Raw genomic sequence first — 55,825 nt, forward strand, 5'->3', positions numbered from 1 at the left:
GCCCATGATGTCGGATTCCTTCATGATCAGAAGGTCTTCGCCATTGAGCTTGACTTCGGTGCCCGACCACTTGCCGAACAGGATGCGGTCGCCAGCCTTGACGTCCAGGGGGACCAGCTTGCCGCTTTCGTCTCGCGCGCCGGAGCCGACGGCGATGATCTCGCCCTCCTGCGGCTTTTCCTTTGCCGTATCCGGGATGATGATCCCGCCGGCGGTCTTGGATTCGGATTCGACCCGGCGAACGACCACGCGGTCATGAAGCGGGCGGAACTTCGACTTTGCCATTTTTTCTTCCTCGAATGAGAACGGTGAGAAACAGTTCCTCCGTCCGGCGAAACCGGACACATAGTTAGCACTCACCAAGGGCGAGTGCTAACGTGGCGCTGAAATAGGCCGCCGACCTGTGAGAGTCAAGGCGCGCGGCAGCCTCGAAAGATGGTAATTTTTTCCACGGATTGGGGCCTACAGAAACAGCCGCAACTGGGTGTGGATGATCGAGCGGTAATCCTCGATCGTCCGGCGGCTTTCCGCTTCGCCCTCGGCGAGCGCCAGGCGCACCACGCCACCGGCGAGCTGGAAGATCAACAGAACCATGCGTTCGAACTGCTCATGCTTGCCCGGCTCGATCAAGGCGGTGACATGGTCGCAGAACATCCTGGCCTGATGCCGGGTTTCGGCGATGTCGAGATTCTTCAGCGCCTTGTCGGCCTGGATAGCGTTCTGCAGGTCCTGGATGGCCGGATCGCCGGCGACGCGGCCGAGGTAGTCGTCAAGCAACCGGTCGGCAGCGGCAATGACGTCCTTGGCTTCGCGGACATCGGCGAGGATATCAGTCAATCGCGCGCGGCTCAGTTCCGAGAACCGCTCATAGAGCATCGCCAGGATCGCCGACTTGTTGGGGAAGTAGTGATAGACGGTGGCGATCGGCCCGCCCGCCAACGCGCCGACTTCCTTCATGGTGACGGCGTCAATGCCCTTCTCGCCGATCAGCCGCATGGTCGTCGACAGGATGGCGTCGATGCGCTCGCGGCTGCGCTCCTGCTTGGGCTTGCGCCTCGGTTCGGTCGCTGTTCGCCTTCCTTCCACCATGCACCGGTCTTTCGCACGAATTGCCAAATTCTGGTTGACAAAAAATATGATCAAGTATCAGTTTCTGAAATGCTGACAGATTGTCAGCTTTTTTGCCGTGCGGCAAGGACGTTGGGAGGCGCCTTTGACTTCGACAAGTGCCGGCCATGCTGCCGGCGGCGACTGGCTGGTCGGCAACCCGACTGGCGGGCAGCTTGCCTCGGCGCTGTGGATCGGATCGGTCGGCCTGCTCATACTCGGCCTGCAGCCAGTGCTGCTCGGCGCGCTCTATACAGAGGGCCATGTCAGCGGCGACGAACTGGCGTTGGTCGCCACCGCCGAGATGATCGCCATTGCCGTCGGTTCGGCAATCGTGGCGATGCTGCTTTCGGCCCGCAACATGCGCTGGAAGAGTGCGGTGCTGCTGCTGCTGCTGGCGCTGGCGAATGTCTGGACGGCCTATGCCGCCGGCGCCAATACGCTGATGGCGGCACGCGCCTTGGCCGGCCTTGCCGAAGGCGGGCTGGTCGCGGTCGCCACCGAATTGATCGCTCGTTCGCGGCGCGCCGAGCGCATCGGCGGCTTTTTCGTCACCATGCAGACGCTGGCGCAGTGTGCGCTTGCCCTGCTGCTGGCGCTCTATGTCATCCCGGCGGCCGGATCGGCTGGCGGCTTCCTCGTTCTCGCGGTCGTCTGCGTCCTGTCGCTCGTCGTCGCCTTCATCGTCCCTGGTGACTATGCCGACCTGCCGAAGGAAGAAAATCTGGCCAATGTGCTGACGGTTCCCTCGATCACCGCGCTGCTGTCGGTCTTCTGCTACTTCATGTTCTTCGGTGCGGTCTGGGCCTTTCTGGAGCCGCTTGGCGCACAATTCGGCATCGACGGCCGCACCGTCGGCCTGATCGTCTCGGCCAGCCTCGCGGTGCAGGTCTCGGGGGCGATGATGGCGACCGCGTTCGAAGCGCGCATCGATTACCGCATTGCCATCACGGTCATTGGCACCGTCGCGCTTGTCGCCTCGCTCGTGCTGGCCAGCGGACCTGCCCTCACCACCTTCTGGGTCGCCGCGCTGGTCATGGGTTTCATCCTCCTGTTCATCGTGCCCTACCAGATCCGGTTGGCGATCACGGCCGATGACACCCGCACCGCCGTGCTCTTGGTGCCGGCCGCGCAGCTCTTCGGCCTGGCGATCGGGCCGGTTGCGGCGTCGCTGCTCATCGACGGCAAGGATTTCCGCCCGGTTCCGGAATTCGCCGCCGGCAGTGCCTTGGCCAGTGTGCTGTTGCTCGGCCTGTTCGTCCTCGTGGCGCGGCGTCGCCAGGTTGTTGCGTGAGTGCCATGTCGAACATCTGGAGCAACTGGTCCGGTTTTGTCACCGCCGCGCCGCGGCTGATAGCGAGCCCCGCCGATGCTGGCGAAATTGGTGATCTCGTTCGCACCGCACCCGGCCCGGTCCGTGTCGCCGGTGCCGGTCACTCCTTCACCCCGCTGGTGAAATCCGAGGGCACGATCCTGTCTCTGGAAAAGCTGGAAGGGCTGGTCTCGCATGACCCGCAAAAGCATCAGGCACGCGTGAAGGCAGGGACCCGGCTTGGTCCGCTCATGCACATCCTGGAGGGCATCGGCCAGGGCCTGCCCAATATGGGCGACATCGACCGCCAGGCGATCGGCGGCGCGATGGGAACCGCCACCCATGGCTCGGGGCCGACGCTCGGCGCCTATCATACGCAATTGGAGACGGTGCAGATCGTCGACGGGCTTGGCAAGGTTCGCGACTTCACCAGGGCAGGGGATCAGGACATGATCCACGCCATCGGCGTCGCGCTCGGTGCGTTCGGTGTCTTGAGCGAAGTGACGCTGAACAACATCGCGACCTACCGGCTGCGCCGCCGCAAATGGGTGCTGCCGATCGGCGACATGCTTCGCGACTTCGAAAAGATGATGACCGCGCACCGCTCGGCCGAATTCTACTACATTCCGTTTTCCGGCCATGCGCAGTTCATCGCCAGCGACTTCAGCACCGAGGCGACCACCACGCGCCCGACCGACGATGATGAAGGCTCCTTGCGCACGCTGCGCCGGTTGCGCACCGGGCTCGCCTGGCTGCCGTCACTGCGTCGCCGGCTGATCCTCGGTGCCGTCGCGAAAGTGCCCGCTGAGGACTATGTGCAGGACTGGCTCAACGTCTATGCCAGCGACCGGCAGACCAAGTTCAACGAGATGGAATATCACCTTCCGTTCGAGGAGGGGCCGAAGGCGTTGGCCGAGATCATCGAGCTGACCGAAAAGCGCTTTCCCGAAGTCTATTTCCCAATGGAGGTGCGCAGCGTCGCGCCCGACCAGTTCTGGCTCTCGCCCTTCTACAACAGGCCGACATGTTCGATCGCCATCCACCATGATGCGGCGAGCGATCCGCTGCCGTTCATGCAAGCGGCAGAACCGATCTTCCGCAGATATGGCGGCAGGCCGCATTGGGGCAAGATGCACAGCCTGAAGGCGGCGGATTTCAAGAAGCTGTATCCCCGTTGGGACGACGCCATGGCGGTGCGCCGCGACATCGATCCGCAGAACCGCTTCGTCTCGCCCTACATGGCCGGCCTGTTCGGCATTGAACCCAGTCCTTTTGGCATCGAACGATGAGCGCCTATTTCGCCGCGCTCTCCGCAGCACTGAAAACCGCCGGCATCTTCCGGCCCTGTCTGTTACTCGACCTCGACCGGCTGGATGGCAACATTGCCTTGGTCAAAGCCAGGCTTGATCCCAGCCTTGCGGTGCGGCTGGTCGACAAGTCGCTCGCTTGCCTGCCGCTGCTTTCGCACATCGGCAAGGCGCTTGGAACCGACCGCTTCATGACTTTCCATCCGCCGATCAGCGCGGCGGTGCTGGCGGCGTTTCCCGATGCGGGTCTCCTGTACGGCAAGCCGATGCCGGTCGGCGCGGCAAGGGCGGCGCTGGTGAAGGGTGGCGCCGACTGGTCGCGTGTCTGCTGGCTGATCGACAGTGGCGAAAGGCTGGCTGAATATGGCGCTCTCGCGACCGAACTCGATCTCGAACTGCGCATCGCCTTCGAGATCGATGTCGGGCTGCATCGCGGCGGCTTCGCCAGCCTGGAGGACCTGTCGAAAGCATTAAGCGCGCTGGCAGCCCACAAACGGCTGCGTTGCGAAGGCGTCATGGCCTATGAGGCGCATGCACCGCACATTCCCGGCCTGTTCGGCGGGCCGGCCAAGGCGTTGGCGCAGGCCGCGGAGCGGGCCGCCGCTTTCGTGGCGCGCCTCGGTCCGGACCAGCGCCGCATCCTGAACATTGGCGGCAGCAAGACCGCGCTGCTGCATCATGGCGGCATGGCCAATGAAGTGTCGATGGGGTCGGCCTTCGTGCTGCCCAGCGATTTCGACACAGCCGGCCTCGACGGCTTCCAGCCGGCCGTCTTCATCGCGACGCCGATCCTGAAAGTGGTCGAGCCGATGCTGCCGGGTCCGCCGGCCGTTTCCCGCCTGCTGCAGGCACTCGGCCGGTTTCCGCGCAAGGGCTGCTACCTCTATGGCGGCAAGTGGATGGCCGAGCCGGTCTTTCCCGAAGGCATGAAGACGAATGGCCTGCTCGGCCCGTCCTCCAACCAGCAATTCATGGGCCTGCCCGCGGACAGCGTCGCCAGGTCGGGCGATTACGCGTTCCTGCGGCCGACGCAGAGCGAGGCCGTGCTGCAGCAATTCGGGCCGATCGCCGTGCTTTCCCAGGGCAGAATCGTCGATCGCTGGCCGGTGTTGCCGATGATGTGATCACGTCATATAATTGACTCCGTCAAGTAAATGGTTGATCCTGTAAAGACAGGAGATACCCATGACGATTCACCATCAGCCCAGCAACGAAGCGCCCAACAAGGCGCTGATCGATGCGGTGCGGGCTTTCAACCGCTTCTACACCCGCCAGATCGGCCTGCTCGACGAGGGGCTGTTGAAAAGCGCCTTCTCGCTGACCGAGGCGCGTGTGCTCTACGAACTGGCGCACCGCGACGGCCTGACCGCGACCGACCTCGGGCGCGATCTCGGTCTCGACGCCGGCTATGTCAGCCGTCTGCTGAAGAAGTTCGAACGCCTTGACCTCATCTCCAGGTCGACGCTGGTTTCGGATGCCAGGCAATCCTCGATTGCGCTGACGCCGGCGGGCAGGAATGCCTTCGCGCCGCTGAACAAGGATTCGCACGATCAGGTCGCGGCGCTGCTCGATCGGCTGGCTGCTTCGGAGCAGGACCGGCTGGTGAAGTCCATGCGGACGATCCAGGCCCTGCTGGACGAAAGCGCCGAGCCGAAAATCCCCTATCTGCTGCGGCCGCTGCAGATCGGTGACATCGGCTGGATCACCCGCCGGCAAGGGATGCTCTACGCGCAGGATTATGGCTGGGATGAAACCTACGAGGCGCTGGTCGCCGAAATCCTTGCCGCGTTCGTCAAATCCTTCGACCCGAAATGGGAGCGCAGCTGGATCGCCGAGCGCGATGGCGAGGTCGTCGGTTCGGTCTTCGTCGTGCGCAAGTCGCCCGAGGTGGCGAAGCTCAGGTTGCTTTATGTCGAGCCTTCGGCACGCGGCCTTGGCATCGGCGCGCGCCTGGTCGACGAGTGCATCGCCTTCGCGCGAGCCAAGGGCTACAAGACGCTGACGCTTTGGACCAACGATATACTGGGCTCGGCCCGCCGCATCTATCAGGCGGCGGGCTTCAAGCTGATCGATGAAGAGCGCCACCATTCCTTCGGCAAGGATCTGGTCGGGCAGACCTGGGATCTCGACCTCTAGCGAACGCCGTCCGGCATCCCACGATGCACGGGTTGTTGGCGCCTTGGGTCGATGATATGAAACGCGGGTCGAAAAGGACCCTGGAGCGGCATATGGTAAGCCCGCTCCCTTCCACAAGCTGGAAGCTCCGTTCCCATCCAATATGGGAACCCACGGCAAGCCCACGGCGTGCTTTTACGCCCGGCTTGGCGTTCGGGGTCTTCGCTGATCGGCGTTCCTTCGTTTGCCAGGCGCCAACGAAGGAGAAGCAAAATGCCCATCATTCGCGCCGACACCGGCGTCATCATCCAGATCAATGTCTTCACCGTGCCCGAAGGCGGACAGCAGGCGCTGATCGACTTGCTGCAGGAGGCGGCAATAAGTTGCCGCGGCATTGCCGGCTGGATGTCCGCCAGCCTGCACCGAAGTCTCGACGGCACGCGGATCGTCAACTACGCCCAGGCCCGGGATCAGGCGGCCATGCAGCGGGTCTTCGAGCATCTGCGCAGCAACGGTTTTCTCGACCGCAACCGGGCCTTGGGTCAGGCTCATCCCGGCCTCTATGAGGTCGCTCTCACCGTGGAGTAGGCGAAGCGGCGGACCGCACCTTGGCCCATGCCAAGGTGCGGTCTGCTCGATACCTAGGACTTGACCGGTATCCAGATCTCCAGCCCGCCATTGCCGCTGCGCGGATCGAACTCCGGGCCATAGCGCTCGAATTCCGGCGCGTCCGCTATCTCGTGCCCGGAGGCCGGCAGCCACTTGTTCCAGATCGTGTTGACTGTACGGCGGATGGTTGAAATGTGCTCGCGGTGCGAAAACACCGCGTATTTCTGCGCCGGTATGCGCACGCGGCTGAATTCCCCGGGAAGGTCGGAAAAGTCCGTGACCTCGACACCGGCGATGTAGTCGAAATTGCCGGCATCGTCGCCGTTGACGCAGACGCCATAGGCGACGTCGCCGGTCTCGCCCGGAATGTTGCCGATAAAGGGGCCGAAGCGCTGCCATTGCATCGGAATGCCGGCGCTGGTCTCGCAGTTGTAGCGTTCGCCCAGCCCCGCGATCAGGAACGGCCGGCTGGTCTCGAAGCGCGGTGGCTCGAGGTTGGCAAGAAAGGACTGGTCCATCAGGATCGGCTTCACGAGGTCGAGGGTCTTGGTCGAGCCTTGCGCGCGCACCAGTTCCGGCGTCGTGCCGAACTGGTCGCGGAAGGCCCGGGTGAAGGCCTCATGCGAGTTGTAGCCGGCATCGAGCGCCACCGAGAGGATGTCGGGCGCCCCGTCGGCCAGCCTGCGCGCCGCCTCGGTCAGCCGGCGGGCGCGCATATAGCCCATGACGGAGCGGCCGGTGGCGGCGCCGAAGGCGCGCGTCACATGAAAGCGCGACACGCCGCTGCTTGCCGCGACATCGTCGAGTGTAACAGCCTCCGGCAGATGGCTTTCGACAAACCACAGTGCTTTCTCGGTCGGGTTCATGACTTCTCGCATTTGGCCGGACCATCTTGCCGCTTTCTTGCGTGGCAATTTGATCGAAATTGCGCCGCGCACGAATTTGGTCGGACAAAGTCATCGAATCGATTGCGCAAACGTTTCGATGGCACTATCATCACTCGAAATCCGCCAAAGCCAATGAGAGCGGACTGGAACGCATCATCAGGGAGGAGCGCTTGCCAGCACTCCATTTGAGTCGCCATGCCGACAATGGCTGAGGTCGCGCGCCGCGTCGGCGTATCGGTCTCGACCGTCTCGCATGTGATCAACCGCACCCGCTTTGTCTCGCCGGAGAAGGCGCGGCTCATCAATGACGCGATCGCCGCGATGGGCTACCAGCCCAACGAGCTGGCGCGGTCGCTGAAAGTGGCCTCGACCAACAGCGTCGGCCTCGCGATCTCGGCGATTTCCAACCCCTATTTCACCGACATCATCTGCGCGGTGGAGGCCGAATGCGCGCGCCTCGGCCTCATGGTCTTCCTCTCCGACACGCAGGAAGACCCCGACCGCGAGCTTTCGGTGGTGCGCGCCTTCCACCAGCGTCGCGTCGACGGTGTCATCCTGGCGCCGTCGGGCGCGCCGCAGCGCGCCATCGACTACCTGGCCGAGAAGAAGCTGCCCTGCGTGCTCATCGACCGTTTCGCCGACGACCGTTTCGACCAGATCGGCGTCGAGAACCAGTCGTCGATGCGTTCGCTGATCGATCATGTCGCCGCCTTCGGCCACAAGCGCATCGGCTACATCGCCGGCCAGCCGGGCCTGGCGACGACCCGCGAACGCGTCGAGGCCTTTCGCGCCTCGCTGACCGCCAATGGACTCGAATGCCTGCCGCACTATGTCTCGCCGGAGAATGTCGACACGGCGAGTGCGACGGTATCGACCCATGCGATCCTGTCCCTGCCGTCGCCGCCCAGCGCATTGGTCACGGGCAACAACATGACGACGATCGGGGCAGTCCGCGCCATTCGCGAAAGGGGTCTCTCCATCCCTGGCGACCTTTCGCTTGCCGGCTTCGACGACTTCGAATGGGCCGATTGCTTCGAGCCGCGGCTGACGCTGGTCGCGCAACCCTGCACCGAGATCGGACGGCAGGCGGCCGCCTTGCTGTGCACCCGCATTGCATCGACCGGCCTGGAACCGCAGGCGGTGCGGCTACAGGCGGCGCTGCAGGTGCGGGAGTCCTGCGCGAGGCCGGCCGCCACGAGGTCAACATGAGCGCGCCGCTGCTGTCCGTCACCGGCGCCGTCAAGCGCTTCGGCGGCGTCCAGGCGCTGCGCGGCGTCGACTTCGACCTCAAGGCGGGCGAGATCCATGCCCTGCTTGGCGAAAACGGCGCCGGTAAATCGACGCTGATGAACCTGTTGTCGGGCGTCTACGCGCCGGACGAGGGCACCATCCACATCGACGGCAAGCAGGTCACCTTCAACAACCCGCGCGAGGCGCAGGCGGCCGGCATCGCCACCATCTTCCAGGAGCTCGACCTGGTGCCGACGCTCGATGTGTCGGCCAACCTTTTCCTTGGCCGCGAACTGATGCGGCCGGGCGGCCTCCTCGACGTGCCGGCGATGCGCAGCGAGGCCCGCAAGCGGCTCGAAGCCATCGAATTGGCTATCGACCCGGCCAGCATGGTGGCGAACCTGTCGATCGGCCAGCGCCAGGTCGTGGCGATCGTCAAGGCGCTGTCCTACGCCTCGCGCGTGCTGATCATGGACGAGCCGACGGCGGCACTTACGGTAGGTGAGGTCGACAGGCTGTTCGACATCATGCGCAAACTCGCCGCCAGCGGCGTCGGCATCGTCTACATCTCGCATCGCCTGGAAGAGGTGCCGCAGATCGCCGACCGGGTGACGGTGATGCGCGACGGCCGCGTCGCCGGCGTTACCGAGCCACACGCGCCGCAGGCCGAACTGGTCCGGCTTCTGGTCGGCCGGCCGCTGGACGAGCTTTATCCCGAACGGTCGACGAAGGCCGGCAAGACATTGCTCAGCTTGCGCAATGCCAGCTTCAGGCTCGCCCATGAAAGCGCCGGCTGGCAGCCGCCGAGCGGTGTCTCGCTCGACGTCAAGGCGGGCGAGATCGTCGGGCTGGCCGGCATCATGGGGGCAGGGCGCACCGAACTGCTCAGCGCGCTCTATGGCACCGGCCTGTCCGGCCGTTGGGAAGGCGAGGTTGCCATAGACGGCCGGCCTGTAAGGCTGGATTCGATCAGGGCGGCCCGCGCGGCCGGCATCGCCTTCGTCACGGACGACCGGCGCGGCAGCGGGCTGATGCTCAGAATGGCGGTGGGGCTCAACCTGGTCATGTCGGTGATCCGCCGCATCTCGCCCTTCGGCCTGATGTCGCAGCGCCGCCAGGCGGATGCGGTGAAGCAGTCCTTCGGCCAGTTCGATATCAGGCCGAAGAATCCCGACATCGCCGTCGGCGCGCTGTCCGGCGGCAACCAGCAGAAGGTGGTGCTGGCCAAGGAAATCCTCGGCAATCCCCGGCTGCTGCTGCTCGACGAGCCGACGCGCGGCGTCGATGTCGGTGCCAAGGGCGAGATTTACGCGCGGCTGAGGCAGTTGGCGGCGCAGGGGCTCGGCATACTGGTCGCGTCCAGTGAGATGCCGGAGCTCATCGGCCTGTGCGACCGGATCGTGGTGCTGCGCGAAGGGCGCAACGTGGCGGAATTCATCGGCGGCGTCGACGAGCACACGGTGCTTGACGCGGCAAATGGCAGGGAGGCCTGATGTCTGAACAGAAGATTTCGGTGACGGCGAGCCCGGCGGTGCCGGCGGCATCGCCAAGGCATCGCGATCCGCTCGCTTTGGTGGTGCGCTTCCAGAGCCTGATCGGCCTGGTCGTGGTGGCGATCGGCGGCATCATCTTCTCGCCGCGCCGGCATGGCCAGATCCTGTTCCTCGATCCCGACAACATCGCCAACATCGTGCGCGCCGTGTCGGAGACCGGCATCATCGCCATCGGCATGACCTTCGTCATCATCACCGCCGGCATCGACCTGTCGGTGGGCGCGGTGCTCGGCCTGTCCAGCGTCGTCACCGCATCGATGATGATCTCGGGCGGCTTCGGTCTCATTCCCACCATCCTCGCCGTGCTGGTCATGGGCATCGTCTTCGGCGCCATCCAGGGCACCATCTCCACTCGCTTTCGGCTGGAACCGTTCATCGTCACGCTCGCCGGCTTGCAGGCGGCGCGCGGCCTGGCGCTGGTCGTCTCGGGCAACCAGTACATCAACATTTCCTACGGCGACGGGCCGGGCCTGGCTCCGCCAGTGTTCGCGATCCTCGGCGAGCGGCTGTTCAACAACACCGTGCCGGTCGCCACCATCGTCTTCATTGTCTTTGCCGCGATCGCCACCATCGTGCTCAACACCACGCGTTTCGGCCGATATGTCTTTGCCGTCGGCGGCAATGAGCGCGCGGCGCGCATTTCCGGCGTGCCCGTCTCGATGGTGAAGATCTCGGTCTATGCCATCACCGGCTTTGCCTCGGCTCTGGCCGGCATCGTGCATGCCGGCCAGTTCAATTTCGGCAGCGCCAATGACGGCATGGGCTACGAGCTCACCGCGATCGCCGCCGTTGTCATCGGCGGCACCAGCCTGTTCGGTGGCGCCGGCTCGATGGTCGGCACCGTTGCCGGCACCATCATGCTGGGCGCGCTCGCCAACATCCTGCAGCTCAACAACATCACGCCCGCCATGCAGTTGCTCGCGACCGCCGCGATCATCGTGCTGGCGGCAGTGCTTCAATCCCTCGTCCGCCGCCGCGAGGGTTTGGGTCGTTAGGAGGAAGACGGCAGCAAAGTCGACGTCAAACCAAGGTCTGGCCCCCCGGCCCGACGAGGAGGAGAGTGAGTATGAAAACCATGAGACAAGGAACGAGGCGCGCATTTCATGTCGTGCTTCTGGCGGGCGCCGGCCTGTGCATCGCGGGAGCCGCCCAGGCCGCCGACCCGATGGTCAAGGCCTGCGCCAAGGACGGCCAGTTCATCATCGGCTTTTCGCAGGCCAACAATGCCGAGCCTTACCGCCAGCATGTCAATGACGAGCTGACAGCGGCGGCCAAGGAAGTGCCGGGCTTCACGCTGCAGATCGCCGACGGCGCCGGCAACGTCAACACGCAGACCTCGCAGGTCGACAATTTCATCACCCAGAAGGTCGATCTGCTGCTGATCTCGCCCTTCGAGGCAGCGCCGCTGACGCCTGCGGTGAAACGCGCCATGGATGCCGGCATCCCGGTCATCGAGCTCGACCGCAAGACGGTCGGCGATCCCGGCAAGGACTACACCGCCTTCATCGGGGGCGACAATTACAAGATCGCACTCGAGGCCGGCAAATACACCGCCAAGACCTTGCTGCCGGACGGCGGCGAGACGGCGGTGCTGGAAGGCCTGCCGAGCTCGACGCCGGCGGTCGAGCGGCTGAACGGCTTCAAGGACGGCGTCAAGGAGAACGCCAAGATCCAGGTCGTCGCCGAGCAGGCCGCCGACTGGGTGCCGGACAAAGCCCAGACCGCCTTCGCCGCCATGCTGCAGGCGCATCCCGACATCAAGGTGCTCTATGCCTCCAACGACATGATGGCGGCTGGTGCGCTGCTCGCCGCCAAGGGTGCTGGCAAGCAGGTCAAGATCATCGGCACAGATGGCCTGCCCGGGCCGGCCGGCGGCATAGAGGCCGTTGCCAAGGGCGACTGGGCAGCGACCTTCACCTATCCTACGGGTGCCAAGGAGGCGATCGACATGTCGAAGAAGATCCTGCTCGACTGCGCGACCTCGGTGGAACCGACGGTGACGGTGGAAACGACCGCGATCACAGCGGAGAATGCCAAGCAGTTGATGGGGAAGTGAGGGGCGGAGAACCTACCGCCATGCTTGATGTGCAAGGCCCCGGGAGGGGCCTTGTTCGTTTGGGGGGCTGCCGAGGATTTCTACGTCACGCGCGGTTGAACTGACCTGGGTTTGACCACGGTAGCGAGTGTGATGCCGGCGACAATGAACGCCGCACCGATCAGATCGTAATCGTGGAGATCCTCGCCGAGCAGCAGATAGGCAAGCATGGCGACGAACACCGTCTGCAGGTAGAGCAGCATGCTCGCCCGACTCGCGCCGAGTGTTTCCACACTTTTGTTGTAGAGATAGTACATCAAGGCGCCGCCGGGTCCTGCCAGATAGGCGAGCGCGAGAACGCTGTGGACGTCCATGGCGGAGCGTGCGTCGTTGAACAATTCCCACAGATGGAAAGGCAACGCGACCAGCGCACCGGCGCCGAGCAGCAGCACGACCATCGGCAGGAGTTCGATGCCGAATTTGGCACGGCGCAAAAGCACGGTGTACAGGGCCCAGCAGAACGCGCTGCCGACGATCCAGAGCTCGCCAGTGTTGAACTTGAGTTGCAGCAGCGCCGTCAGATTCCCGTGGGCAACGATGAAAATCATTCCGGCGAGCGCAACCAGCGCGCCAAGCGACTTCCACAGTCCGAGCGGTTCGCCAAGCACGAAACGCGCGAGCACCATCGTCATGACAGGCGAAAGCGCCATGATGATGCCGGCCGTGGTGGCGTTGGTGTCGTTGAGGCCATGGTAGATCATACCCTGGCATAGCGTGAGGCCGATCGCCCCCACGGCGACGACCTCCAAGGCGCGGGTTCGCAAAAGCCCGATCATCGCGTCGTGATGACGGTGCACAATCGGCAGCAGGATGGCGCAAGCAAGCGTCAGCCGCCAAAAGCAGAGGCCCCAGGGCGGCATTTCAGGCGCCACCCATTTGGCCGCGATATAGACACCAGCCGAAAGCAGCCAGCACAGGATGGCGGCCGGATAACCGGTCAAGGAGGACATGGGGCCGACTGCGGGTTGCGCGGCTTGATGCGCTATCGGCATTGCCTGCATGTCCTGTCCTCCCTTCGACGTCTGCCGACGGGGGCAGCATAGCCTGCGTCGGTGGGTCTTGACATTGCGGAAAATATCTTTTCAAAGGTAATGTTATTACATATCGAGCAAGACTGCGATGGCATCAAGAAAAGAATCGTTGCGATGTGCCGGGGGCAAATCTACGATGACCCGGTGATGGTCCCCGCGCTGAAAGGCAAGGGGTGAAAAGGGAACACGGTGAGGCCCGCAAAAGGTCGAGACCGTGGCTGCCCCCGCAACTGTAAGCGGTGAGCAAGATCCGACACGCCACTGGCCGGCAAGGCTGGGAAGGCAGGATTGAGCTGAGACCCGCCAGCCAGGAGACCTGCCATCAGCTGAGTTGACCGGACGGGGTGTGCCGGGAGGAGACGTGGACGTCGGTCTTGTCGGCCGGCTCGCCAACATCCTTCCGTCGCCAGTTTTGGAAAGTGACGGAAAGTTGGACGGCGCCATCGATCATCGCATCATCGTGTGCACGCTTTGCCGTGACATCCCGACCGGGGTCAGGTCGGGCGAAAGCCTGTGCGCGGATTTGCGGTCCCGGCTCGCGGCCTATCATGAACCCGCCGTGGCGCACGGCTTCACGGTCGAAGGCGTCGAATGCATGGCGGGCTGCGCGCGGCCGCTGACGGTGGCCTTCCAGGCACCGGGCAAGGCTTCCTATCTCTTCGGCTCCATCGACGCCGAGGCCGACGCCGGGGATCTCGTGCGATTTGCCAGGCTTTACGCCTCGCTCGCCGACGGCTGGTGCAATTCCGGACAGCGTCCGCCGCGGCTGGCCGGCAAGACGCTGGCCCGCATTCCCGGACCGGCCAAGTTTGCGGGCAACAGCCGATGACAACGCCACTCCTCGAAGCCCGCGACCTCTGCGCGATGGCGAATGGCCGCGATCTGGTCCACGCGGTCAGCCTGTCGGTGGCCTCGGGCGATCGCCTTGCCATTATCGGTCCCAATGGCGCCGGCAAGACCACGCTGCTGCGCATGCTGTCGGGCATGCTCAGGCCAAGTGCGGGCGAGGTTAAGCTTGGCGGGCGCCGCCTGGACCGGATCTCGACCGCCGAGCGGGCCCTGCACATCGCCGTCGTCGGCCAGACCGACCAGCCGGATCCGCGGCTGGCGGTGATCGACTATGTCGAGCTTGGCCGCGTCCCGCATGCCGGCCTGAGACACAGGAGCGAGGAGCGCGACATCGTCGTCGACGCGTTGCGCCGGACCGGCCTGTTGCCGCTGCTTGGCCGCACCATCGGCTCGCTGTCGGGCGGCGAACGCCAGCGCGCCCAGCTGGCGCGCGCCATCGCGCAGCAACCGAAAGTGTTGTTCCTCGACGAGCCGACCAACCATCTCGATCCGCGCGCCCGAGGCGAGCTGCTCGAACTGGTGGCCGGCTTCGGCATGACGGTGATCGCGGTGCTGCACGATCTGGCTTTGGTGGCACCCTTCGCCACCAGGGTCGCGGTGATGAGCCAAGCGCGGCTGCATGCGCTGGCCGCGCCGCGCGAGGCGCTGACCCAACAGCTGATCCGCGAGATTTTCGGGGTCGACGTGTTTCGCCTGCGCCATCCGACCGAGGACCGCGAACTGACGGTGTTCGATGTTCCAAACCGCGCCGCACCGCCGTCCTGATCGAACCCATCCCCCGTCCGATACCTTTCAACCAAGGAGCAAAATCCGTGAAACGTCTCGCACTGTCGCTGGTCTTCTCGCTGCTGGCCTCGACAGCCTTCGCTTTCCCGGTCACCGTCGACAGCTGCGGCAAGCCGCTGACCTTCGACGCGCCGCCCAAGCGCGCCGTCATCCATGACCTCAACATGGCCGAGATGGCCTTCGCGCTGAAGCTGCAGCCGTCGATCGTCGGCCTGACCGGCATCACCGGATGGTACAAGGTCGGCCCCGAATTCAAGGCCGAGCAGGGTTCCATCCCGGAACTGGCGCCCAAATACCCGACGCTGGAAAACCTCGTCGCCGTCGAGCCCGATTTCTTCTTCGCCGGCTGGTACTATGGCATGAAGCCGGGCGGCGACGTGACGCCCGACACGCTCGCCCCGCACGGCATCAAGACGCTGGTGCTGAGCGAAAGCTGCGTCCACCTCGACAAGACCAGGCCTGCAGCCTCGATGGACCTGCTCTATGGCGACGTCGAAAAGCTGGGCAAAATCTTTGGCAAGGACGCCGAAGCCGAAAAGCTTGTCTCCGGCTGGAAGGCGCAATTGGCAGACATCACGGCGAAAGTCGGCGACCGAAAGGGGACGCGGGTTTTCCTCTATGACTCAGGCGATGACAAGCCGTTCACCGCCGGAAAATTCGCCATTCCGAGCGCCGTGATATCAGCTGCCGGCGGCGACAACATCATGACGGACATGGACACCAGCTGGGGCAATACGGACTGGGAAACCGTGGCGTCGCGCAATCCGCAATTCCTCATCCTGCTCGATTACCAGGATGGCGGCGGCTACAAGAAACTGCTCGATTTCTTGAAGGCGCATCCGGCGATGAAAGAGACGGACGCGGTCAAGAACGAGCGCTTCGTGGCGCTCCGCTATGCCGAACTGACGCCCGGGCCGGCAAACATCGAGGCGATCGGCAAGATCGCCAAGGCGATGCATCCGGAAGCGTTCTGATGCTTCTTGCCCCCGGGCATAAATCCGGTGCGCTTTCAGGGCACAAGGCATTCGCGCTGGCAATAGTGGCGGGCACGGTGGCGGTCGTCGCCCTCGTGCTGCTGTCGATCGCATATGGTTCGACGCTGATCCCGCTGACCGACGTCATCGCCTCGCTTGGCCATGCCGTCGGGTTGAACGAGCACCAGCCATCTGGCCCGGTCGGCAAGATCGTCGTCGATCTCAGGCTGCCACGCACGATCCTGGCGGTCTGTGTCGGCGGCGGCCTCGGCATAACAGGCGCCTTGCTGCAGACGGTGACCCGCAACGATCTCGCCGATCCCTTCCTGTTCGGCCTGTCGTCGGGGGCGGCCGCCGGCGCTGTTTCCGTCATCACCGTCTTCGGCGACAGTTTCGGCATCTGGACCTTGCCGGTCGCCGCCTTCACCGGCGGCATACTGGCCGCCTGCATCGTCCTGCTTCTAGTCGCGCGGGTGAGGGGGCAGGGACCGGAACGGCTGATCCTCGCCGGCCTTGCCGTCTCCTTCCTGTTCACCGCCCTGACCAACTACCTGGTCTTTGCCGGCGACCAGCGCGCCGCCCATTCGGTGCTGTTCTGGACGATGGGCGGGCTCGGTCTTGCGCGCTGGGACAATGTCTGGCTGGGCGCCTTGGGCGCCGGCACGATCGCGGCCTACGGTCTGTGGAACCATCGCAGGCTCGACGCCTTCCTGGCCGGTGAAAGTGCCGCCGAGAGCCTCGGCGTGCCGGTGGCGCGGATGCGCAGGACGACGTTTCTCGTCGCCGCCTTCTCGACGGCAGTTCTCGTCTCGGTCGCCGGCGTCATCGGCTTTGTCGGGCTTATGATCCCGCATCTGTCACGCCCGCTGGCCGGTCCCTTGCATCTGCGCTTGATCGCCAGCTGTGCGCTGTTCGGTGCGGTGCTCTTGCTGGCAAGTGATCTTCTGGCGCGTACCCTGCTGCTGCCGCAGGAACTGCCGATCGGCATCATCACCAGTTCGCTTGGCGCCTTCTTCGTCGTCACGCTGGTCGTGAGAGACCGGCTGTAAAAACGGCGGGTTCCACCTGTCCGGCCGTCTTCCAGGGACGAGGGCGTTCACCAATCACTAACCAAGATCGCGTTGCACGACCTCTATGCACATTTGCCGGCTTTTGTCGCGACGGGGCATCTTGAATAGTAAGCACGCTTATTATATATGTCGCTCATGGTTTCTGATGGCATAGACAGGCTGGGATTTCTGATCCATGACGTGCAGCGTCTGATGCGCAAGCGTTTTGAGACGCGCGCCAGCGGGCTCGGCCTGTCGTCGGCGCAATGGCGCCTGATGGTGCGTGTCGCCAAGGAAGAGGGCGTTACCCAGGCCCGGCTCGCGGAATTGCTCGAAATCGAGCCGATAAGTGTCTCGCGCCTCGTCGACCGGATGGAAGAAGGTGGCTGGATCGAACGCCGCGCCGACGCCGCCGACCGCCGCGTGCGCATGATCTTCCCGACCGCCAAGGCGAGTGCGGCCTACGCCGAGGTCAAGAGTCTGGCCGGCGAAGTCTATGAGGAATCGCTTGTCGGCGTTTCGCCGGAGGACCGTCGTATCCTGATCGGGGCGCTCGATGCGATGGCGCAGAATCTCGCCGACGGCGATACGTCGGAAAAAGTCGAGCCTACGAAAGGCGCAGTAGCATGAACGCGGTAGCCAAAGTCAACGAAAACGCAGCCAAGGTGGAGATGGAAGCGCCGGCCCAGCCGGCTGCGGCTCCTGTCGCGGTTGCTCCCCCCGTGGAGCCGGTCCCGGCGCCGAAGAAGAAGCGCCGCACGGGCCGCTTCTTCCTGATGCTTGTCTTGCCGGCGGCGCTGGTCATCGGTGGCGGCTATGTCTGGGTGACCGGCGGACGCTACCAGGAGACGGAGAACGCCAATCTGCAGCAGGCCAAGGTGTCGATCGCCTCGGACACGGCCGGCCGCATCGTCCAGGTTGCCATAACAGACCATCAGATGGTCAAGCAGGGCGACCTTCTGTTCACCATCGATCCGGAGCCTTACCGCATCGCGCTCGCCCAGGCCGACGCCGCGGTTGCCGCCGCGCGCCTCAATGTCGAGCAGCTGCGCGCCGCCTACAGCCAGTCGATGGCGCAGGAGAAGTCCGCCAGCAGCGAGGTCGACTATGCGCAGTCGCAGTACGACCGCGCCGCCGATCTCGCGCAGAAGGGCATCAACGCGAAATCGTCGCTGGATCAGGCCCGCAACGACCTCGACAAGGCAAAGCAGCAGGTCGCAATGGCCCAGCAGGGTATCATCAGCGCCAAGGCCGCGCTCGGCGGCAACCCCGACATCGAAACCGACAAGCATCCGACCGTGATGGCCGCGCTCGCCGCGCGCGACAAGGCCGCCTACGACCTGGCGCGGACCACGGTGAAGGCGCCCGCCGATGGCGTCGTCTCCCAGGCCTCGTCCTTCAAGGTCGGCCAGTTCGTCGGCTCCGGCACGCCGCTGTTTTCGCTGGTCGAGACCGACGACACCTGGATCGATGCCAATTTCAAGGAAACCCAGCTCACCAACATGAAGCCGGGCCAGAAGGCCGAGATCGTCGTCGACACCTATCCGGGCAAGACGTTCGAGGCGACGGTCAAGGCGATCGGCGCGGGAACGGGTGCTGAATTCTCGCTGCTGCCCGCCCAGAACGCCACCGGCAACTGGGTCAAGGTCACGCAACGCATCCCGGTGCGCCTGGAACTGGCCGATGCCGACGCCAGGATGGCGCTGCGGACCGGCATGAGCGCCTCGGTCACGGTCGATACCGGCGTTGCCCGCGGCCTTCCCGCCATATTTGGCCACGCCACGGCTGGCGAGGTCGCGCAGTAAAGTCGGCGGAAGTCCGCGGCGGCCAGGCGGGTGGACGCGGACAGCCAAGGATTGGTCTGAGGGAGGCGTGAGAAGGATCAGCGTTTGGCTCAAGCCGTGTCGCGGCCAGGCCGAAATCTGAAATCTTCGACACGGACCCTTCGGTCCTCATGTTTCCGGGCGGCAGGCATCCGCTCATCAGAGACTTTCGGTCGATGTAACCCCCACATCGATAATCGCGTCCCACCGCGATGAAGGTCTCTCATCGGAAGGCTTTGCCGCCCGGAAACCCCTGTGTACACGTTTTTGTTACCTGCTGGAAGTTCCGCATCATGAGCACGCCAGAGCCATTTCGAGAAGTGCCGCATCGCGGCCTGATCACGGTCGCCCTCATGCTGGCGACGGTGATGCAGGCGCTCGACACCACCATCGCCAATGTCGCGCTGCCGACCATGGCAGGCGATCTCGGCGCCTCTCCGGACAACATCAACTGGGTGCTCACCTCCTACATCGTCGCCGCCGCCATCATGACGCCGGTCACCGGGTGGCTCGCCGACCGCTTTGGCCGCAAGGAATTGTTCCTGACCGCGGTGGTCGGCTTCACCATCTTCTCCATGCTGTGCGGCCTGGCATGGAGCCTTGAAACCATTGTGCTGTTCCGGCTGATGCAAGGCGTGTTCGGCGCCGCCATCGTGCCGCTGTCGCAGACCTTCCTGCTCGACATCAATCCCAAGGAGCGCCACGGCCAGGCAATGGCCATCTGGGGCGCCGGCATCATGCTGGGACCGATTCTGGGCCCGACGCTGGGCGGCTGGCTGACCGACAATTTCAACTGGCGCTGGGTGTTCTTCATCAACCTGCCGGTCGGCATCGTCGCTTTCCTTGGCATGGCCGCCTATCTGCCGGCCGTCGCCCGGCGCGTGCGCAGCTTCGATTTCTTCGGCTTTGCCATGATATCGCTCGGCGTCGGCGCGCTGCAGCTGATGCTGGATCGCGGCGGCGAGGTCGACTGGTTTTCCTCGGTCGAGATATGGATCGAACTCGGCCTGGCGATCACCGGCTTCTGGGTGTTCATCATTCACACAGTGACGGCGGAACATCCCTTCATCGATCCGAAGATCTTCCTCGACCAGAATTTCGTGACCGGGCTGGCGTTCATCTTCGTCATGGGTGTGCTCATTCTTGCCTCGATGTCGCTGCTGCCACCAATGCTGTCGACCATCTTCGGCTACCCGACGATCACCATCGGCATCGTCATCGGCCCGCGCGGTGTCGGCACGATGATTTCGATGCTCGTCGTCGGGCGGCTCATGGGCAAGATCGACGCCAGGATCCTCGTCGTCATCGGCTTCCTCCTGACCGCCCAGTCGCTCTACACCATGGCGAGCTTCACCCCGCAGATGGACAACTGGCTGATCATCAGCTCCGGCGTGATCCAGGGCCTGGGCATGGGAATGGTGTTCGTGCCGCTGTCGACGGTCGCCTTCGCCACGCTCGACGCACGCTACCGCACCGATGCAACCTCGTTGTTCAGCCTAGTGCGCAATCTTGGCTCGTCGATCGGCGTCTCGGTCGTGACGGTGCTCCTGGTGCGCAACACCCAGATCAACCACGCCGAGCTTTCGGCCTTCATCAACCCGTTCAATCCCAATCTCTGGGCGGTCTCGCCGGCGGCGGCGGGCGGCGATCCGATGGCGCTGTCGATGGTCGATCGCATGGTCAATCTCCAGGCCATGATGATCTCCTACGTCAACGACTTCAAAATACTGATGGTAATGACGTTGGCCGCCATCCCGTTCGTCTTCCTGCTGCGCAAGCCGAAGGCTGCGCCGGCCGGCGGCGGCGCGCCTGCGGCGCATATGGACTGAGCCGGCGGGAGGTGCGCCGGCCGTATGGACTGGGATTGGCGCGCCGGTTGGTGCTGGCGCGTAGCCGAAACGGCTTTGGGGAGACGCTACCTGCCGAGCACCAGCGACCAGTAGCGCAGGTCGGGGTCGCGTCCGTCGCGGACATAGGCCAGCCCGAAGCGGCTGAAATCCGGGTCGAGCATGTTGCGCCGGTGGCCTTGCGAATGCATCCAGATGTCGAACAGTTTTTGCTGGTCGAAGCGGCCTTCGGCGATGTTCTCGGCCGCGGCGCCCCGCACGCCATTGTCCTTCATGCGCGAGGCGAAATCCTTGCCCCAGCCCGTTGAGTGGCTCATGCGCTCGCGCGACGCCATGTAGCCGGCCTGCTGCAGCGCCGCCTGTTCGAGCTGGGCGTCCGGTGCCAGCGGGCCGAGCCCGGCCGTGGCGCGCAAGCCCGCCAGAGTGGCCGTGGCGGAGGAGGAGGCGCCTGCGCCTTCGCCCGTCGGTACAGAGACGGTGCTGCAGCCGGAAAGCGTGGCAATGGCTGCGAGGCCGGCGACGTTGAGCAACGTGCGCCTGTTCGGATTCGAGATTGGGGAGTTTGCAGTTTTCGCGATTGTCATGCCCACCTGACATAATGGCGATCATGGCTTTTGCCGGGCAGGGCGGTAAAATCCGAGTGGGAGATGCGGGTCAACTGCTCATTTCACAAGCGTGATGAGGCGGCTGGCATACATCTCGCGATTTCCAAAAACGGCCGTGCAGTCGGTTTTGATGGATGAGTTTCCGGTCATCTGCACGGTCAAGCCAACAAGCCTCAGACAGTCGCCCTGACCGCTCATATCCGAGTTGCCGGCAAAGGACATCGCCGCGTCCGGCGCATAGACGAACCCACTGATCACGGAATTTGCACCGCCATTCAGCGTCAGGGCCGATGTGTTGCCGCGGTTCTCGAAAATGGTGATGCCAGCGTAGGGACCGCTGGTGGGTGGGGACAGGTTCACCTGTTCATTGGCATTTATGGTGATCTGTGAGCCCTCCATGAGGAACAAGGTCACGCCCTGACCGGTCAGGCTGCCGTTGCCGCCGGGTTTTAGGGTAACGCCTCGGAAGATGTAGACGCCCGGATTGAGCGTGATGTTTCCCGACAACGTCTTGTCGCAATAGGTTCCGGGCGACAGCGTATAGGTTCTGCCGTTCGGGACCGGCAGGCACAATGTGTAAGGGGGAGGAACGACGTCCGCCAGAGGATCGAAAGATGCATATTGATGTTCGAGCGGGGCTCCGCAGGTCAGATTGGCGCTGGGCGGCGAAAGCCCGTAAGTGCCGCCGACGGTCGAGACACAGCCCGCCGAAATCTGCGCGGAACCGCCTCTGCTGACAGCATCGGACGCATCCGAGTTTGCCGCGATGACGCAGCTGCTCATGGAGACATCGGTCGAGCCCTGCAGGCTTACTGCGGCCGACGCATGTGGATCGAGCGCCAGAATGCAGGCCTGCGCACCGGGATTCATCTTGACCGTGGCCGAGCGGTGAGCTGGCCATGGGGCCGCGCCATTGATGAAGCTCGGACGGTTGATGCTCGATGAAAGCGAGATGTAATAGGCGCTCGGGTCGCCGCTGGCGGTTGCCGAAAAAGCCGAGACGCTGTCTGCATATTCCTGCTGGTCGGCGAGGCTCAAATTGGCCGCAAAAAATGTCAACCCAAGTGCCGCGACATCACTCTCGGCCATGCTGGGCAGGTACTTCGTGCCGACGGCAAGTCCAGCCGCGTCCAGCGAGTTCTGCAATTGCGCGGCGTCGTCACTCGTGCCCGTCAGATCGATCGCGCCGGCCACCACAACCATTATCGGCAGCATCGCTATGGCGGTCGCCATGGCAAAGTTGCCGCGCTTCGAAGACCAGAAGCCTCTCAATGTGAACATCGTCCGTCGCCAGGGTTTACAATGCCCAGGTGATACGCTCGGGATATCTATGGGTAATTTAAGCAATTGCTAAAATGCGTGGATTCTAAAAGGAGGTGAGGCGGCTCGCCAAACGAGGCCTTCAAGGGCACCATGATTTCCGTATGTCCGGGCGTCTGACCGGCGATCACATTCCGTGAATTAAGCACTGGCTGCCGGCACGAACGAAAGCGGTCGACAGCAGCCAAGGACAGGGATTTTCCAGGACATGCTGCCATATCTCCTTCGGCGTCTCCAATATCGAGCGCTCGGCGGCCTTCTACGATGCCGTGCTGGCGCCGCTCGGCTATGTCCGGGTCTGGGATGATTTGAGGTCCGGCGAGCCCGACCAGGCGGTGGGCTATGGGATCGCCGGCGGCGGCGACAAGCTGGCGATCAAACTTCGCCCGAAGGGGCAGCGGCCGCCTGGTCCGGGTTTTCATCTGGCCTTCGCCGCCCCGGATCGTCAAAGCATCGCGCAATTTCATGCAGCAGCCCTTGCTCATGGCGGCCGTGACAACGGCTCCCCGGGTCCGCGGCCCGACTATGGTCCGCATTATTATGCCGCCTTCGTCATCGATCCGGACGGCCACCATATCGAGGCGGTCTTCAACGCGCCGGGGTAGGTTCCGCGCCGCCGGCTTTTGCCGGGAGCGTGATGACAATCCCGTGAAGACCTGTCCAAGATCATCCATTTGGCGACAACCCCCGGCAAATCGGCTATGCTGCCACATCTACTAGTGGCAGCTGCGGGCGGCCATCACGGCGGTGACCGCCCCCGACTCACGGGAGGATGGTTATGGCCGGCTTTCATGTCATGGCGGACGCCTATGGGATGCATGTGCAGCCCGCGGTGCGCCGTATCACCACGGCGGATCTCTGGGACGCGCTCAAGCTCGGCGCCGAGGATTTCTGGGCAAAACCGTCCCACTACGTGTTCCTGTGTTTGATCTACCCGATCGTCGGCCTGATCCTGACCCAGTGGAGCTCGGGTTCCAACGCCATTCAGCTCGTCTACCCCTTGATGTCGGGCTTTGCCCTCGTCGGGCCATTTGCAGCGATCGGGCTCTATGAAATCAGCCGCCGGCGCGAGCTCGGCATGAACACGAACTGGCGCCATGCACTGGACGTGCGCCGTTCTCCGGCCTTGCCGTCGATCGCGGTCATCGGCATCATGTTGTTTGCGCTGTTCCTATTGTGGCTGTTCACCGCGCAATCGATCTACACCAGCCTGTTCGGCGACCAGCCGCCGGCCTCGATCGGCGCGTTTGTCCGCGACGTGCTGACGACGGGCAAGGGCTGGACCTTGATCCTGCTTGGTAATGCGGCCGGTTTTGTCTTTGCCGTGGTGGTGCTGGCCACAACGGTGATTGCCTTCCCGTTGCTGCTCGACCGCGATGTCGGTGCCGTCTCTGCAATCGAAACCTCGGCCCGGGCGGTGATGGCAAACCCGTTGCAGATGGCGCTTTGGGGCCTGCTGGTTGCCGTGCTTCTGGTGATCGGCTCGATCCCGCTGTTTGCCGGTCTGGCCGTGGTCATGCCGATCCTTGGCCATGCCACCTGGCACCTCTACCGCAAGGTGGTCGAACCGGCGCAGATCCGGCCGATCCGCCGGCCGATGTAGCTAGGGCATGATCCCAAAAGTCGGAACCGGTTTTGGGAGGGACTCAGCGCTGCGCGTCGGTCGCCATCTTCAGCGCCAGCGCTGTCAGCACGCCGCCCATCGTCCAGCGCTGGATGACCAACCACAATGGCCGTCCGGCAAGAAAGGCGGCGATCGAACCGGCAGTCACCGCGATGATGGCATTGACGGTCAGGCTGATTGAGATCTGCGTCGCGCCCAGAACGAGCAGCTGCGACAGGACGTGGCCTTTGCCGATGCTGATGAATTGCGGCAGCAGCGACAGATAGAGAACGGCCACCTTGGGGTTGAGCAGATTGGTCATCAGCCCCATGGCGAACAGCTTGCGCGGCCTGTCTTTCGGCAGGTCGCGCACCTGGAACGGCGAACGTCCGCCCGGCTTCACCGCTTGCCAGGCAAGCCACAGGAGATAGAGAACGCCGGCAAAGCGCAGCGCGTCGTAAGCATAGGGCACGGCAAGCAGCAGCGCGGTGATGCCGAACGCGGCCGACAACACGTAGAACAGGAAGCCGACCGCGACCCCGCCAAGCGAGATCAGTCCGGCCTTCGGCCCTTGCGACAGCGAGCGCGAGATCAGGTAGATCATGTTCGGGCCTGGTGTCAGCACCATGCCGAGGCAGACCAGCGCGAAGGCGATATGGTTGGCGGTATCGGGCATTGTTCGTCCCCAAGCACGCCCGCGATGCGATCCCGCGGGCCGCCAATATCTGCCTGTCACGGCAAGCGCCCGCAAGGGCTTGCCGGCGTCAGGCGTTGCGCCAGAGGAGCGGTCATGCATGTCGCCCAAAAGTGCCCCCGGTTTCGGGAGAACGACGTGCATGAAGAAGGGCCCATTGCGCCGTTTCGACGCGGCGCGCTTTAGCCGACCACCCGAAGGTTCGACAGTTCGTTGCCGATTTCCTTGAAGTCGTTCGACAGGCTGGCGCCGGTCGCGTTCCAGAACAGCTTCGCCGGCTTGCTCGGATCCGTCGGATCCTTGCGGAAGCGCGAGTCCGACGAGCAGGATTTCAGCGCATTGATCGCCAGCTTGTCGCTGGCCTGGGTCGTCGACAGGTCGAGCGCCACCGTCATCACCATGATGTTGGCCGCCTTGGCGTTGTTGCAAAGCGTTGCCATCTGCTCGTTGAGCGCATTGGTGTAATTGCCGTTCGAATAGTCGAACTGACCGATGGCGCTCGATGTGCCCATGAACAGGCGGCCGACCGAGGTGCCGTTGTAGCCGGGATTGAGATAGCCGTAGGACGCGTAGGTCGACTTCGAGTTGGCGGGGTCCGAATAGCCCAGCGACGACGGCGTATAATAGGTGTTGGCGCCGTCGGTCAGCACGATCACCACCTTGTCGTTGCCTTTTTCCGTTTCCAGGCGCCCTTGCGTGAACGGTTCGCCGCTTGAAACCACCCGCCAGCCCCACGCCAGGCCCTCGGGAACATTCGTGCCGCCATTCGGCTGCATCAGGTCGATCGCCGCCTTGATCGAGGTGGCCCCATCGGCGACGCTGACATCGGTCAGGGGTGTGATCGGGTTGGTGGTGCAGCTGTAGTTCGGGCCGTTGCCGGCGGGCAGCGCCGGCGCATCGATCGGCCGCGGCTGGAAATATTTGGCCATGTTGCGCAGCCGCGATTGGCCGGTGCTGCTCGTGGGATCGTCGTTCCACCAGCTGTTCACCGCGCCGTAGGTTACCGGGGCGGCTTCGTCGGGGTCCTGCGTCAGCTTCCAGTGATTGCCGGGTTCGTCCGGGGCGAACATCGGCACGAACATCGTTGCCGGATCGCCGACGCCTATGCCGGTGTTGGCCGAGCCGCCGGACGGCGAAGCGTCGTTGACATTATAGGGGTAGGGCCGGGCTTCCACGCAGCCTTGCCAGCTGGCGAACGGACCGTAGGAATCGATGTAGTCATATTCGTCGTGGCTGCGTTTGCAGGTGTTGTTCGAATTGTACTCGTCGCAAACCACCCGCTTGCTGTTGACGACACGCTCGTGGTTGGTGACGACCTTCATGTCCCGGTAGAGTGAAAACCGGGTCAGCATCTGGCCTTCCTCGCTGCCCCAGCCGGTGCCGCGCTTGTACCAGATGCCGTTGGTCTGCTGGGCGTATTTGGTGGCCGCATTCAGCGTCGACCAGTCGAAATTCTCGTTCGACACCGGCGACAGGCCCTCCGTGTCCATCCACGAGGCGTTGCCATTGGCGGGGCCGACATTGACCGAAGCGGCAAAGGGCACGAGGCCGAACTGCACCGGCTTGTCGACCTGCTTGATCATGACCGCCTGCTGGGCCAGCGTGTCGACCAGCTGCTTGGATGCGGTCTTGAGAAGATCGATGCGCTTTTGGCCCGAGCCCGTGCCCAGGGTGGTCATCGATCCGGAATTGTCGAGCACCAGGGCAACTTCCAGCGTGTTCTTCAGCCGCACCTGGGAAGTGACGTTGAAGTTGATGCTTTGGTTCGCATCGGTTGCGGATTTGCCGACGAGCTGGGCGAAGGCCGGATAGAAATAAGGCTTGTAGGCAAGCTGCGCCGTCATCGTCAGCAGGCCGCCGCCGGTGGCGTTGCTCGGCAAGGTGACGTTGAGCGTCGCGCTGGACGGATCGACATCGTTCAGGTTGGCGTTGAAGAAGTCGAGCGCATAGGCTCTCAACTGGTCGTCGGTCGCGCCTTCCGTCAGCCGGCGCGCCGTGGCGAAGTTGGCGGCGTCGAGCGCATTCGTCACCATCTGCTTTTCACGGTTCATTTCGGTGAAGTCAACCGCGATCGCCAGGCCGCCCATCAGCGGCACCATCGCCACAACTGTCATGAGAGCATAGTTGCCGCGTCTGTCGCGGCGGAACCGGCGCCAAAGTTCACGCATGTCTTGCAGCGGCCCCCGCCTGCGGATTCTCGATTGACGCCAGCTTTTCACAAAACGCTGAAGGACGGGTTTGGGAAACCGCTCGATTGCTTGGTCGGCGCTTCACCAACCGCTAACCAATGCAAGTCTGCGGCACCGATCCGGCCCGAACGCCCTGCCGGGACAGGGAGTTGGAGGCCTGGCGATCAGCTGACGATGCGCAGGTTGTACAGTTCGTTGCCAATCGCCTTGAAACGTCGGAGAGTGTCGCTCCGGTCGAATTCCAGAACAGTTTCATCGGCTTGCTCGGTCGCGCTCGTTATTCTGGTTATCGAACGAAGCCTGGCTGGCGATTGAGCCCCACCTGCCGAAGAACCAGCCGGGCGCCCGGCGAGTTGACGACCGTCGGGTGACTTCGGGCATCATCCATGTGCTCAAGTCCGGCTGCCGATGGTGCGACTGCCCGGCGGATTACGGGCCTTCCACGACGATCTACAACCGGTTCAATCGCTGGTCGCGGCGGGGCTTCTGGAGGAAATTGCTTGATGCCCTGGCTGAGGCGGGCGCAGTCACGAAAAGCACGGCGATCGACAGCACTTACATCAAGGCCCAGCGCTCCGCGTTTGGCGGAAAAGGGGGCGCCGCCGCCAAGCGATCGGTCGTTCTCGCGGCGGCTGGACAACCAAGGTCCATGCCCTGACCGATGTGCTGGGCCGGCCGTATGCTTTGATGCTCACCGCAGGCAATGTCAGCGACGTTAAGGCCGCGCCGGCGTTGCTCGAACGCGCCGGCCCCATGCGGTACCTGCTCGGAGACAAGGGCTACGATGCCAACAGCCTTCACAAGGCCCTGCGCGAGAACGGTACCAGCCCGGTCATTCCTGGCAGACTCAACCGGAAGCGCACTATTCGCTGCGATCAGCAGCGCTATCGGGGCCGCTATCTCATCGAGAACGCTTTCTGCCGGATCAAGGATTTCCGCCGCGTCGCTACCCGCTACGACAAACTCGCTGCCAACTTCCTGTCAGGCGTAGCGCTCGTGACCGCGCTGGCATTCTGGCTGTGATCGAATCTCAGCCCCAGAGTCCCAGCGCTGTAAGGTGGCGAGTTCTTGACGGACGCTGCATTCACCGAATGCACACTCGTCGCTAGCTTCACGCGGTAATGCTGCTGGTATTCGTATCCGGCCACCGCTCGGACTGAACTTCATCTCAGCGTCACATCGGTCATTCTCTCAGAAATTTCCCATAATCTTCGTCTGACCACCGGATCTAATGCCTGCGGGGGAATACGTGCAGGATGCGGATGCCCACGAGTTTCACGAAACCGGTCGGGGCCGTAATAGCCACCTCCCTCCGCCTGGACGGACGTAGCCGCGTATAGCGAGGGGAGCGCGCCTTGTGATGCGGGCTGGAGCAGGAACCACAAAAGTGACCGCGCCAAACCCGCAAGGCTTCGCCGACCAAGCGTGTTGTGCACGAGATCGGTCCGCGAGACGCCGGGATGGGCTGCCATGCCCGAAAAGCCCCATCCGGCAGCGCGGCTGCGGCTATCAAGCTCGACGGCGAACATCAAGCATGCGAGCTTCGATTGGCTGTAACCAGCCATTGGGCGATAGTTCTTCTCGAGATTGATGTCGTCAAAATCGATCTGTCCACCGTTTGCAGCGAGACTTGAAAGCGCGACGACGCGGGCGTCCTTGCCTTTCGAGAGGAGCGACTTCAGACGAGCCGTCAAGGCGAAGTGACCGAGGTAGTTCGTACCGAACTGCAGTTCGAAGCCGTCTCTGGTCTCTTGCCGTTGCGGCGGGAGCATGACGCCGGCGTTGTTCACCAGAAGGTCCAGGCTCTGCTTCTCGTTCTCCATCTGCTTTGCGAATGCGGCAACCGAGGACAGATCTGCCAGATCGAGCTTCCCGAAATGGACAGTCGCACCCGGGACCGCGCGTTCGATGTGGGACACCGCGTCGGCGCCCTTTTGAGGGTCGCGGCCCGCGATGGTCACGTCGCATCCTGCTCGGGCGAGCGCGAGGGACGTCTCCAATCCCAACCCACCGGTTCCGGTCACGATCGCGGTTCGTCCATGCTGATCGGGGATGTCACCGGCGTTCCACTTTGCCATCTTGCGTCCTTTCATAATTTCCGCACTTGGTGTAAGATAAATATCGCACCGAGTGTAATTTTGCAAGAGGGCCGAGTTGGACAACTCCGGGCGTACAGAGGGCGGTGGCCTGCGGGAGCGGAAAAAGCGCGAGACGAAGAAGCGCATCACGGAGCAGGCCATTGCTCTTTTCCTCAAGCGCGGCATCGATCAGACAACACTCGACGAAATCGCTGCTGCAGCCGGAATCTCGCGCAGAACCTTCTTCTACTACTTCACGTCAAAGGACGAGATTCTGCTGTCCGTCCTAAGTGGGATTGGTGAGCTGCTGACAGATGCGGTGCGAAACGCTCCTGCAGGCTCGACGCCAATAGGCGCAGTATGGGATGCGGTCGTAAGAGTTTGTGACGCTATTCCAGCCAACGACATGATTGAGCTGGACCAACTGATGCGGACCAGCCCGAGCGTGCAGGCGCGCAAGCAGGCATTCTACGTAGAGCAGGAAGGTGAAATCTACGCAGCGCTCAAAGAGCGGTGGCCGGAGCCCGAACGATCAACAGCATTGCGCACCGTCGCGATGATCTCGGTCGGCGCTCTGCGAGTTGCAGCAGACATCTTCAGCCAGGAGAAGGGCACACGGCCCATGATCGAACTCCTGGAGGAAATATTCGGCAGTGCCGCCAAGGAGATTCGCTCTCATCGATAGCCCGGAATTGCACCCTTACGGCGCCCGCACCGGATCGGATGCCGTGCGCACCGTTAAGCTGATTGAGTCCAGACCCTAGTAGATGGCCTTCGCGCCGGCCAGATCATTGCCGCCGTAAGCCCAGTTGGGTCCCGAATAGCTCTGCGCCGTCACCGATGTCGGCGTGTAATAGGTATTTGCGCCGTCGGTCAGGACGATCAGAACCTTGTCGTTGCCCCTTTCCGTATCCGGCCGGCCTTCGGTGAAGGGAGCGGTGCTGGAAAGGGTCCGCCAGCCCCAGGCCATGCCTTCCGGCACGTTGGTGGCTCCATCGGCAGCCATGGCATCGATCGCCGTCTTGACCGCGCTCGCGCCGGCCGTCGTGGAAACATCGGTCAGCGGTGTGATTGCCGTGGTGCTGCAACTCGTATTGGGGCCGGCATCCATGCCATAGGCCGACGTAACCGTGTTGCCCGGGTCGGCGAAACATTTCGGCATGTAGCGCTGACGTTCCGCGCTGGTGCTGCCGCTTGGCGTGGTGTCGGTACGATAGCCGTTTGAGCGCACAGGGCCGCCTTCGCGTCGATCTCCGGGCGAAAGCTGGTGACAGCTTGGATCGGTTCGGATAATTCGAACCCGCTGCGGCGAACCGTCGGCCGCGGCACTCGCAACGCTCATATTGAAGGAAACGGCATGGGGGATTCGCCTGACATCGTCGGCTCGCTCGAAGACGTCTCAAAAGCCTATTCGGCAATTCTTTGCGATGTCTGGGGCGTGGTGCACAATGGCGAATGGCATTTTCCGGCGGCTGCAGGGGCGCTGGCGAGCGCAAGGGCAGCCGGCATTCCCGTTGTCCTCATCACCAATTCACCCCGCCGCAGCGCCGATGTCGTGGCCCAGATGAGTGTGATCGGTGTTCCGCCGTCAGCCTATGACCGCGTGGTGACCTCGGGCGACGTCACCCGCGACCTGATCGCCGAAGGCCCGCGCAAGATATTCCACATCGGCGCTGACCGCGATCTGACCCTCTATGACGGCCTCGATGTCGACCTGGTCGAGGAATTCGAGGCCGCCGGCGTCGTATGCACAGGGCTGTTCGATGACGAGGTCGAGAAGCCTGAGGATTATACCGACCTTCTGCGCCGCTTGCGTGCCAGGAACCTGCCATTCATCTGCGCCAATCCCGATATCATGGTGGAGCGCGGCGAGCGCATCATCTGGTGCGCCGGCGCCCTGGCGCGCGACTATGCCCGGCTCGGCGGCCGCACGCTGATCGCGGGAAAGCCCTACGCGCCGATCTACGACCTCGCGATGAAGGAGGTCGCGGACGTGCTTGGTCGGCCGGTCGAGCGTTCCGGGGTATTGGCCATCGGCGATGGGATGATGACCGATGTGAAGGGCGCGGCCGACAATGGTTTCGACGTTCTCTATGTCTCCGGCGGCATCCATGCCCGCGACTACGGCAATGCATCCCGGCCGGATCCGGCCAGGCTCGGGCTCTTCCTGGAGCGGCACGGCTATCGTCCCGTGGCTGTCATGGTCAGACTGCAGTAGGTGGCAATGGTAGGCTTCCAGCATCTTTCGGCGACCGCGCCGCTGCCCGCCGATCTGCGCGGCGGCGTTGTCGCGATCGGCAATTTCGATGGCGTCCACCGTGGTCATCAGGCGGTGCTCGAACGGGCGTTGGCCGAGGCCGTGCGGCGTGACGTGCCGGCTCTGGTGCTGAGCTTCGAACCGCACCCGCGAAAGGTGTTCCGGCCCGACATTCCGTTGTTCGTGCTGACGCCGCCGCCGATGAAGGCGCGGCTCTTGTCCTTGCTCGGCTTTGCCGCGCTCGTCGAGCAGCCGTTCACGCGCGACTTCGCCGCGCTGTCGGCGGAAGCCTTCGTCACCGACGTGTTGGAGAGGACGCTCGGCATCACCCACGCCGTCACCGGTTTTGACTTCCATTTCGGCAAGGACCGCCAGGGCGGACCGGCCTATCTGATGGCGGCCGGCGAACGCCATGGCTTTGGCGTCACGCTCGTCGACGCTTTTCGCGACGAGGGCGCCGAGGTGGTTTCGTCGAGTCGGATCCGGGCGTTGCTTTGCGATGGCGAGGTGGCCGAGGCGGCCGGTCTGCTCGGCTATCGCTTCACGGTGGAAAGCGAAGTCGTCGGCGGCCAGCAGCTCGGGCGAGCGCTCGGCTTTCCCACGGCGAATATGAGGCTTCCCGCCGAAGCCACTCTCAAGGAGGGGATCTATGCCGTCCGCTTCCGGCGCGCCGACGGCACGTTGCATGACGGCGTCGCCTCATTCGGCCGCCGCCCGACCGTCGACGACAATGGCGCACCGCTTCTGGAAACCTTTGTCTTCGATTTTTCCGGCGATCTCTACGGCGAGACCTGCGAGGTCTCGTTCTTCGGTTTCCTGCGCAGCGAGATCAAATTCGACGGCCTCGATGCATTGGTGGTGCAGATGAAGCGCGATGAAGCCGAAGCCCGCGCGCTGCTTGCCGGCGTCAAGCCGCTTTCGAAGCTCGACGCGGCCATTGCCTTCTGACTTACCTTTTCAACGCCAGGCCGACCGCGATGAAGGTCCAGCCCTGGAAGATCAGGTCGATCGCCAGGAACAGTCCGAGCACCCACAGGCTGTTGACCGGCCAACCCATGGCGATGATCAGGCCGGCAAGCACGCTGATAAGGCCGGCCACGACGATCCAGCCCCAGCCCTGTTCCGGACGGTGACTGAAACCGACCCAGGCCCGCAGCGCGCCGGAAGCGACCAGCGCAACGGCCAGCAGGAAGGTCAGCGCCGCCGAGGCCAGCAGCGGATTGTCGAAGGCGAAAAATCCGGCGACCGCATAAAGCAGCCCGCTGAGCAGCCAGTAGAAGAAGCGGCCCCAGGTCTTGACCCCGAAAGCATGCATGATCTCGATGATGCCGGCCACCAGCATCAGCCAGCCGACGACATAGACGGAAGCCACTGTGGCGATGAAAAGATTGCCGAAAGCAATGCCGCCGAGGATCAGCAGCACCACGCCCAGACCAACAAACCACCCCCACTTTTCCCGCGTCTGGCCGATCGCGTTCTTCAGTATATCGCCGTGCAAAGTCATGATCCACCTCCCTCCACATCCGGCCGCTCGTCCTGCGGTTGAAGGAAGGTAATCCCAATGGCACTACCCGTCCAGCGCGGTGGCTATTGCAAAGGCGCGCCGAAGCTGGTGTCATCCTGCTTTGCATCAGGGAGGTATGACAATGAAGCGATCCCATGGGCTCGCCCTGTTTTCCTCAACTCTCGCCCTGTTCGCTGCGGCTTCCGCATTCGCAGCGCAGCCCGGCGATCCGCCGGATGGCATCACCAAGATAGAAACGGTGGTCGTCATCTTCGCCGAGAACCGCGCCTTCGATAATCTCTATGGCCATTTTCCCGGCGCCGAAGGCATCGACAAAGCCAGCCAGGAAAGCCTACAGCAGCGCGACCGTGACGGCTCGGTGCTGTCCGAACTACCGCCGGTGTGGGACGGGCTGACCGCCAAGGGCGTCACACCGCCGGTGACGCAGGCGATGACCGAGCATCTTCCAAACGCGCCGTTCACCGTGAACGATGCGAAGGGTTTCAACGTACCGCTCAACGTCACAACGCACGATCTCTGGCATCGCTATTACCAGAACCAGATGCAGATCAACGGCGGCAAGAACGACATGTTCGTTGCCTGGGCCGATTCAGGCGCCATGCCGATGAGCAACTGGAACGCTTCCAAGACCGACATGTGGGCGGTCGCGCAGAAATACGTGCTGGCCGATCATTTCTTCATGGGTGGGTTCGGCGGCTCGTTTTTCAACCACCAATGGCTGATCTGCGCTTGCGCGCCTTACTACGCCGATGCCGACAAGAGCCCGGCCAAACCGTCGATTTCGGTGACGGATGATAGCGGCACAGCGCTGAAGATCGCCGACAATTCGCCGAAATCGGCGCGCGACGGCATTCCGAAATTTGTCTCCGATGGCAATCTGACGCCGGACTTCCACGCGGTGAACACGATGCAGCCGCCTTACCAACCGAGCGGCGCCGATCCGGCGCCTGGCGGCGATCCGCTCCTTGCGGATCCGGCCAAGCCCACCACGCTGCCGCCCCAGACGGAGCCGACCATCGGCGACATGCTCAGCCTCAAGCACATCACCTGGGCATGGTATTCGGGCGCCTGGCAGTACACGCTCGACCACGGCAACAAGTCGCCGGTTCCGAATTTCCAATACCACCACCAACCGTTCAACTATTATGCCAATTACGCGCCGGGCACCGAAGCCAGGCGCGAACATTTGCGCGACGGTGGGCTGGGCGGCGTTAGCTTCGTCCAGGCGATCGACACCGGCGCCCTGCCACAGGTCTCCTTCTACAAACCCCAGGGCAACCTCAACGAGCATTCCGGCTATGCCGACATCGAGGCCGGAGATCGCCATATCGCCGACGTCGTCGCCCATCTGGAGAAAAGTCCGCAATGGCCGCATATGCTGGTCGTCGTCACCTATGACGAGAATGGCGGCATCTGGGATCACGTCGCTCCGCCCAAGGGCGACCGCTGGGGGCCGGGCACACGCGTCCCCGCCATCATCGTTTCGCCCTTCGCCAAGCACGGCTATGTCGATCAGACGCCCTATGACACGACTTCGATCCTGCGCTTCATCACCGAGCGCTTCGAACTGCCGGTGCTGCACGGCATCGTGGTTCGCGACAGGGCCGTCGCCGCGCATGGCGAACCGCCGCTCGGCGATCTTACCGCCGGGCTCGACCTCAATTGAAGGCCCGTAGGAAAACGATGAACGCTGACGGGATCGTCGCCCTTGTCACAGCTGCCGGCATCGAACTTACCGATCGCCGCCGTAACGCCAAGGGCGACGGCTGGTCGCTGAGCTTTGCCAACGGTGCCACGGTGGAGGTGGGTGACGACGGATCGGCGCGCATTGCCGGCAAGGGCAGCAAGACCGTGAGAGGGCTGCTGGACTTGCCGACCGCGCCGCGCCGCACCTGATTCAGCGCGGCCGGACACAAGGTAGGCCGACCCAACTGTTACCAATGTTAAGTCAAATTTTACCGAACTGGCGCCATGGCTTGAGCGATGCCGGGTGTTTGTTCCGGCGTGTTTCGCGTATGGGGTATCGATGCGTATTGTCCGGGCGATCCCGCTGCTTCTGACCGCCTCCTTGCTGGGCGCTTCCGCGGCCGAGGCCGGCGACGGCCCCTTCGGCTGGCTGTCCGGCGACTGGTATCTGACCGTTGGCGCCACGGGCTTGGTCGCGCCGAATTTCGAGGGCGGCAAGAAATACATGCTCAGCGCCCAGCCCATCATCTCCCTGGGCAAGGCCGGTCCCCAGGCTCGCTTCACCTCGCGCAATGACAATATTTCGCTGGCTTTGGTCGACGACGGCGGCGTCCGCGCCGGCCTGACCGGCAAGTTCCTGTTTTCGCGCAGCAGCGACGACGAACTCAAGGGCCTCGATCCGGTGCGCTGGGGCGGCGAAGTCGGCGGCTTCTTCGAATTCTATCCGACGGACTGGATGCGCGCGCGTGCCGAATTGCGGCATGGCATCCGCGCCCATAACGGTTTTGTCGCCGATATCGCCGCTGACGCCTTCTACGACGTGACGCCAACCGTCAGGATTTCGGGCGGCCCGCGCGTGTCCTTTGCTTCGGCGAATTATTTCGACGCCTATTATGGCGTCAATGCGCAAGAGGCCGTTGCCTCGGGCCTGAGACAGTACAATCCCGGTGGCGGCCTGAAATCCGTCGGCCTCGGCGGCGCCGTGACCTGGAAGGTGACCGATCCGATGACCGCCAGCCTGTTTGGCGAATATTCGCGCCTGGAGGGACCAGCGGCCGATTCCAGCCTGGTCAGGGAGCGCGGCGACCGCAACCAGTTCATGGTCGGTGTGTCGACCACCTATCGCTTCGACTTCAAGATGTAGGGCGAATCGAACGAGACGCTTTATTCCTGCGTCCATCTCCGCTAAAAGCCACGCCATGATGAGCTTTTCGCGCCTTTTCGCGATCGCGATACGAATTACTGGCCCGGTGTTCCGGGTGGCCTGAGCGCCGCCGGAACCGCCGGGAGTTTCGCGCGCGCCCTCGCGCTTTTTTCAGAACATCGACGCATATCGCCCAAAAGTGGGTCCGGTTTTGGGAAAACGATATGCGTCAATCAAAGACCTCAACGCCCCGGCTTTGCGCCGACGGGTTACGCAGATGGCAGATCAATGACCGACACTGTTGAAACGATCGACTATTCCAAGACGCTTTATTTACCGCAGACGGATTTCCCGATGCGCGCTGGCTTGCCCGAGAAGGAGCCGGTGCTGGTCAACCGCTGGCAGGACATGGACCTCTACGCCAAGCTGCGCGAGAGTGCCGCCGGCCGCACGAAATATGTGCTGCATGACGGCCCTCCCTACGCCAATGGCAACATCCATATCGGCCATGCGCTGAACAAGATCCTCAAGGACGTCATCACCCGCTCGTTCCAGATGCGCGGCTATGATTCGAACTACGTGCCTGGCTGGGACTGCCATGGCCTGCCGATCGAGTGGAAGATCGAGGAGCAGTACCGCGCCAAGGGCAAGAACAAGGACGAGGTGCCGGTCAATGAGTTCCGCAAGGAATGCCGTGAGTTCGCCGCGCACTGGATCTCCGTGCAGGGTGGCGAGTTCCAGCGGCTTGGCGTCATCGGCGACTTCAAGAATCCCTATACGACGATGGCTTTCCACGCCGAGGCGCGCATCGCCGGCGAATTGTTGAAATTCGCCCTGTCGGGCCAGCTCTATCGCGGCTCGAAGCCGGTGATGTGGAGCGTTGTCGAGCGCACCGCATTGGCCGAGGCCGAGATCGAGTACCAGGATTATGAGTCAGACACGATCTGGGCGAAGTTTCCGGTGGCCAATCTTGTCGTCGCCAATGTCGTGGACGGGCAGCCGGCGGAACTCAATCCGGACCTGAGCGGACGGTCGCTGGATCTGCTGGACGCCCATGTCGTCATCTGGACGACGACGCCGTGGACCATCCCGGGCAACCGCGCCGTCAGCTATTCGCCGCGCGTCGCTTATGGCCTCTACGAGGTGACGGCTGCCGAGAATGCGTTTGGCCCGCAGCCGGGTGAGAAGCTGATCTTCGCCGACGCGCTGGCCGAGGAAAGCCAGGTCAAGGCAAAGGTCACCTTGAAGCGCCTTCACGACGTCAGCGCCGAACAGCTTGGAAATCTCGTGCTTTCGCACCCATTCAAAGGCCTCGGCGGCGGTTACGAGTTCCCCGTGCCGATGGTTGCGGGCGATCATGTGACCGACGATGCCGGCACCGGCTTCGTCCACACCGCGCCTGGCCACGGCCGCGAGGATTTTGACGCCTGGATGGACGCTGCGCCTCAGCTGCGCACTCGTGGCATCGACACGGTGATCCCCTTCACGGTCGACGATGCCGGCTTCTTCACCAGGGACGCGCCAGGCTTCGGCCCGGATCGCGAGGGCGGGGCGGCGCGTGTCATCGACGACAATGGCAAGAAGGGCAACGCCAACCAGGTCGTGATCGACGAACTGATCAAGCGCAACGCGCTCTTCGCGCGCGGCCGCCTGAAGCACAGCTACCCGCATTCCTGGCGGTCGAAGAAGCCGGTGATCTTCCGCAATACGCCGCAATGGTTCGTCTACATGGACAAGGACCTCGGCGACGGCACGACGCTGCGCAGCCGCGCTCTGAAGGCCATCGACGACACGCGCTTCGTGCCGGCTGCCGGCCAGAACCGCATCCGCGCCATGATCGAGGAGCGCCCCGACTGGGTGCTGTCGCGCCAGCGCGCCTGGGGCGTGCCGATCGCTGTCTTCGCCGACGAGGATGGCAACGTGTTGAAGGACGAGGCGGTCAACCGGCGCATCATGGACGCCTTCGAGGAAGAGGGCGCCGACGCCTGGTTCGCGACCGGCGCCAAGGAACGTTTCCTCGGCAACCACGATGCGTCCAAATGGAAGCAGGTGATGGACATCCTCGACGTCTGGTTCGATTCGGGCTCGACGCATGCCTTCACGCTGGAGGATCGCCCTGACCTGAAATGGCCGGCCGACGTCTATCTCGAAGGCTCAGACCAGCATCGCGGCTGGTTCCACTCCTCGCTGCTCGAAAGCTGCGGCACCAGGGGCAGGGCGCCTTACGATACCGTCGTCACCCATGGCTTCACCATGGACGAGGACGGGCGCAAGATGTCGAAGTCGCTTGGCAACACCGTCGTGCCACAGGATGTCATCAAGCAGTCGGGCGCCGACATACTGCGCCTCTGGGTGGTGACGACGGACTATTGGGAAGACCAGCGGCTCGGCAAGAACGTGCTGCAGACCAATATCGACGCCTACCGCAAACTACGCAACACCATTCGCTGGATGCTGGGCACGCTCGCCCATGACGATGGCGAGACCGTGCCGCTGGAAGCGATGCCGGAGCTGGAGCGGCTGATGCTGCATCGGCTGGCCGAGCTCGACGAGGTGGTGCGCCAAGGCTACGACGCCTTCGAGTTCAAGCGCATCACCCGCGCGCTCGTCGATTTCATGGTGGTCGAGCTGTCGGCCTTCTATTTCGACATCCGCAAGGACGCGCTCTACTGCGACGCGCCGTCAAGCGTGAAGCGCAAGGCCTCGGTGCAGGTGGTGCGCCATCTCTTCGACTGTCTGGTGAAATGGCTGGCGCCGATGCTGCCCTTCACCATGGAAGAGGCCTGGCTCGACCGTCATCCCGATGCCGTGTCGGTGCATCTCGACCAGTTCCCCGAAATCCCGGCGGATTGGAAGAATGAGGCGCTGGCGGAAAAATGGCGCAAGGTGCGGCAGGTGCGCCGCGTCGTCACCGGAGCGCTCGAGATCGCGCGTGCCCAGAAGGTAATCGGCTCCTCGCTGGAAGCGGTGCCGGTCGTTATCATCAACGACGCGGCGCTCGAGGCGGCGATATCGGACGTCGACATGGCCGAGATGGCGATCACTAGCGATCTCGTCATTGCCCATGGCCAGGCGCCGGAAGGCGCCTTCACCCTCGACGATGTCAAGGGCGTCGCCGTGGTGGTCGAGAAAGCCGAGGATCGCGGCCTGGTCAAATGCGCTCGTTCCTGGCGCTACACGGCCGATGTCGGGCAGGATCCTGCATTTCCCGATGTCTCAGCACGCGATGCCGCCGTGCTGCATGAGCTGAAAGCGCTCGGCCGGCTTTAGGTGCATGTCATCCAAAAGCATGCCCTCGGGCCGGACCCGAGGGGGTACCGAGGTTTTCGGGAAACGACATGCTCGCGATCAATCGTGCATGTCGCCCAAAAGTGTATTGCGGTTTTGGGAAAACGCCATGCACACAATCAATAGTGCACAAATGCCACGCCGGGCGGTGCCAATCAGCCCGCGCGTTGCCCTTAACGAGCGGTTGAGGTAAACACGCGAAACTCCGGAAGACAAATTGTCGCCGGATTTCCGTCGCAAGTGCTTGGACGATGGGGACCGGTCACAGGACCGGTGGCGATCGAGAGGCTGTCTAGAGTGGGACTTTTTGGCATGACCGAGAGATATAAAGCGCGCCTGGCGCTGCTGGCGCCGCTTGTCGTATCGGGCCTCGCTCTATCCGGCTGCGTGGGCTCTCCGACCTATGGCACCGACAAGACCGCTGCCGAACAGCTGGCCGGCGATCTCACCGGCGCCGTTTCCTTCGCGCCCAAGCACAAGGATCCGATCGACTACAAGCCGCGCCCCACCTTGGTGAAGCCCGCTCCCGGACAGAAGGAAGCGCTGCCTGCACCGCAGGAAAGCATCCAGACGGCAAGCGCCCAATGGCCCGAATCGCCAGAGCAGCGCCGCGCGCGCCTGCGCGCCGACGCCACCGCCCACCAGAACGATCCGGGCTATCAGGCCGAGATCGTGGACGATGTGCAGACCGATCCGGCCTCGGTCAAGAAGGCGATGGCGGATTCAGGCTCCAGCCACCCGCCGGCCTGGTCACCCGCGGACTCCGACAAGGGCCGCGCCGCCGAGATCCAGCGTCGTCTTGCCGTGAGCAAGCAGGGCGACCCCAACACCCGCAGATATCTGAGCGAGCCGCCATTGGCCTACCGCGTCGCCTCCGGCACGGCGCCGCAGAACGAACTCGGCGAGGACGAGTACAAGAAGGAACGCCGTCTGAAGAGAGAGGCGGAAGGCAAGAAGGGCGGCTGGTTCGACTGGTTGCCGTCCCTGTAAGAGCAATTCCAGGAAAAGTGTGAAGCGGTTTTCCCGGGAAAAGCGCGTAGCGCTTTCCCTGGGGAATTGCGTCAAGCCAAAGTGTCTAAGAACGGCCGCGCTGCTCCTTCGGGCGCCACGGCGCGATTCAGTCGCGACGTTCCTTGAAAAAATCCTTCAGCAGCAGGGCAGCCTCGGTCTCGCCCATGCCCGGATAGATGTCGGGCGTGTGGTGGCAGGTCGGCGAGGCGAAGAAGCGTACGCCGTTGACCACCGCACCACCTTTTTCGTCGACGGCGCCGAAGTAGAGACGGCGTAGCCTGGCGAAGGAGATGGCGCCGGCACACATGGCGCAAGGTTCCAGCGTCACATAGAGATCGTGGCCGGTCAGCCGCTCGCTTGAGAGTTTGCCGCAGGCTTCGCGGATGACCAGCATCTCGGCATGCGCCGTCGGGTCGGCAAGCTCGCGGGTGCGGTTGCCGGCTTTTGCAACCACCGTGCCGCCGCGGGCGATGACGGCGCCGACCGGGACTTCGCCGCGCAAGGCTGCCGCTTCGGCCTCCTCAAGCGCCAGCGCCATGAAATCCGGCCGCTTCACGCGGTTTCCATTCCGATTATCTCCTCGCCACTCAGGCGTGATCCTGTTATGGAGCGCATCAACCCGAAAATCGGACTCGATTTTCGGAAAAGATCATGCGCCAAATCAAAGTGCTACAGCGTTCGTTGCGCGCCCGAAAGGATGCGCCACGCTGTAGCAGCGCAAACGGACAAAGGCCACATGGACGACAACGACAAGAAATCTCCGCGCCAAAAAGGCCCGGGCAAGAAACCTGCGGCTCCGCGAGGCGACAGGAAGCCATCCTTCGGCGCCAAGAAACCCTATGCGCCGCGGGGCGATCGGCCGATGGCCGTCGAGGGCGAACGCCCGAAGCGCGACTTCAAGGGCGGCGACACGCCATTCAGCAAGGGCCCACGCAAGCCTTACGCACCGCGTGGTGACCGGCCGATGGCGGCGGAAGGCGACCGCAAGCCCTACGAGAAGCGCGAGGGGCCGCGCAAGCCCTATGCACCACGTGGCGACCAGCCGATGGCGGCGGAAGGCGACCGCAAGCCCTACGAGAAGCGCGAAGGGCCGCGCAAACCCTACGCGCCGCGCGGCGACCGTCCGATGGCGGCCGAAGGCGAGCGCAAGCCCTATGAAAAGCGCGAGGGGTCGCGCAAGCCTTATGCGCCGCGTGGCGACCGTCCGGTTGCCGCATCGGCGGAGGGAGGCGAAAAACGCTTCGAGCGTCCCAGGCGTGATTTCGGCGATCGCCCGAAGCGTGACTTTGCTGATCGTCCCAAGCGCGATTTCGGCGGTGACCGCCCCAAGCGTGATTTCAGTGACCGGCCCCAGGGGGCATCGGCCGGCTTCAAGCCGCGCCCGCGTCCCGCGGAGGCCACGGAAGAGGCTGGTGAGCGCATCGCCAAGCGGCTGGCACGCGCCGGGCTTGCCTCGCGCCGCGACGCCGAGGAACTGATCGCCGCCGGCCGCGTCAAGGTCAACGGCCGCGCCCTGACTTCGCCGGCCTTCAATGTGATGCCTGGCGACATCATCCATCTCGACGGCATGGAGATCCCGCCGATCGAACGCACGCGCCTGTTCCTGTTCCACAAGCCGGCCGGCGTCGTCACCACCAACCGTGATCCTGAAGGCCGCAAGACCGTTTTCGACGTGCTGCCGGCCGAATTGCCGCGGCTGATGACCATCGGCCGCCTCGACATCAACACCGAAGGCCTGCTGCTGCTGACCAATGATGGCGGCCTGTCGCGCGTGCTCGAACTGCCCGCCACCGGCTGGCTGCGCCGCTATCGCGTGCGCGTCCACGGCAAGGTCGAAGAAAGCGCGCTTGCCGGCCTGCGCGAAGGTATTGCCGTCGACGGCGTCTTCTACGGTGCCATCGAAGCCAGCCTCGACCGCGAGCAGGGCTCCAATGCCTGGCTGACGATCGGCCTGCGCGAAGGCAAGAACCGCGAAGTGAAAAACATCCTCGGCGCGCTCGGCCTCGACGTGACGCGGCTGATCCGCATTTCCTACGGCCCGTTCCAGCTCGAGGACCTTCCCGAGGGCCACGTGCTGGAGATCAAGGGTCGCGTGCTGCGCGACCAGCTTGGCGAGCGCCTGGTGGAGGAATCCGGCGCCAACTTCGACGCCGAGATAGCAAAACCCTTCTCCAACAAGCCGGTGCGGCGCACCGAGGTTCGCGAGGCGGAACCCGAGCGGCCGAAATTCACCCGCGACGGCGAGCGCCGGCCGATCGGCGAGGGCGGGTTGATCAAGAACCGCAAGCGCCGCGAAGGCAGCCGCGACGAAGCGCTGGGCAAGCTGTCGACCAGTCCTGACAGGGGCGAGCGGCCGGAAAAGAGCTTGGGCGAACGCGGCCCCCGGCCCGAACGCGGCGGCTTCGGCGACAAGCCACGCGGCAGTTTCGGCGACAAACCGCGTGGTGGCTTCGGCGACAAGCCGCGCGGGGGTTTTGGCGGCAAGAAATCCGAGCGCGAGCAGCGGCCGATCGAGCCGCCCGGCCAGCGCAAGGCCAATGTCTGGATGGCGCCGGGCGCCCGGCCGATCGGCAAGGGCAGGGCCGAAGCCGACGCCGCCAAGGCGGCGGAGGCCAAGGCGCGCAAGGCCTCGTTCAAGCCGGCCTATGGCAAACCCGCTGGCAAACCGGGCGGCGCAAAGCCGTTCGGCAAGCCGCGTGGCGAGCGTCCGGCCGGGAGCGGTGAACGGCCGCGCGGCGGCCCCAAGGGCCCCCGCACACGATGAGAATCGTTGGCGGTGAGTTTCGTGGGCGTCCGCTGGCGACGCCCCGCGGCAGCGCCATCCGTCCGACGACCGATCGCACCCGCGAGGCCGTCTTCAACGTGCTGGCGCATCGCTTTGCCGAACAGTTGGACGGCGCGCGCGTGCTGGATCTATTCGCCGGCACCGGGGCGCTTGGTCTGGAAGCGCTGTCGCGCGGCGCGTCCTATGGCGTCTTCATCGAGGAATCGGCCGAAGGCCGCGGCCTTATCCGCGACAATGTCGAGGCCTTCGGCCTGACCGGACGCACCAAGATCTTTCGCCGCGACGCCACCGGCCTTGGCGAGGCGGGCACGCTGGCGCCATTCGGCCTGGTTTTCGCCGACCCGCCCTATGGCAAGGGGCTGGGCGAGCGCGCCCTGCAATCGGCGAAAGCCGGCGGCTGGCTGCGCCCCGGCGCGCTCTGCGTGGTCGAGGAGACAGCGGCGGTTCCTTTCGAGCCAGGCCCCGGTTTTTCGGTGCTGGACGAGCGCAACTATGGCGAAACCATCATCCGCTTCATCGAGGCCGCCTGATCGCCTGCGTCGAGCGGTGGCCTCTTTGCCGCCGCCTTTGCCGGCAACATGACCAACAATTAACTTTGCTTGTCGCCAGCACCTTGCCTATCGTCCCGCCGAGAAACCGGAGCAACTGATGACATTTCAGGCTGAATGGCTGCGCGCAACGCTGCTGGTGACGTCGCTGGCTTTCACTATGACCGGCCCGGCGCAGGCCGGCAGTTCCGTGTTGGTCAACACGAAGCCGGACGAGTTCAAGGTGACGGATTTCCTGCTCGACAACGGCATGGAAGTGGTCGTCATTCCCGACCACCGCGCGCCGATCGTCACCCACATGGTCTGGTACAAGATCGGCAGCGCCGACGAGCCGCCCGGCAAATCCGGCATCGCCCATTTCTTCGAGCATCTGATGTTCAAGGCGACGACCAATCACGCCGCCGGCGAGTTCGACCGCGCCGTCTCCGACATTGGCGGCTCCAACAACGCCTTCACCTCCTACGATTACACCGCCTTCCACGAGACGGTGGCGCCCTCGGCGCTCGAGCAGATGATGGGCTTCGAGGCCGACCGCATGCGCAACCTCATTCTTACCGACGACGTCATCAAGACCGAGCGCGATGTCATCTTGGAAGAGCGCCGCTCGCGCATCGACAACAATCCGCAGGCGGTGCTCGACGAGGAGGTCGACGCGACGCTGTGGCAGAACCAGCCCTACCGCATCCCCGTCATCGGGTGGATGCAGGAGATGGAGCAGCTCAACCGCACCGACGCCGTCGCCTTCTACGACAAATACTACCGGCCCAACAACGCCGTGCTGATCGTGGCCGGCGATGTCGAGCCGGAGACGGTCAAGGCGCTGGCCGAAAAGACCTATGGCAAGGTGGCGCGCGGGCCGGATCTGCCGCCGCGCATCCGCCCGGTCGAGCCGGAGCAGAACACCAAGCGCACGGTCACGCTCGCCGACGCCCGCGTCAGCGTGCCGAGTTTCTCCACGCAATGGGTGGTGCCGTCCTACCACACCGCCAAGCCGGGCGAGGCCGAGGCGCTCGACCTCCTGGCCGAGATCCTAGGCGGCGGCAACCGCAGCCGGCTCTACCAGACGCTGGTGGTCAAGCAAGGCATCGCTTCCAACGCCGGCGCGTATTTCCAGGGCACCATGCTCGACGACACCAATTTCACCGTCTATGGCGCGCCGCGGGGCGACGCCAAGCTGGCCGACGTCGAGGCCGCCGTCGATGCGGAGGTGGCGCGCATCGTCAGCGGTGGCGTCACACCGGATGAGCTTGAAAAGGCCAAGGACCGCTATATCAGGTCGATGGTCTTTGCCCGCGACAAGCAGGACTCCATGGCCGAAATCTATGGCTCGACGCTGGCCACCGGCGGCAATGTGCAGGACGTCCAGCAATGGCCGGACCGCATCCGCAAGGTCACGGCGGACGAGGTCAAGGCCGTCGCCGCGCGCTACCTGGTGCTCGCCCGCTCGACGACCGGCTATCTCTTGCCGCAGCAACAGGCGGGGAATTGATGATGACGAACCAGCACCGCGTCTCTTTCCCTTATCCCACAAGGGGAGAAGGGAAGGCCCTGCACGCCCTCGCAACCCTCTTCCTCTCCATCCTCTTCCTGATCCTGCCCGCGCTTGCTGCCCGCGCCATGGACATCCAGCAGGTCACCTCGTCGAAAGGCATCACCGCCTGGCTGGTCGAGGATTATTCCGTCCCGATCGTCGCCGTCCGTTTCGTCTTCGGCGGCGGCTCGACGCAGGACCCGGTGGGCAAGGAAGGACTGGCCAATCTGATGACCGGCCTGTTCGACGAAGGCGCCGGGCCTCTCGATTCGGAAGCCTTCCAGGTCAGGCTCGACGATGCCGGCGCCGAGATGAGCTTCGACGAGACCCGCGACGGCGTCTATGGCTCCATGCGCATGCTGGCCGAGCAGCGCGACGAGGCCTTCGACCTGTTGCGGCTGGCGGTCAACGAGCCGCGCTTCGACCAGGCGCCGATCGACCGCATCCGCGCTCAGATCCTGTCCGGCATCATCGCCAACGAGAATGATCCCGACACGGTGGCGCAGCACAAATGGGCGCGCGCCGTCTATGGCGACCATCCCTATTCGCGCTCCGACCAGGGCACCAGGCAGAGCATCGCCGCCATCACGCAAGACGATCTGAAAGCCCTGCACAGAGCGGTCTTCGCTCGCGGCGGCCTGCATGTCGCCGTGGTCGGCGCCATCGATGCCGAGACGCTGAAGAAGAAGCTGGACATGGTGTTCGGTGACCTGCCTGAGAAACAGGCGCTCACCTCTGTCGCCGATGTCGAGCCGAAGCTGGCGCAGCGCGTCGAGGTCAATTACGACCTGCCGCAGACCTCGCTGCAGCTCGCCTGGCCGGGCGTGAACCGCAAGTCGGCGGATTTCTTCCCCACTGTGCTGATGAACGAAATCCTCGGCGGCGGCACCTTCACCTCGCGCCTGTTCTCGGAGGTGCGCGAAAAGCGCGGGCTGGCCTACAGCGTCAATTCCTCGCTGGTCAACCAGGACCATGCCAACGCGCTGATCGTAACCACCGGCACGCGTTCGGACCGCGCGGCCGAGACACTCGGCATCGTGCGCGACGTCGCCAGGCAGTTGGCAGAGGAAGGCCCGACCGAGGCTGAACTGGCGGCGACCAAGAAGTACCTGATCGGCGCCTATGCTATCACCAATCTGGACTCTTCGAGTTCCATCGCCGCGACGCTGGTCGAATTGCAGCTCGACGATCTGGGCATCGACTACATGCAGCGCCGTGCCGGCTATATCAACGCGGTGACGCTCGACCAGGTCAAGGCGGCGGCGAAGAAGCTGCTGACGGCCGAGCCGACCATCATGGTGGTCGGGCCGCCGCTGGCCGGAGCCGGCAAGGGATGAGCCCAACCTTCGGCATAGCCTTCGGCGGCGGCGGCGCGCGTGGTCTCGCGCATATCCATGTCATCGAGGCGCTGGACGAGCTCGGCATCAAGCCGGTGGCGATCGCCGGCTCCTCTATCGGCGCCATCATGGGCGCCGGCATGGCCGCGGGCATGTCCGGCAAGGAGATCCACGACTATGCCAGCTCGATCCTCGGCCGCCGCTCCGAGGTGGCGAGCCGCATGTGGCGCGCGCGGCCCGGCACGATCGCGGAGGCCATGCAGAACGGCATCCGGGTCAGCCAGTTCAATGTCGAGCGCATCCTCAAGGCGTTCCTGCCCGAGGCCATCCCCGAAACCTTCGCCGCGCTGAAGATCCCGCTGAAGGTGACGGCGACCGACTATTTCGGCCACAAGCTCGCTGTCTTCGACGAAGGCGACCTGCATTCCGCGCTTGCCGCCTCGGCCGCCATTCCCGCCGTGTTCCGCCCGGTGACGCGCGACGGCAGGCTGCTGATCGACGGCGGCATCTACAACCCCGTGCCCTTCGATCTCATCGAGGACGACGCCGACATCATCATCGGCGTCGACGTCGTCGGCGCGCCGGAAGAGGCCGACCGCAAGCATCCGACCTCCGTCGACCTGATGTTCGGCGCCACGCAACTGATGATGCAGTCGATCATCGCCAACAAGCTGAAACAAAGCCGCCCCGACATACTGGTCCGCCCGGCCGTCTCGAAATTCCGCGTGCTCGATTTCCTGAAGATCGACGCCCTGATGCGCGAGACGGCGGACATCAAGGATCAGCTGAAGCGCGAGGTGGAGCGGGTGGTGGAGGCGCGCAATGGCGCTGCCATCAAGGGGAGGCGAGGGAAGAAGGCGGGGTGAGGCCGGCTAAGACTTCGCCGGCGCATACTCCAGCGCCACAACGCCGTTGCTGAACGGCGTGGCCGAAATCAGCTCGAGCGGCACTTGTTCGCCCGGCGGGAACAACGGCTTGCCCTGGCCCACAGTCCCAGGATAGCTGAGCAGCCTGACGCGGTCGACCAGCCCATGGCGCAGCAATTCCTGCGCGACGCTGAGGCTGCCATGCACATAGATGTTGCCGCCCCTGCCTTGCTTCAGCGTCCTCACAGCTTCCGGCAACGCTCCCCTGAGGAGCTCGGCCGGTTTCCAGTCGAGCGCCTTCAAGGTGGTCGAGGCGACGTATTTCGGCAGTGCGTTGAACCGGTCGGCGAAATCCCCGGTTTCCTTGGGCCACGAGGCGGCAAAGATCTCATAGGTCGTGCGCCCCAGAAGCATGGCGCCGCTGTCGGCGAGTTCATCCTCCTTGAACCTGTTCATCTCGTCATTCCAGGTCACGCCAGGCAATTTCTCGACCTCGGCAATGCCATCGACGCTGATGAATTCGGTGACGATAAGTTTTCTCATGGTGTTCTCCTCTTCGTTCAAAGGACGAACGGCATGGGGCGTTTGCTACAGGCTCCACGAGAAAAAGCGCTGTACTTCGTTGTTTTAGCCAAGGTCAGAGGCAAGCGCTGACATCAGCCGACCTGATGTTAGGCGCCTGTTGATTGAGCGGTCGGTCATCGTCAACAGACCGAAACGGGGTTGCCGAGATTTTCGTAACGGCACGGGCGGCCCTCAGTCCTTCGCCCGCTCCACATAAGACCCGTCCGCCGTCATCACCACCACGCGGGTGCCCGGAGCGATGTGCGGGGGCACGGCGGTGCGCACGCCGTTGGAGAGCACGGCGGGCTTGTAGGAGGACGAGGCCGTCTGGCCCTTGGTCGTCGGTTCGGTCTCGACCACTTCGAAAGTGGCGCGCTGCGGCAGGACCAGGGAAATCGCGATGCCGTTGAACTGCGAGACCTGCACCGGCATGCCTTCCTGCAGATAAGGTGCCGCGTCGCCGACCACGGCTTCGCTCACCGCCACCTGGTCGTAGGTTTCCGGGTTCATGAAGTGGTAGCCTTCGCCGTCGGCGTAGAGGAAGGTGTGCTCGCGCTCCTCGACATAGGCGCGCTCCACCTGTTCGGTGGTGCGGTAGCGCTCCGAAACCTTCACCCCGTCGCCGATGCGGCGCATGTCGAGCTGCGTCACGGGCGTGCCCTTGCCTGGGTGGATGTTTTCAGCAAAGAGGATCACATAAAGCTTGCCGTCCTTGTCGACGACATTGCCTTTACGGAGCGAACTGGCGATGACTTTCACCACGGTTTTAAATCCTGCGAGAGTTAGTGGGCGTTTGCCGGCTTGTGCGGCGCTGGTAGCGCATCTCGGCGCGAACCGCCAGCCCCCAAGGCGCGCCAGCACGCCTTCAAATCGCCCATGACCGCCGCTTCGCCCTGGTGGACGCCTGACGTTCACGCCGACCGGCGCCCGCGCCTGATGCTGCGCAACGGCCTCACGGCCGCTCTGCGCGACTGGTTTGCCCGCAACGATTTCATCGAGGTGGAAACGGCGGCGCTGCAGGTCTCGCCCGGCAATGAGGCGCATCTGGCGGCTTTCGCCACGCAAGCGATCGGACCGGATGGCGCGCACGCGCCGCTCTATCTCCACACCTCGCCGGAATTCGCCTGCAAGAAGCTGCTCGCCGCCGGCGAGGCCAGGATTTTCAGCCTAGGTGCCGTCTGGCGCAACCGCGAGCGCGGCCCCTTGCATCATCCCGAATTCACCATGCTCGAATGGTACCGGGTGGGCGAGGCCTACGAGAGCCTGATGCGCGATTGCGCCGATCTGCTCGCGCTGGCCGCGACGCGGGCAGGGGCGACGCGCTTTTCCTTCAGGAGCCGCGAATGCGATCCGTTCGCCGAGCCGGAACGGCTGACGGTGGCGGACGCCTTTTCTCGCCATGCCGGCATCGATCTCCTGGCCACGGTCGCCGCGGATGGCGGCACCGACCGGGACGCGCTCTACGCCGCCTTGACCAAAGCCGGCCTGCGCACGGCCCTCGACGACAGCTGGGCCGACCTGTTCAGCCGCGTGATGGTGGAAAAGATCGAGCCGTTCCTCGGGCAGGGGCGCGCGACCATCCTGTGCGAATATCCGGTCGCCGAGGCGGCGCTTGCCCGGCCAAGCCCGCGCGACCCGCGCGTCGCCGAGCGCTTCGAGCTCTATTGCTGCGGCGTCGAACTCGCCAACGGCTTTGGCGAACTGACCGACGCCGAGGAGCAGCGCCGGCGCTTCATCCTCGAAATGGACGAGAAAGAGCGCATCTATGGTGAGCGCTACCCGCTGGACGAGGATTTTCTCGCCGCCCTTGCCATCATGCCGCAGGCCAGCGGCATCGCGCTCGGCTTCGACCGGCTGGTTATGCTGGCCACCGGCGCGCAGAAAATAGAGGACGTGATCTGGACGCCGGTCGCGGGCTCTTGAGCCACAGGCCGCATGGTGGCCGGTCTCAGTGTGCGAAAACCTGCTCCAGCGAGCGAAAACCCTTGAATTCCAGGGCGTTGCCGGAGGGATCGCGGATGAACAGCGTCGCCTGTTCGCCCGGCTCGCCCTTGAAGCGGACCATTGGCCGTTCCAGCCAATCTATGTCGTCGCGCGCTTCCAGCCGGGTCGCCAGGCGCTGCCAGTCATCCATCAGCAGCACGGCGCCGAAATGCGGGATCGGCACCAGAATGCCGTCGACCTTGCCGTCGCTGGCGGCTTGCGCGGCCTGCGGCCGCAAATGCGCCGACATCTGGTGGCCGTAAAGATCGAAGTCCACCCAGGTCGCCGACGAGCGGCCGATCGCGCAGCCCAGCACTTCGCCATAGAAAGTGCGGGTTTCATCGAGATCACGGACCGGGAAGGCGAGATGGAAAGGCGTCATGAAGGATGCTCCGTGCGGGCTGCGGGCTGATTGTGCGTCACAGGGTTCGCGATGGGAACCATGCAGCGATGCATTTTGATTGAAGCCTGTGCCATTGCACAAGCCGGACCGGAACAATAGATGGGTGGGCGCGGCCGCAAGCTGGCTGCGACAAGCAGGATCACAGGCATGGCCGACACATCAGACGCTAAAAAACTGACCGACCGCGTCGCGGCGCTGGTCGAGGCCGCCAAGAAGGCCGGCGCCGATGCCGCCGACGCGGTTGCCGTGCGCGGCCGCTCCACCGGCGTGTCGGTTCGGCTCGGCAAGGTCGAGGCCACCGAATCGTCGGAGGCCGAGGATGTCTCGCTGCGCGTCTTCGTCGGCCAGAAAGTGGCGAGCGTCTCGGCCACTGCCGCGTCCGATCCGCGCGCACTCGCCGAGCGCGCTGTTGCCATGGCGAAAGTCTCGCCCGAGGATCCTTATCAGGGTCTCGCCGATCCGGCGCTGCTGGCCAAACAGACGCGCGATCTCGACCTGTTCGACGCCACCGAAGTGTCGGCCGACCAGTTGAAGGAAGCGGCGCTTGCGGCCGAAGCGGCGGCACTTGCCGTCAAGGGCGTGACCAATTCGGCTGGCAGCGGCGCCAGTGCCGGGCTGGGCGGCATCGTGCTGGCCACCTCGCACGGCTTCATCGGCCACTATGTCGGCTCGCGCTTCTCGCGGTCCGCCAGCGTCATCGCCGGCGAGGGCACCGGCATGGAGCGCGACTATGAATTCTCCTCGCGCCAGCACTTTGCCGATCTCGATGCGCCGGAGGATATCGGCCGCAAGGCCGGCGAACGCGCCGTGCGCCGCATCGGCGCGCGCAAGGCGGCGACCGGGCCGGTCGACGTGGTGTTCGACCCGCGCGTCGCGCGCGGCATCGCCGGCCATCTTGCCGGCGCCATCAACGGCGCGTCCGTGGCGCGCAAGACCTCGTTCCTGCGCGACATGATGGGCAAGCCGGTGGCGGCGTCCGCCATCACCGTAACCGACGAGCCGCTCAGGCCACGTGGCCAGGCCTCGCGACCCTTTGACGGCGAAGGCGTCGAGGGCGAAAAGCTTCTCATGGTCGATAAGGGGGTGCTCAACCACTGGTTCCTGTCGACTTCGGCAGCGCGCGAACTGGGATTGATCACCAACGGCCGCGGCTCGCGCAGCGGCTCCTCCGTCTCGCCGTCCTCCACCAATCTCGCCATCGAGCCGGGCGAACGCTCGCCGGAGGATTTGATCAAGTCGCTCAAGAGCGGCTTCTACGTCACCGAAGTGTTTGGCCAGGGCGTCGACATGGTGACCGGCGAATACAGCCGCGGCGCCTCCGGTTTCTGGATCGAGAACGGCGAGCTGGCCTATCCGGTCGCCGAAGTCACCATCGCCTCCAACCTGAAGACCATGTTCCTCAACATGGTGCCGGCGAATGATCTCGACCGCAATTTCGGCACCGCCGCGCCGACGCTCCTGATCGAAGGCATGACCCTTGCAGGAGCCTGAACTGACCGCTGTCCCTTCCGGCACCATTGCGGATCTGCCGCTGCTGCGCGACGCCGCCCGCGAGGCGGGTCTGATCGCCATGCGCTACTTCGGCAACAGCCCGCAGGTCTGGATGAAGGGCGGTACCTCGCCGGTCAGCGAAGCCGACCATGCGGCGGACGCCTATCTGCGCCGTACGCTGCTGGCGGCGCGGCCCGACTATGGCTGGCTATCGGAAGAGACGGTCGACGATCCGGTGCGGCTTTCGGCGCGCCGCACCTTCGTCGTCGATCCGATCGACGGCACGCGCGGCTTCCTCGAGGGACAGCGCACCTGGTGCGTCAGCGTCGCTGTGGTCGAAGAGGGCCGCACGCTTGCCGGCGTGCTCGAATGCCCGGCAATGGACGAGACTTATTGGGCGCTGCCCGGTCAGGGCGCGTTCCGCAATGGCAAGCGCGTTGGCGTGCGCACGCTTGGCGACAAGGCCGAGATTTCAGGGTTGAAGCAGCTGATCGACCTGGTGCCGGCCGGCTGGCAGAAGCGGCTGGTACGGGCGCCCTACAGTCCCTCGCTTGCCTACCGCCTGGCGATGATCGCCAACGGCACGCTCGACGCCACCTTCGTCAAGCCGAATGCGCATGACTGGGACATCGCCGCCGCCGATCTCATCCTGCGCGAGGCCGGCGGCCGGTTGCTCGACCCGCATGGCCGTGCGCCGCTCTATGCCGGCGAGGTGACCCGCCACGGCGCGCTCGCGGCCGGCAGCGGTGAATTGCTGGCGGTGCTCGTCGATGTCATTGCCGGGCTGGATGCGTGAAAGCACATTCGCAGGTTCCAAAGTCGGCGGCTTTGGTCTAGACCTGTCACAAACTCACAATATGTGAAGGACCGACATGACCGCGGAAGACGGGAAGAAACAGCTTTTGCATCTGGTGTTCGGCGGCGAACTGAAGAAGCTTGGGGGCACCGAGTTCCGCGATCTCGACGGGCTCGACATTGTCGGTATCTATCCCGACTATCAATCCGCGCACACGGCGTGGAAGGCCAAGGCGCAAGCCAGCGTGGACAATGCCCATATGCGTTATTTCGTCGTTCATCTGCACCGTCTGCTGGATCCCGACAACAAGGCTGCCGGTTGACTTCGATGGAGCATGACCTGGCGAAAGGGCCAGCCAGCGAGGCTGCCCCGACTGGCAGGGGCGGCAGCCGCGCGACCAAGACGTTCTGGCGCAAGGTGCGCGAACCGCTGGCGCAATCGCGATTCGTCAAGAACGCCATTGCCAGCCTGCTCGCGCAGTTCGTGCGCCTGGTCCGCCTGACCAGCCCCCTGGTCGCTGGCTCGGCGCGCTTTTCGGGCGGCGCCTATTCCGAATTCGAGCCCGGCATCATCGCTCTGTGGCACGGCCAGCATCTGTTGACGCCTGCCTATTACCCCAAGCGCAAGCCGCTGGTCGCCATGGTGTCGCGCAGCGCCGATGCCGAACTCAACGCGCTGATGTTGGAGAAATTCGGCATCGAGGCGGTGCGCGGTTCCGGCGGGCGCGACAATGCCCGGCATCTCGACAAGGGTGGGGCCAAGGCCCTGATCGCCCTCAAAAAGTCGCTCACATCAGGCAAGAACGTCGCCATGATCGCAGACATTCCGCATGGCACCCCGCGGGACGCAGGGCTCGGTATCGTTCTCCTGGCGCGCCTCTCGGGTCGGCCGCTGCTGCCTGTTGCCATCGCCACCAGCCGCCGCAAGGTGCTGGAAAAGAGCTGGGACAAGACCACCATCAACCTGCCTTTCGGCCGTTCCGCCGTGACCATCGGCGCGCCGATCTTTGTCGCGGCCGACGCCGATGACGCCGAAATGGAGCGCAAGCGCCAGGAAATCACCACCGCTCTCAATGCCGCGACGGCCGAGGCCTACCGTCTCGTGGATGGCCGGCGATGAGCGGTCGCTGGGCGCGCGCCATGCTGACGGCATACCGTTTCGCCGGTGCCGCGGCCTATCCGCTGGTCGGACCCTACGTCGCCTGGCGCACCTCGCGCGGCAAGGAAGACCGCCACCGTCGCCGCGAGCGCTACGGCGTCGCCGGGCGCCCGCGCCCCGAAGGGCCTGTCATCTGGATCCATGCCGCGAGCGTCGGCGAGACCATAGCCGTCGTGCCGCTGGTCGAAAGCATTCTCGATTATGGCGTCAACATCGTGCTGACCACCGGCACCGTGACATCGGCCCAGGTCGCCGACGAGCGGCTCGGCGACCGTATCATCCACCAATATGTGCCGCTCGATCTCAAGCCGGCGGTCAGCCGGTTCCTCGATCACTGGCAGCCGGACCTGGCGATCATCGCCGAATCCGAGATCTGGCCGATGACCATCCTCGAGCTTGGCGCGCGCCACGTGCCGCAGGTGCTGGTCAATGGCAGGCTGTCCGACCGCTCTTTCACCTCCTGGAAGAAGCGCGCCAACCTCGCCGAGGCGCTGTTCGAGAATCTCGCCCATGTCGTTGCCCAGTCCGATGTCGACGGTGAGCGTTTTCGCGCGCTTGGCGCCCGCCCGGTCACCGTCTCGGGCAACCTCAAGGTCGACACCAACCCGCCGCCGGTCGACGAACGGGTATTGGCCTCCTTGCAGCGGCAGATCGGCGGCCGCCCGACCTGGGCCGCGATCTCGACCCATGATGGCGAGGAAGTGGTCGCGGCGGAGGTCCACGCGACGCTGCACAAGCGTCACCACGGTCTGCTGACGATCGTCGTTCCGCGCCATCCCGATCGCGCCGAAACCCTTTCCGCGCAGATTTCCGGCATGGGGCTGAAGGTCGCGCGCCGCAGCAAGGGCGACCGCATCGGGCCTGATACCGATATCCTGCTCGGTGACACGATCGGCGAGATGGGGCTCTATCTGCGGTTGACCGAAATCGCCTTCGTCGGCCGCTCGCTGACCTCCGAGGGCGGCCAGAATCCGCTCGAACCGGCAATGCTCGACACGGCGGTTCTCGCCGGCCGCAATGTGCAGAATTTCCGCGAGGCCTATCAGCGCCTGATCGACAGCGGCGGCGCCAAGCTCGTGCGTGATCGCGACATGCTGGCCGGCGCCGTCAACTTCCTTTTGACCAACGAAGTGGCGCGCCACGAGATGATGGCGGCGGGGGTGGCGACCGTCGACGAGATGCGCGGCGCGCTGGCGCGCACGCTGAAATCGCTCGAACCCTACATCCAGCCGCTGGTCGTCAAGTCGCGCCTGAAGGGCGCCAACGGGCGCTAGCGTGGCCTCCGAAGCACCACCATTCTGGTGGGAAGAGCCGGACTGGAAAGTCCTGGCACTGTCGCCGCTGTCGGCCGTCTATGCGCTCGTCGCCGGCCGCGGCATGCGGCGCGCCAGACGTGAGAAGATCGAGGCACCGGTCCTGTGCGTCGGCAATTTCACCGTCGGCGGCACCGGCAAGACGCCGGTCGCCATCGCGCTGGCGCAACAGGCCAAGCGCATGCGGCTGAAGCCCGGTTTCCTGTCGCGCGGCCATGGCGGCTCCTTTGCCGAGCCGCATGTCGTCGATGCCGATCACGATGCCGCCAGGCATGTCGGCGATGAGCCGCTGCTTCTGGCAGAACATGCACCGGTCGCGGTGACGCCGAACCGCGCCGCCGGCGCCCGGCTGCTCATCGAAAAGCACGGCTGCGATTTCCTGATCATGGATGATGGCTTTCAGAGCGCTCGCATCCATATCGACTACGCGCTAATCGTGGTCGACGCCCGCTACGGCATCGGCAATGGCCGCGTCATTCCGGGCGGCCCGCTCAGGGCCAAGATCGTCGACCAGCTGGTCTTCACCAGCGGGCTGTTGAAGATGGGCGAGGGCACCGCCGCCGATGCCGTGGTGCGCCAGGCGGCGCGCGCCGGCCGGCCGATCTTCGAGGCGCATACGGAGCCAAGCAGCAAGGCCGGGCTTGCCGGCAGGCAGTTCCTGGCCTTCGCCGGCATCGGCCATCCCGACAAGTTCTTCGACACGGTGCGCGAGGCCGGCGGCGACGTGGTTCTCTCCAAGCCCTTTCCGGACCATCATTTCTACGCCGAGGACGAACTCGCCGAACTTGCGGCGACGGCACGCACCGAGGGGCTCGGCCTGATCACCACGGCCAAGGACGCCGCCCGGTTGCGCCACGGCGCCTCGCAGGATTTTCTCAACAGGCTCGAGGTGCTCGAAATCGACACGGTTTTCGAGCTCGACCATGCGCCCGAACGCATCATCGAGGAAACGCTCGATGCCTGGCGGCAGCGCAAACTGAGAGGCTGATCGAAGGTCGGCAATCGGTCGCAATCGACGACTATTTACGGCGCCCGCACAACTTGAAGCTCATGGTCGGGTTCCAGGAACGCGGCGC

The 55,825-nt window shown here is 64.2% G+C and carries 54 protein-coding genes and 1 riboswitch; of the genes, 39 read left to right on the top strand and 15 right to left on the bottom strand.

From position 1 onward, the window contains the following. Positions 1-285: co-chaperone GroES (gene groES / locus ACWGS8_RS27760; RefSeq protein WP_454583923.1), on the bottom strand; the 285-nt coding region annotated here is incomplete at its 3' end. Between the two features lie 177 nt (positions 286-462). After that, positions 463-1,089 carry a TetR family transcriptional regulator gene (locus tag ACWGS8_RS27765; RefSeq protein ID WP_454583924.1) on the bottom strand — a complete coding sequence of 209 codons (627 nt, stop codon included), beginning with the start codon at positions 1,087-1,089 and terminating at the stop codon, positions 463-465. Between the two features lie 124 nt (positions 1,090-1,213). Between ACWGS8_RS27765 and ACWGS8_RS27770 the strand changes: the two genes are divergently transcribed. The 5 genes from ACWGS8_RS27770 (at position 1,214) to ACWGS8_RS27790 (ending at position 6,429) form a co-directional block, all read left to right on the top strand. Then, on the top strand, positions 1,214-2,401 hold the full coding sequence (locus ACWGS8_RS27770) for an MFS transporter (RefSeq protein ID WP_454583925.1): 1,188 nt from the start codon (positions 1,214-1,216) through the stop codon (positions 2,399-2,401). Positions 2,402-2,406: 5 nt separating this feature from the next. Beyond that, the gene (locus tag ACWGS8_RS27775) at positions 2,407-3,708 is read left to right on the top strand and encodes a D-arabinono-1,4-lactone oxidase (RefSeq protein WP_454583926.1); all 1,302 of its coding nucleotides are present in this window, start codon (positions 2,407-2,409) and stop codon (positions 3,706-3,708) included. After that, a complete protein-coding gene (locus tag ACWGS8_RS27780; RefSeq protein ID WP_454583927.1) occupies positions 3,705-4,850 on the top strand; it encodes an alanine racemase in 1,146 nt (381 codons plus the stop codon). The genes ACWGS8_RS27775 and ACWGS8_RS27780 overlap by 4 nt, the downstream gene beginning before the upstream one ends. Before the next feature lie 61 nt (positions 4,851-4,911). After that, on the top strand, positions 4,912-5,862 hold the full coding sequence (locus ACWGS8_RS27785) for a bifunctional helix-turn-helix transcriptional regulator/GNAT family N-acetyltransferase (RefSeq protein WP_454583928.1): 951 nt from the start codon (positions 4,912-4,914) through the stop codon (positions 5,860-5,862). A 252-nt stretch (positions 5,863-6,114) separates the two neighbouring features. Then, entirely contained in the window at positions 6,115-6,429 is a 315-nt protein-coding gene (locus tag ACWGS8_RS27790; RefSeq protein WP_454583929.1) for an antibiotic biosynthesis monooxygenase family protein, read from the top strand. Between the two features lie 53 nt (positions 6,430-6,482). On the opposite strand, the gene ACWGS8_RS27795 is transcribed toward ACWGS8_RS27790, so the two are convergent. Further along, entirely contained in the window at positions 6,483-7,316 is an 834-nt protein-coding gene (locus ACWGS8_RS27795) for an AraC family transcriptional regulator (RefSeq protein ID WP_454583930.1), read from the bottom strand. Between the two features lie 216 nt (positions 7,317-7,532). Here ACWGS8_RS27795 and ACWGS8_RS27800 point away from each other — a divergent pair, with 216 nt between their 5' ends. The 4 genes from ACWGS8_RS27800 to ACWGS8_RS27815 all read left to right on the top strand — a co-directional run bounded on the left by ACWGS8_RS27800 (position 7,533) and on the right by ACWGS8_RS27815 (position 12,176). Continuing rightward, complete coding sequence (locus ACWGS8_RS27800) at positions 7,533-8,546, top strand: LacI family DNA-binding transcriptional regulator (RefSeq protein WP_454583931.1); 1,014 nt, start codon at positions 7,533-7,535, stop codon at positions 8,544-8,546. Further along, the gene (locus ACWGS8_RS27805) at positions 8,543-10,060 is read left to right on the top strand and encodes a sugar ABC transporter ATP-binding protein (RefSeq protein ID WP_454583932.1); all 1,518 of its coding nucleotides are present in this window, start codon (positions 8,543-8,545) and stop codon (positions 10,058-10,060) included. The genes ACWGS8_RS27800 and ACWGS8_RS27805 overlap by 4 nt, the downstream gene beginning before the upstream one ends. Beyond that, the gene (locus tag ACWGS8_RS27810) at positions 10,060-11,115 is read left to right on the top strand and encodes an ABC transporter permease (protein ID WP_454583933.1); all 1,056 of its coding nucleotides are present in this window, start codon (positions 10,060-10,062) and stop codon (positions 11,113-11,115) included. The genes ACWGS8_RS27805 and ACWGS8_RS27810 overlap by 1 nt, the downstream gene beginning before the upstream one ends. Positions 11,116-11,186: 71 nt before the next feature. Then, positions 11,187-12,176, top strand: coding sequence for a substrate-binding domain-containing protein (locus ACWGS8_RS27815; protein WP_454583934.1), 990 nt, complete (start codon positions 11,187-11,189; stop codon positions 12,174-12,176). A gap of 80 nt (positions 12,177-12,256) precedes the next feature. On the opposite strand, the gene ACWGS8_RS27820 is transcribed toward ACWGS8_RS27815, so the two are convergent. Beyond that, positions 12,257-13,216: a DMT family transporter gene (locus ACWGS8_RS27820; RefSeq protein WP_454583935.1), complete on the bottom strand. Its 960-nt coding sequence runs from the start codon at positions 13,214-13,216 to the stop codon at positions 12,257-12,259. A gap of 161 nt (positions 13,217-13,377) precedes the next feature. Next, positions 13,378-13,584: riboswitch (cobalamin riboswitch) on the top strand. A gap of 92 nt (positions 13,585-13,676) precedes the next feature. Here ACWGS8_RS27820 and ACWGS8_RS27825 point away from each other — a divergent pair. From ACWGS8_RS27825 to ACWGS8_RS27855, 7 genes are all read left to right on the top strand, one after another. Beyond that, entirely contained in the window at positions 13,677-14,075 is a 399-nt protein-coding gene (locus ACWGS8_RS27825; RefSeq protein ID WP_454583936.1) for a DUF1636 family protein, read from the top strand. Continuing rightward, the gene (locus tag ACWGS8_RS27830; protein ID WP_454583937.1) at positions 14,072-14,860 is read left to right on the top strand and encodes an ABC transporter ATP-binding protein; all 789 of its coding nucleotides are present in this window, start codon (positions 14,072-14,074) and stop codon (positions 14,858-14,860) included. Before ACWGS8_RS27825 ends, ACWGS8_RS27830 begins: the two co-directional genes overlap by 4 nt. 47 nt (positions 14,861-14,907) lie before the next feature. After that, on the top strand, positions 14,908-15,855 hold the full coding sequence (locus tag ACWGS8_RS27835; RefSeq protein ID WP_454583938.1) for an ABC transporter substrate-binding protein: 948 nt from the start codon (positions 14,908-14,910) through the stop codon (positions 15,853-15,855). After that, positions 15,855-16,904, top strand: a complete 1,050-nt coding sequence (locus ACWGS8_RS27840; RefSeq protein ID WP_454583939.1) for a FecCD family ABC transporter permease — start codon at positions 15,855-15,857, stop codon at positions 16,902-16,904. Before ACWGS8_RS27835 ends, ACWGS8_RS27840 begins: the two co-directional genes overlap by 1 nt. A 156-nt stretch (positions 16,905-17,060) precedes the next feature. Then, positions 17,061-17,534 carry a MarR family winged helix-turn-helix transcriptional regulator gene (locus tag ACWGS8_RS27845; RefSeq protein ID WP_454584168.1) on the top strand — a complete coding sequence of 158 codons (474 nt, stop codon included), beginning with the start codon at positions 17,061-17,063 and terminating at the stop codon, positions 17,532-17,534. Further along, positions 17,531-18,709: an HlyD family secretion protein gene (locus ACWGS8_RS27850; protein ID WP_454583940.1), complete on the top strand. Its 1,179-nt coding sequence runs from the start codon at positions 17,531-17,533 to the stop codon at positions 18,707-18,709. Before ACWGS8_RS27845 ends, ACWGS8_RS27850 begins: the two co-directional genes overlap by 4 nt. Before the next feature lie 311 nt (positions 18,710-19,020). Next, positions 19,021-20,556: a DHA2 family efflux MFS transporter permease subunit gene (locus tag ACWGS8_RS27855; RefSeq protein WP_454583941.1), complete on the top strand. Its 1,536-nt coding sequence runs from the start codon at positions 19,021-19,023 to the stop codon at positions 20,554-20,556. 86 nt (positions 20,557-20,642) lie between these two features. Here the strand turns inward: ACWGS8_RS27855 and ACWGS8_RS27860 are convergent, their stop codons facing one another. Then, on the bottom strand, positions 20,643-21,158 hold the full coding sequence (locus ACWGS8_RS27860; protein ID WP_454583942.1) for a CAP domain-containing protein: 516 nt from the start codon (positions 21,156-21,158) through the stop codon (positions 20,643-20,645). A gap of 78 nt (positions 21,159-21,236) precedes the next feature. Then, positions 21,237-22,460 carry a TadE/TadG family type IV pilus assembly protein gene (locus tag ACWGS8_RS27865; RefSeq protein ID WP_454583943.1) on the bottom strand — a complete coding sequence of 408 codons (1,224 nt, stop codon included), beginning with the start codon at positions 22,458-22,460 and terminating at the stop codon, positions 21,237-21,239. A gap of 257 nt (positions 22,461-22,717) precedes the next feature. Between ACWGS8_RS27865 and ACWGS8_RS27870 the strand changes: the two genes are divergently transcribed. Together ACWGS8_RS27870 and ACWGS8_RS27875 are read left to right on the top strand one after the other, a co-directional pair. Next, the gene (locus tag ACWGS8_RS27870) at positions 22,718-23,104 is read left to right on the top strand and encodes a VOC family protein (protein WP_454584169.1); all 387 of its coding nucleotides are present in this window, start codon (positions 22,718-22,720) and stop codon (positions 23,102-23,104) included. Between the two features lie 173 nt (positions 23,105-23,277). Then, positions 23,278-24,102 carry a DUF2189 domain-containing protein gene (locus ACWGS8_RS27875; protein WP_454583944.1) on the top strand — a complete coding sequence of 275 codons (825 nt, stop codon included), beginning with the start codon at positions 23,278-23,280 and terminating at the stop codon, positions 24,100-24,102. 43 nt (positions 24,103-24,145) lie between these two features. Here the strand turns inward: ACWGS8_RS27875 and ACWGS8_RS27880 are convergent, their stop codons facing one another. Together ACWGS8_RS27880 and ACWGS8_RS27885 are read right to left on the bottom strand one after the other, a co-directional pair. Beyond that, positions 24,146-24,778: a LysE family translocator gene (locus ACWGS8_RS27880; protein ID WP_454583945.1), complete on the bottom strand. Its 633-nt coding sequence runs from the start codon at positions 24,776-24,778 to the stop codon at positions 24,146-24,148. A 200-nt stretch (positions 24,779-24,978) separates the two neighbouring features. After that, a complete protein-coding gene (locus ACWGS8_RS27885) occupies positions 24,979-26,964 on the bottom strand; it encodes a pilus assembly protein TadG-related protein (RefSeq protein ID WP_454583946.1) in 1,986 nt (661 codons plus the stop codon). A gap of 259 nt (positions 26,965-27,223) precedes the next feature. Here ACWGS8_RS27885 and ACWGS8_RS27890 point away from each other — a divergent pair. Continuing rightward, a protein-coding gene (locus tag ACWGS8_RS27890) for an IS5 family transposase (RefSeq protein WP_454584170.1) occupies positions 27,224-28,008 on the top strand; the annotation gives its coding sequence in 2 pieces (ribosomal slippage) (positions 27,224-27,577 and positions 27,580-28,008; 783 coding nt in all). A 140-nt stretch (positions 28,009-28,148) separates the two neighbouring features. Here the strand turns inward: ACWGS8_RS27890 and ACWGS8_RS27895 are convergent. Continuing rightward, a complete protein-coding gene (locus ACWGS8_RS27895) occupies positions 28,149-29,063 on the bottom strand; it encodes an SDR family oxidoreductase (protein WP_454583947.1) in 915 nt (304 codons plus the stop codon). A 76-nt stretch (positions 29,064-29,139) separates the two neighbouring features. On the opposite strand from ACWGS8_RS27895, the gene ACWGS8_RS27900 reads away from it, so the two are divergent. After that, positions 29,140-29,748 carry a TetR/AcrR family transcriptional regulator gene (locus tag ACWGS8_RS27900; RefSeq protein WP_454583948.1) on the top strand — a complete coding sequence of 203 codons (609 nt, stop codon included), beginning with the start codon at positions 29,140-29,142 and terminating at the stop codon, positions 29,746-29,748. Between the two features lie 75 nt (positions 29,749-29,823). Here ACWGS8_RS27900 and ACWGS8_RS27905 read toward each other — a convergent pair whose 3' ends face one another. Further along, positions 29,824-30,294, bottom strand: a complete 471-nt coding sequence (locus ACWGS8_RS27905) for a hypothetical protein (protein WP_454583949.1) — start codon at positions 30,292-30,294, stop codon at positions 29,824-29,826. 126 nt (positions 30,295-30,420) lie between these two features. On the opposite strand from ACWGS8_RS27905, the gene ACWGS8_RS27910 reads away from it, so the two are divergent. Both ACWGS8_RS27910 and ACWGS8_RS27915 read left to right on the top strand, forming a co-directional pair. Further along, positions 30,421-31,281 (top strand): TIGR01459 family HAD-type hydrolase, encoded by an 861-nt coding sequence (locus tag ACWGS8_RS27910; RefSeq protein WP_454583950.1) that lies wholly within the window; start codon positions 30,421-30,423, stop codon positions 31,279-31,281. A gap of 6 nt (positions 31,282-31,287) precedes the next feature. Beyond that, on the top strand, positions 31,288-32,268 hold the full coding sequence (locus ACWGS8_RS27915; protein ID WP_454583951.1) for a bifunctional riboflavin kinase/FAD synthetase: 981 nt from the start codon (positions 31,288-31,290) through the stop codon (positions 32,266-32,268). Position 32,269: 1 nt separating this feature from the next. Here the strand turns inward: ACWGS8_RS27915 and ACWGS8_RS27920 are convergent, their stop codons facing one another. Next, positions 32,270-32,824 carry an HdeD family acid-resistance protein gene (locus ACWGS8_RS27920; protein ID WP_454583952.1) on the bottom strand — a complete coding sequence of 185 codons (555 nt, stop codon included), beginning with the start codon at positions 32,822-32,824 and terminating at the stop codon, positions 32,270-32,272. A 142-nt stretch (positions 32,825-32,966) separates the two neighbouring features. Between ACWGS8_RS27920 and ACWGS8_RS27925 the strand changes: the two genes are divergently transcribed. The 5 genes from ACWGS8_RS27925 to ACWGS8_RS27945 all read left to right on the top strand — a co-directional run bounded on the left by ACWGS8_RS27925 (position 32,967) and on the right by ACWGS8_RS27945 (position 39,953). Beyond that, a complete protein-coding gene (locus tag ACWGS8_RS27925; protein WP_454583953.1) occupies positions 32,967-34,511 on the top strand; it encodes an acid phosphatase in 1,545 nt (514 codons plus the stop codon). Positions 34,512-34,528: 17 nt separating this feature from the next. Further along, on the top strand, positions 34,529-34,741 hold the full coding sequence (locus ACWGS8_RS27930; protein WP_454583954.1) for a hypothetical protein: 213 nt from the start codon (positions 34,529-34,531) through the stop codon (positions 34,739-34,741). Between the two features lie 130 nt (positions 34,742-34,871). Further along, entirely contained in the window at positions 34,872-35,675 is an 804-nt protein-coding gene (locus tag ACWGS8_RS27935; protein WP_454583955.1) for a MipA/OmpV family protein, read from the top strand. 288 nt (positions 35,676-35,963) lie between these two features. After that, positions 35,964-38,945, top strand: coding sequence for an isoleucine--tRNA ligase (gene ileS / locus ACWGS8_RS27940; RefSeq protein ID WP_454583956.1), 2,982 nt, complete (start codon positions 35,964-35,966; stop codon positions 38,943-38,945). A 330-nt stretch (positions 38,946-39,275) separates the two neighbouring features. Further along, positions 39,276-39,953, top strand: coding sequence for a hypothetical protein (locus ACWGS8_RS27945; RefSeq protein WP_454583957.1), 678 nt, complete (start codon positions 39,276-39,278; stop codon positions 39,951-39,953). 127 nt (positions 39,954-40,080) lie between these two features. Here ACWGS8_RS27945 and ACWGS8_RS27950 read toward each other — a convergent pair whose 3' ends face one another. Next, complete coding sequence (locus ACWGS8_RS27950; protein ID WP_454583958.1) at positions 40,081-40,530, bottom strand: nucleoside deaminase; 450 nt, start codon at positions 40,528-40,530, stop codon at positions 40,081-40,083. A 180-nt stretch (positions 40,531-40,710) separates the two neighbouring features. On the opposite strand from ACWGS8_RS27950, the gene ACWGS8_RS27955 reads away from it, so the two are divergent. From ACWGS8_RS27955 to ACWGS8_RS27975, 5 genes are all read left to right on the top strand, one after another. Further along, on the top strand, positions 40,711-42,738 hold the full coding sequence (locus tag ACWGS8_RS27955; protein ID WP_454583959.1) for a pseudouridine synthase: 2,028 nt from the start codon (positions 40,711-40,713) through the stop codon (positions 42,736-42,738). Then, positions 42,735-43,289 carry a 16S rRNA (guanine(966)-N(2))-methyltransferase RsmD gene (gene rsmD, locus ACWGS8_RS27960; RefSeq protein WP_199643046.1) on the top strand — a complete coding sequence of 185 codons (555 nt, stop codon included), beginning with the start codon at positions 42,735-42,737 and terminating at the stop codon, positions 43,287-43,289. Before ACWGS8_RS27955 ends, rsmD begins: the two co-directional genes overlap by 4 nt. A gap of 118 nt (positions 43,290-43,407) precedes the next feature. Beyond that, positions 43,408-44,796: a M16 family metallopeptidase gene (locus ACWGS8_RS27965; protein ID WP_454583960.1), complete on the top strand. Its 1,389-nt coding sequence runs from the start codon at positions 43,408-43,410 to the stop codon at positions 44,794-44,796. Positions 44,797-44,798: 2 nt separating this feature from the next. Continuing rightward, positions 44,799-46,175 carry a M16 family metallopeptidase gene (locus ACWGS8_RS27970; protein WP_454583961.1) on the top strand — a complete coding sequence of 459 codons (1,377 nt, stop codon included), beginning with the start codon at positions 44,799-44,801 and terminating at the stop codon, positions 46,173-46,175. Continuing rightward, the gene (locus tag ACWGS8_RS27975; protein WP_454583962.1) at positions 46,172-47,041 is read left to right on the top strand and encodes a patatin-like phospholipase family protein; all 870 of its coding nucleotides are present in this window, start codon (positions 46,172-46,174) and stop codon (positions 47,039-47,041) included. Before ACWGS8_RS27970 ends, ACWGS8_RS27975 begins: the two co-directional genes overlap by 4 nt. Positions 47,042-47,047: 6 nt before the next feature. Here ACWGS8_RS27975 and ACWGS8_RS27980 read toward each other — a convergent pair whose 3' ends face one another. After that, complete coding sequence (locus ACWGS8_RS27980) at positions 47,048-47,584, bottom strand: dihydrofolate reductase family protein (protein ID WP_454583963.1); 537 nt, start codon at positions 47,582-47,584, stop codon at positions 47,048-47,050. A 213-nt stretch (positions 47,585-47,797) separates the two neighbouring features. Next, positions 47,798-48,367, bottom strand: coding sequence for an elongation factor P (gene efp / locus ACWGS8_RS27985; RefSeq protein WP_096456789.1), 570 nt, complete (start codon positions 48,365-48,367; stop codon positions 47,798-47,800). A 114-nt stretch (positions 48,368-48,481) separates the two neighbouring features. Between efp and epmA the strand changes: the two genes are divergently transcribed. After that, positions 48,482-49,528 (top strand): EF-P lysine aminoacylase EpmA, encoded by a 1,047-nt coding sequence (gene epmA / locus ACWGS8_RS27990; protein ID WP_454583964.1) that lies wholly within the window; start codon positions 48,482-48,484, stop codon positions 49,526-49,528. A 25-nt stretch (positions 49,529-49,553) separates the two neighbouring features. On the opposite strand, the gene ACWGS8_RS27995 is transcribed toward epmA, so the two are convergent. Then, on the bottom strand, positions 49,554-49,970 hold the full coding sequence (locus ACWGS8_RS27995; protein WP_027042200.1) for a VOC family protein: 417 nt from the start codon (positions 49,968-49,970) through the stop codon (positions 49,554-49,556). A 168-nt stretch (positions 49,971-50,138) separates the two neighbouring features. Between ACWGS8_RS27995 and ACWGS8_RS28000 the strand changes: the two genes are divergently transcribed. From ACWGS8_RS28000 to lpxK, 6 genes are all read left to right on the top strand, one after another. After that, on the top strand, positions 50,139-51,482 hold the full coding sequence (locus tag ACWGS8_RS28000; RefSeq protein WP_454583965.1) for a TldD/PmbA family protein: 1,344 nt from the start codon (positions 50,139-50,141) through the stop codon (positions 51,480-51,482). Continuing rightward, on the top strand, positions 51,469-52,278 hold the full coding sequence (locus tag ACWGS8_RS28005; protein WP_454583966.1) for a 3'(2'),5'-bisphosphate nucleotidase CysQ: 810 nt from the start codon (positions 51,469-51,471) through the stop codon (positions 52,276-52,278). The genes ACWGS8_RS28000 and ACWGS8_RS28005 overlap by 14 nt, the downstream gene beginning before the upstream one ends. Positions 52,279-52,354: 76 nt before the next feature. After that, entirely contained in the window at positions 52,355-52,600 is a 246-nt protein-coding gene (locus ACWGS8_RS28010) for a DUF4170 domain-containing protein (RefSeq protein ID WP_032929795.1), read from the top strand. A gap of 5 nt (positions 52,601-52,605) precedes the next feature. Further along, positions 52,606-53,397 carry a lysophospholipid acyltransferase family protein gene (locus ACWGS8_RS28015; protein ID WP_454583967.1) on the top strand — a complete coding sequence of 264 codons (792 nt, stop codon included), beginning with the start codon at positions 52,606-52,608 and terminating at the stop codon, positions 53,395-53,397. Further along, entirely contained in the window at positions 53,394-54,710 is a 1,317-nt protein-coding gene (gene waaA / locus ACWGS8_RS28020; protein WP_454583968.1) for a lipid IV(A) 3-deoxy-D-manno-octulosonic acid transferase, read from the top strand. The genes ACWGS8_RS28015 and waaA overlap by 4 nt, the downstream gene beginning before the upstream one ends. Before the next feature lies 1 nt (position 54,711). Beyond that, complete coding sequence (gene lpxK / locus ACWGS8_RS28025; RefSeq protein ID WP_454583969.1) at positions 54,712-55,737, top strand: tetraacyldisaccharide 4'-kinase; 1,026 nt, start codon at positions 54,712-54,714, stop codon at positions 55,735-55,737. The last annotated feature ends 88 nt before the right edge of the window (positions 55,738-55,825 follow it).

The organism is Mesorhizobium sp. 43Arga, from assembly GCF_053714255.1.

What these genes read in the sequence shown, in the direction of transcription:
- ACWGS8_RS27765 (WP_454583924.1), bottom strand. Translation starts at nt 1,089, where the DNA reads ATGGTGGAAGGAAGGCGAACAGCGACCGAACCGAGGCGCAAGCCCAAG.
- ACWGS8_RS27980 (WP_454583963.1), bottom strand. Translation starts at nt 47,584, where the DNA reads ATGAGAAAACTTATCGTCACCGAATTCATCAGCGTCGATGGCATTGCC.
- ACWGS8_RS27845 (WP_454584168.1), top strand. Translation starts at nt 17,061, where the DNA reads ATGGTTTCTGATGGCATAGACAGGCTGGGATTTCTGATCCATGACGTG.
- ACWGS8_RS27945 (WP_454583957.1), top strand. Translation starts at nt 39,276, where the DNA reads ATGACCGAGAGATATAAAGCGCGCCTGGCGCTGCTGGCGCCGCTTGTC.
- ACWGS8_RS27820 (WP_454583935.1), bottom strand. Translation starts at nt 13,216, where the DNA reads ATGCAGGCAATGCCGATAGCGCATCAAGCCGCGCAACCCGCAGTCGGC.
- ACWGS8_RS27815 (WP_454583934.1), top strand. Translation starts at nt 11,187, where the DNA reads ATGAAAACCATGAGACAAGGAACGAGGCGCGCATTTCATGTCGTGCTT.
- ACWGS8_RS27800 (WP_454583931.1), top strand. Translation starts at nt 7,533, where the DNA reads ATGCCGACAATGGCTGAGGTCGCGCGCCGCGTCGGCGTATCGGTCTCG.
- ACWGS8_RS27925 (WP_454583953.1), top strand. Translation starts at nt 32,967, where the DNA reads ATGAAGCGATCCCATGGGCTCGCCCTGTTTTCCTCAACTCTCGCCCTG.
- rsmD (WP_199643046.1), top strand. Translation starts at nt 42,735, where the DNA reads ATGAGAATCGTTGGCGGTGAGTTTCGTGGGCGTCCGCTGGCGACGCCC.
- ACWGS8_RS27830 (WP_454583937.1), top strand. Translation starts at nt 14,072, where the DNA reads ATGACAACGCCACTCCTCGAAGCCCGCGACCTCTGCGCGATGGCGAAT.
- ACWGS8_RS27850 (WP_454583940.1), top strand. Translation starts at nt 17,531, where the DNA reads ATGAACGCGGTAGCCAAAGTCAACGAAAACGCAGCCAAGGTGGAGATG.
- ACWGS8_RS27930 (WP_454583954.1), top strand. Translation starts at nt 34,529, where the DNA reads ATGAACGCTGACGGGATCGTCGCCCTTGTCACAGCTGCCGGCATCGAA.
- ACWGS8_RS27935 (WP_454583955.1), top strand. Translation starts at nt 34,872, where the DNA reads ATGCGTATTGTCCGGGCGATCCCGCTGCTTCTGACCGCCTCCTTGCTG.
- ACWGS8_RS27915 (WP_454583951.1), top strand. Translation starts at nt 31,288, where the DNA reads ATGGTAGGCTTCCAGCATCTTTCGGCGACCGCGCCGCTGCCCGCCGAT.
- ACWGS8_RS27855 (WP_454583941.1), top strand. Translation starts at nt 19,021, where the DNA reads ATGAGCACGCCAGAGCCATTTCGAGAAGTGCCGCATCGCGGCCTGATC.
- ACWGS8_RS27860 (WP_454583942.1), bottom strand. Translation starts at nt 21,158, where the DNA reads ATGACAATCGCGAAAACTGCAAACTCCCCAATCTCGAATCCGAACAGG.
- ACWGS8_RS27880 (WP_454583945.1), bottom strand. Translation starts at nt 24,778, where the DNA reads ATGCCCGATACCGCCAACCATATCGCCTTCGCGCTGGTCTGCCTCGGC.
- ACWGS8_RS27785 (WP_454583928.1), top strand. Translation starts at nt 4,912, where the DNA reads ATGACGATTCACCATCAGCCCAGCAACGAAGCGCCCAACAAGGCGCTG.
- ACWGS8_RS27970 (WP_454583961.1), top strand. Translation starts at nt 44,799, where the DNA reads ATGACGAACCAGCACCGCGTCTCTTTCCCTTATCCCACAAGGGGAGAA.
- ACWGS8_RS27920 (WP_454583952.1), bottom strand. Translation starts at nt 32,824, where the DNA reads ATGACTTTGCACGGCGATATACTGAAGAACGCGATCGGCCAGACGCGG.
- ACWGS8_RS27865 (WP_454583943.1), bottom strand. Translation starts at nt 22,460, where the DNA reads ATGTTCACATTGAGAGGCTTCTGGTCTTCGAAGCGCGGCAACTTTGCC.
- ACWGS8_RS27795 (WP_454583930.1), bottom strand. Translation starts at nt 7,316, where the DNA reads ATGAACCCGACCGAGAAAGCACTGTGGTTTGTCGAAAGCCATCTGCCG.
- ACWGS8_RS27895 (WP_454583947.1), bottom strand. Translation starts at nt 29,063, where the DNA reads ATGGCAAAGTGGAACGCCGGTGACATCCCCGATCAGCATGGACGAACC.
- ACWGS8_RS27885 (WP_454583946.1), bottom strand. Translation starts at nt 26,964, where the DNA reads ATGCGTGAACTTTGGCGCCGGTTCCGCCGCGACAGACGCGGCAACTAT.
- ACWGS8_RS27975 (WP_454583962.1), top strand. Translation starts at nt 46,172, where the DNA reads ATGAGCCCAACCTTCGGCATAGCCTTCGGCGGCGGCGGCGCGCGTGGT.
- waaA (WP_454583968.1), top strand. Translation starts at nt 53,394, where the DNA reads ATGAGCGGTCGCTGGGCGCGCGCCATGCTGACGGCATACCGTTTCGCC.
- ACWGS8_RS27790 (WP_454583929.1), top strand. Translation starts at nt 6,115, where the DNA reads ATGCCCATCATTCGCGCCGACACCGGCGTCATCATCCAGATCAATGTC.
- epmA (WP_454583964.1), top strand. Translation starts at nt 48,482, where the DNA reads ATGACCGCCGCTTCGCCCTGGTGGACGCCTGACGTTCACGCCGACCGG.
- ACWGS8_RS27810 (WP_454583933.1), top strand. Translation starts at nt 10,060, where the DNA reads ATGTCTGAACAGAAGATTTCGGTGACGGCGAGCCCGGCGGTGCCGGCG.
- ileS (WP_454583956.1), top strand. Translation starts at nt 35,964, where the DNA reads ATGACCGACACTGTTGAAACGATCGACTATTCCAAGACGCTTTATTTA.
- ACWGS8_RS27910 (WP_454583950.1), top strand. Translation starts at nt 30,421, where the DNA reads ATGGGGGATTCGCCTGACATCGTCGGCTCGCTCGAAGACGTCTCAAAA.
- ACWGS8_RS27875 (WP_454583944.1), top strand. Translation starts at nt 23,278, where the DNA reads ATGGCCGGCTTTCATGTCATGGCGGACGCCTATGGGATGCATGTGCAG.
- ACWGS8_RS27995 (WP_027042200.1), bottom strand. Translation starts at nt 49,970, where the DNA reads ATGACGCCTTTCCATCTCGCCTTCCCGGTCCGTGATCTCGATGAAACC.
- ACWGS8_RS27955 (WP_454583959.1), top strand. Translation starts at nt 40,711, where the DNA reads ATGGACGACAACGACAAGAAATCTCCGCGCCAAAAAGGCCCGGGCAAG.
- ACWGS8_RS27775 (WP_454583926.1), top strand. Translation starts at nt 2,407, where the DNA reads ATGTCGAACATCTGGAGCAACTGGTCCGGTTTTGTCACCGCCGCGCCG.
- ACWGS8_RS28010 (WP_032929795.1), top strand. Translation starts at nt 52,355, where the DNA reads ATGACCGCGGAAGACGGGAAGAAACAGCTTTTGCATCTGGTGTTCGGC.
- ACWGS8_RS27840 (WP_454583939.1), top strand. Translation starts at nt 15,855, where the DNA reads ATGCTTCTTGCCCCCGGGCATAAATCCGGTGCGCTTTCAGGGCACAAG.
- ACWGS8_RS27780 (WP_454583927.1), top strand. Translation starts at nt 3,705, where the DNA reads ATGAGCGCCTATTTCGCCGCGCTCTCCGCAGCACTGAAAACCGCCGGC.
- ACWGS8_RS27805 (WP_454583932.1), top strand. Translation starts at nt 8,543, where the DNA reads ATGAGCGCGCCGCTGCTGTCCGTCACCGGCGCCGTCAAGCGCTTCGGC.
- ACWGS8_RS28000 (WP_454583965.1), top strand. Translation starts at nt 50,139, where the DNA reads ATGGCCGACACATCAGACGCTAAAAAACTGACCGACCGCGTCGCGGCG.
- ACWGS8_RS27965 (WP_454583960.1), top strand. Translation starts at nt 43,408, where the DNA reads ATGACATTTCAGGCTGAATGGCTGCGCGCAACGCTGCTGGTGACGTCG.
- ACWGS8_RS28015 (WP_454583967.1), top strand. Translation starts at nt 52,606, where the DNA reads ATGGAGCATGACCTGGCGAAAGGGCCAGCCAGCGAGGCTGCCCCGACT.